This is a genomic window from Rugamonas apoptosis (assembly GCF_014042355.1).
GTDB classification, from domain to species: domain Bacteria; phylum Pseudomonadota; class Gammaproteobacteria; order Burkholderiales; family Burkholderiaceae_D; genus Rugamonas; species Rugamonas apoptosis.
The window spans coordinates 172,718-228,894 of record NZ_JACEZU010000009.1 but is presented as its reverse complement, the minus strand read 5'-3'; the positions used below and the strand labels follow the sequence as shown (position 1 = coordinate 228,894).

54 protein-coding genes (2 of these 54 running past the window's edge) are annotated in these 56,177 nt (G+C 64.4%); 41 read left to right on the top strand and 13 right to left on the bottom strand.

Annotated elements, in window-relative coordinates:
- Both H3H39_RS18995 and H3H39_RS18990 read left to right on the top strand, forming a co-directional pair.
- Positions 1–1,671 carry the 3' portion of a tannase/feruloyl esterase family alpha/beta hydrolase gene (locus H3H39_RS18995; RefSeq protein ID WP_182155411.1) on the top strand. It extends 30 nt beyond the left edge of the window, so 1,671 of the gene's 1,701 nt are visible here — the last part of the coding sequence; its start codon lies beyond the left edge, outside the window; it ends in the stop codon at positions 1,669–1,671.
- 83 nt (positions 1,672–1,754) lie between these two features.
- Positions 1,755–2,216, top strand: a complete 462-nt coding sequence (locus H3H39_RS18990) for a cache domain-containing protein (protein ID WP_182155409.1) — start codon at positions 1,755–1,757, stop codon at positions 2,214–2,216.
- 91 nt (positions 2,217–2,307) lie between these two features.
- On the opposite strand, the gene H3H39_RS18985 is transcribed toward H3H39_RS18990, so the two are convergent.
- Together H3H39_RS18985 and H3H39_RS18980 are read right to left on the bottom strand one after the other, a co-directional pair.
- Positions 2,308–3,213 (bottom strand): LysR family transcriptional regulator, encoded by a 906-nt coding sequence (locus tag H3H39_RS18985; protein ID WP_182155407.1) that lies wholly within the window; start codon positions 3,211–3,213, stop codon positions 2,308–2,310.
- 40 nt (positions 3,214–3,253) lie between these two features.
- On the bottom strand, positions 3,254–3,757 hold the full coding sequence (locus H3H39_RS18980; RefSeq protein ID WP_182155405.1) for a MarR family winged helix-turn-helix transcriptional regulator: 504 nt from the start codon (positions 3,755–3,757) through the stop codon (positions 3,254–3,256).
- Between the two features lie 178 nt (positions 3,758–3,935).
- On the opposite strand from H3H39_RS18980, the gene H3H39_RS18975 reads away from it, so the two are divergent.
- The 7 genes from H3H39_RS18975 to H3H39_RS18945 all read left to right on the top strand — a co-directional run bounded on the left by H3H39_RS18975 (position 3,936) and on the right by H3H39_RS18945 (position 14,368).
- Positions 3,936–4,769 carry a p-hydroxycinnamoyl CoA hydratase/lyase gene (locus H3H39_RS18975; RefSeq protein WP_220461609.1) on the top strand — a complete coding sequence of 278 codons (834 nt, stop codon included), beginning with the start codon at positions 3,936–3,938 and terminating at the stop codon, positions 4,767–4,769.
- Positions 4,770–4,832: 63 nt separating this feature from the next.
- Positions 4,833–6,287 (top strand): aldehyde dehydrogenase, encoded by a 1,455-nt coding sequence (locus H3H39_RS18970; protein ID WP_182155404.1) that lies wholly within the window; start codon positions 4,833–4,835, stop codon positions 6,285–6,287.
- 227 nt (positions 6,288–6,514) lie between these two features.
- Positions 6,515–8,389 carry an acyl-CoA dehydrogenase gene (locus tag H3H39_RS18965; RefSeq protein ID WP_182155402.1) on the top strand — a complete coding sequence of 625 codons (1,875 nt, stop codon included), beginning with the start codon at positions 6,515–6,517 and terminating at the stop codon, positions 8,387–8,389.
- Positions 8,390–8,469: 80 nt separating this feature from the next.
- Positions 8,470–10,329 carry a feruloyl-CoA synthase gene (locus H3H39_RS18960; protein WP_182155400.1) on the top strand — a complete coding sequence of 620 codons (1,860 nt, stop codon included), beginning with the start codon at positions 8,470–8,472 and terminating at the stop codon, positions 10,327–10,329.
- Positions 10,330–10,384: 55 nt separating this feature from the next.
- Complete coding sequence (locus H3H39_RS18955) at positions 10,385–11,254, top strand: amidohydrolase family protein (protein WP_182155398.1); 870 nt, start codon at positions 10,385–10,387, stop codon at positions 11,252–11,254.
- A 255-nt stretch (positions 11,255–11,509) separates the two neighbouring features.
- Positions 11,510–12,874, top strand: coding sequence for an MFS transporter (locus tag H3H39_RS18950; RefSeq protein WP_182155396.1), 1,365 nt, complete (start codon positions 11,510–11,512; stop codon positions 12,872–12,874).
- Between the two features lie 153 nt (positions 12,875–13,027).
- Positions 13,028–14,368, top strand: a complete 1,341-nt coding sequence (locus H3H39_RS18945) for a porin (protein WP_182155394.1) — start codon at positions 13,028–13,030, stop codon at positions 14,366–14,368.
- An 84-nt stretch (positions 14,369–14,452) separates the two neighbouring features.
- Here the strand turns inward: H3H39_RS18945 and H3H39_RS18940 are convergent, their stop codons facing one another.
- Complete coding sequence (locus H3H39_RS18940) at positions 14,453–15,361, bottom strand: LysR family transcriptional regulator (protein WP_182155392.1); 909 nt, start codon at positions 15,359–15,361, stop codon at positions 14,453–14,455.
- A 297-nt stretch (positions 15,362–15,658) separates the two neighbouring features.
- Here H3H39_RS18940 and H3H39_RS18935 point away from each other — a divergent pair, with 297 nt between their 5' ends.
- The 18 genes from H3H39_RS18935 to H3H39_RS18850 all read left to right on the top strand — a co-directional run bounded on the left by H3H39_RS18935 (position 15,659) and on the right by H3H39_RS18850 (position 34,248).
- On the top strand, positions 15,659–16,015 hold the full coding sequence (locus H3H39_RS18935; protein ID WP_182155390.1) for a protocatechuate 4,5-dioxygenase subunit alpha: 357 nt from the start codon (positions 15,659–15,661) through the stop codon (positions 16,013–16,015).
- Positions 16,016–16,018: 3 nt separating this feature from the next.
- The gene (locus tag H3H39_RS18930) at positions 16,019–16,855 is read left to right on the top strand and encodes a class III extradiol dioxygenase family protein (RefSeq protein ID WP_182155388.1); all 837 of its coding nucleotides are present in this window, start codon (positions 16,019–16,021) and stop codon (positions 16,853–16,855) included.
- A gap of 181 nt (positions 16,856–17,036) precedes the next feature.
- Positions 17,037–17,645: a TetR/AcrR family transcriptional regulator gene (locus H3H39_RS18925; protein WP_182155386.1), complete on the top strand. Its 609-nt coding sequence runs from the start codon at positions 17,037–17,039 to the stop codon at positions 17,643–17,645.
- A 98-nt stretch (positions 17,646–17,743) separates the two neighbouring features.
- Entirely contained in the window at positions 17,744–18,538 is a 795-nt protein-coding gene (locus H3H39_RS18920; protein ID WP_182155384.1) for an SDR family NAD(P)-dependent oxidoreductase, read from the top strand.
- 44 nt (positions 18,539–18,582) lie between these two features.
- Positions 18,583–19,659: an alkene reductase gene (locus H3H39_RS18915; protein ID WP_182155382.1), complete on the top strand. Its 1,077-nt coding sequence runs from the start codon at positions 18,583–18,585 to the stop codon at positions 19,657–19,659.
- A 71-nt stretch (positions 19,660–19,730) separates the two neighbouring features.
- A complete protein-coding gene (locus H3H39_RS18910; protein ID WP_182155380.1) occupies positions 19,731–20,738 on the top strand; it encodes an NADP-dependent oxidoreductase in 1,008 nt (335 codons plus the stop codon).
- Positions 20,735–21,187 (top strand): DUF2147 domain-containing protein, encoded by a 453-nt coding sequence (locus H3H39_RS18905; protein WP_182155378.1) that lies wholly within the window; start codon positions 20,735–20,737, stop codon positions 21,185–21,187. The genes H3H39_RS18910 and H3H39_RS18905 overlap by 4 nt, the downstream gene beginning before the upstream one ends.
- Before the next feature lie 67 nt (positions 21,188–21,254).
- Positions 21,255–21,962, top strand: coding sequence for a TetR/AcrR family transcriptional regulator (locus H3H39_RS18900; RefSeq protein WP_182155376.1), 708 nt, complete (start codon positions 21,255–21,257; stop codon positions 21,960–21,962).
- Between the two features lie 109 nt (positions 21,963–22,071).
- Entirely contained in the window at positions 22,072–23,046 is a 975-nt protein-coding gene (locus tag H3H39_RS18895; RefSeq protein ID WP_182155374.1) for an enoyl-CoA hydratase/isomerase family protein, read from the top strand.
- 5 nt (positions 23,047–23,051) lie between these two features.
- Complete coding sequence (locus H3H39_RS18890) at positions 23,052–23,969, top strand: alpha/beta hydrolase (RefSeq protein ID WP_182155372.1); 918 nt, start codon at positions 23,052–23,054, stop codon at positions 23,967–23,969.
- Between the two features lie 39 nt (positions 23,970–24,008).
- Positions 24,009–25,481, top strand: coding sequence for a class I adenylate-forming enzyme family protein (locus H3H39_RS18885; RefSeq protein ID WP_182155371.1), 1,473 nt, complete (start codon positions 24,009–24,011; stop codon positions 25,479–25,481).
- On the top strand, positions 25,474–26,283 hold the full coding sequence (locus H3H39_RS18880; protein ID WP_229218129.1) for an SDR family oxidoreductase: 810 nt from the start codon (positions 25,474–25,476) through the stop codon (positions 26,281–26,283). The genes H3H39_RS18885 and H3H39_RS18880 overlap by 8 nt, the downstream gene beginning before the upstream one ends.
- Positions 26,284–26,311: 28 nt before the next feature.
- Positions 26,312–27,988: a GMC family oxidoreductase gene (locus tag H3H39_RS18875; RefSeq protein ID WP_182155369.1), complete on the top strand. Its 1,677-nt coding sequence runs from the start codon at positions 26,312–26,314 to the stop codon at positions 27,986–27,988.
- Positions 27,989–28,003: 15 nt separating this feature from the next.
- Positions 28,004–29,008, top strand: coding sequence for an NADP-dependent oxidoreductase (locus H3H39_RS18870; RefSeq protein ID WP_182155367.1), 1,005 nt, complete (start codon positions 28,004–28,006; stop codon positions 29,006–29,008).
- Positions 29,009–29,162: 154 nt separating this feature from the next.
- Entirely contained in the window at positions 29,163–30,353 is a 1,191-nt protein-coding gene (locus H3H39_RS18865) for a hypothetical protein (RefSeq protein WP_182155365.1), read from the top strand.
- Positions 30,354–30,363: 10 nt separating this feature from the next.
- Complete coding sequence (locus H3H39_RS18860) at positions 30,364–30,774, top strand: type 2 periplasmic-binding domain-containing protein (protein ID WP_182155363.1); 411 nt, start codon at positions 30,364–30,366, stop codon at positions 30,772–30,774.
- 405 nt (positions 30,775–31,179) lie between these two features.
- Positions 31,180–32,871, top strand: a complete 1,692-nt coding sequence (gene choxAB, locus H3H39_RS18855; RefSeq protein WP_182155362.1) for a cholesterol oxidase — start codon at positions 31,180–31,182, stop codon at positions 32,869–32,871.
- A gap of 96 nt (positions 32,872–32,967) precedes the next feature.
- Positions 32,968–34,248, top strand: a complete 1,281-nt coding sequence (locus tag H3H39_RS18850) for an outer membrane protein transport protein (RefSeq protein WP_182155360.1) — start codon at positions 32,968–32,970, stop codon at positions 34,246–34,248.
- A gap of 62 nt (positions 34,249–34,310) precedes the next feature.
- On the opposite strand, the gene H3H39_RS18845 is transcribed toward H3H39_RS18850, so the two are convergent.
- The 7 genes from H3H39_RS18845 to H3H39_RS18815 form a co-directional block, all read right to left on the bottom strand.
- Positions 34,311–34,913 carry a winged helix-turn-helix transcriptional regulator gene (locus H3H39_RS18845; protein WP_229218128.1) on the bottom strand — a complete coding sequence of 201 codons (603 nt, stop codon included), beginning with the start codon at positions 34,911–34,913 and terminating at the stop codon, positions 34,311–34,313.
- Positions 34,914–35,087: 174 nt separating this feature from the next.
- Positions 35,088–35,630 (bottom strand): PaaI family thioesterase, encoded by a 543-nt coding sequence (locus H3H39_RS18840; protein WP_182155358.1) that lies wholly within the window; start codon positions 35,628–35,630, stop codon positions 35,088–35,090.
- 34 nt (positions 35,631–35,664) lie between these two features.
- Positions 35,665–36,036: a helicase gene (locus tag H3H39_RS18835; RefSeq protein ID WP_182155356.1), complete on the bottom strand. Its 372-nt coding sequence runs from the start codon at positions 36,034–36,036 to the stop codon at positions 35,665–35,667.
- 50 nt (positions 36,037–36,086) lie between these two features.
- Positions 36,087–36,932, bottom strand: coding sequence for an alpha/beta fold hydrolase (locus tag H3H39_RS18830; protein WP_182155354.1), 846 nt, complete (start codon positions 36,930–36,932; stop codon positions 36,087–36,089).
- Positions 36,933–36,981: 49 nt separating this feature from the next.
- On the bottom strand, positions 36,982–37,947 hold the full coding sequence (locus tag H3H39_RS18825; protein ID WP_182155352.1) for an alpha/beta fold hydrolase: 966 nt from the start codon (positions 37,945–37,947) through the stop codon (positions 36,982–36,984).
- 34 nt (positions 37,948–37,981) lie between these two features.
- Positions 37,982–39,232 carry an NADH:flavin oxidoreductase/NADH oxidase family protein gene (locus H3H39_RS18820; RefSeq protein ID WP_182155350.1) on the bottom strand — a complete coding sequence of 417 codons (1,251 nt, stop codon included), beginning with the start codon at positions 39,230–39,232 and terminating at the stop codon, positions 37,982–37,984.
- An 84-nt stretch (positions 39,233–39,316) separates the two neighbouring features.
- Entirely contained in the window at positions 39,317–40,498 is a 1,182-nt protein-coding gene (locus H3H39_RS18815) for a thiolase family protein (protein ID WP_182155348.1), read from the bottom strand.
- 251 nt (positions 40,499–40,749) lie between these two features.
- On the opposite strand from H3H39_RS18815, the gene H3H39_RS18810 reads away from it, so the two are divergent.
- The 4 genes from H3H39_RS18810 (at position 40,750) to H3H39_RS18795 (ending at position 44,447) form a co-directional block, all read left to right on the top strand.
- Positions 40,750–41,052 carry a hypothetical protein gene (locus H3H39_RS18810; RefSeq protein ID WP_182155346.1) on the top strand — a complete coding sequence of 101 codons (303 nt, stop codon included), beginning with the start codon at positions 40,750–40,752 and terminating at the stop codon, positions 41,050–41,052.
- Positions 41,053–41,210: 158 nt separating this feature from the next.
- Entirely contained in the window at positions 41,211–42,863 is a 1,653-nt protein-coding gene (locus tag H3H39_RS18805) for an AMP-binding protein (protein WP_182155344.1), read from the top strand.
- Between the two features lie 236 nt (positions 42,864–43,099).
- On the top strand, positions 43,100–43,741 hold the full coding sequence (locus tag H3H39_RS18800; protein ID WP_182155342.1) for a methyl-accepting chemotaxis protein: 642 nt from the start codon (positions 43,100–43,102) through the stop codon (positions 43,739–43,741).
- 127 nt (positions 43,742–43,868) lie between these two features.
- Complete coding sequence (locus tag H3H39_RS18795) at positions 43,869–44,447, top strand: cysteine dioxygenase family protein (RefSeq protein WP_182155340.1); 579 nt, start codon at positions 43,869–43,871, stop codon at positions 44,445–44,447.
- A 59-nt stretch (positions 44,448–44,506) separates the two neighbouring features.
- Here the strand turns inward: H3H39_RS18795 and H3H39_RS18790 are convergent, their stop codons facing one another.
- Positions 44,507–45,484 carry an NAD(P)H-dependent flavin oxidoreductase gene (locus H3H39_RS18790; RefSeq protein ID WP_182155339.1) on the bottom strand — a complete coding sequence of 326 codons (978 nt, stop codon included), beginning with the start codon at positions 45,482–45,484 and terminating at the stop codon, positions 44,507–44,509.
- A 167-nt stretch (positions 45,485–45,651) separates the two neighbouring features.
- Here H3H39_RS18790 and H3H39_RS18785 point away from each other — a divergent pair, with 167 nt between their 5' ends.
- Positions 45,652–46,719 carry an AraC family transcriptional regulator gene (locus H3H39_RS18785; protein WP_182155337.1) on the top strand — a complete coding sequence of 356 codons (1,068 nt, stop codon included), beginning with the start codon at positions 45,652–45,654 and terminating at the stop codon, positions 46,717–46,719.
- Here the strand turns inward: H3H39_RS18785 and H3H39_RS18780 are convergent.
- A complete protein-coding gene (locus tag H3H39_RS18780; protein ID WP_182155335.1) occupies positions 46,703–47,218 on the bottom strand; it encodes an arsinothricin resistance N-acetyltransferase ArsN1 family B in 516 nt (171 codons plus the stop codon). The genes H3H39_RS18785 and H3H39_RS18780 overlap by 17 nt on opposite strands.
- A gap of 160 nt (positions 47,219–47,378) precedes the next feature.
- On the opposite strand from H3H39_RS18780, the gene H3H39_RS18775 reads away from it, so the two are divergent.
- On the top strand, positions 47,379–48,329 hold the full coding sequence (locus H3H39_RS18775; RefSeq protein WP_182155333.1) for an ABC transporter substrate-binding protein: 951 nt from the start codon (positions 47,379–47,381) through the stop codon (positions 48,327–48,329).
- Between the two features lie 24 nt (positions 48,330–48,353).
- Here the strand turns inward: H3H39_RS18775 and H3H39_RS18770 are convergent, their stop codons facing one another.
- Positions 48,354–49,268 (bottom strand): LysR family transcriptional regulator, encoded by a 915-nt coding sequence (locus H3H39_RS18770; protein ID WP_182155331.1) that lies wholly within the window; start codon positions 49,266–49,268, stop codon positions 48,354–48,356.
- A 101-nt stretch (positions 49,269–49,369) separates the two neighbouring features.
- Here H3H39_RS18770 and H3H39_RS18765 point away from each other — a divergent pair, with 101 nt between their 5' ends.
- The 8 genes in view from H3H39_RS18765 to pcaD are tightly spaced (at most 51 nt apart) and all read left to right on the top strand, a layout consistent with a single transcriptional unit that may run on beyond the window.
- A complete protein-coding gene (locus H3H39_RS18765) occupies positions 49,370–50,479 on the top strand; it encodes a muconate/chloromuconate family cycloisomerase (protein ID WP_182155329.1) in 1,110 nt (369 codons plus the stop codon).
- 36 nt (positions 50,480–50,515) lie between these two features.
- Positions 50,516–50,806: a muconolactone Delta-isomerase gene (gene catC, locus H3H39_RS18760; RefSeq protein ID WP_182155327.1), complete on the top strand. Its 291-nt coding sequence runs from the start codon at positions 50,516–50,518 to the stop codon at positions 50,804–50,806.
- 38 nt (positions 50,807–50,844) lie between these two features.
- Positions 50,845–51,765, top strand: a complete 921-nt coding sequence (gene catA, locus H3H39_RS18755) for a catechol 1,2-dioxygenase (protein ID WP_182155325.1) — start codon at positions 50,845–50,847, stop codon at positions 51,763–51,765.
- Positions 51,766–51,779: 14 nt separating this feature from the next.
- The gene (gene benA, locus H3H39_RS18750; protein WP_182155323.1) at positions 51,780–53,150 is read left to right on the top strand and encodes a benzoate 1,2-dioxygenase large subunit; all 1,371 of its coding nucleotides are present in this window, start codon (positions 51,780–51,782) and stop codon (positions 53,148–53,150) included.
- On the top strand, positions 53,147–53,638 hold the full coding sequence (gene benB, locus H3H39_RS18745; protein WP_182155321.1) for a benzoate 1,2-dioxygenase small subunit: 492 nt from the start codon (positions 53,147–53,149) through the stop codon (positions 53,636–53,638). Before benA ends, benB begins: the two co-directional genes overlap by 4 nt.
- A gap of 51 nt (positions 53,639–53,689) precedes the next feature.
- Positions 53,690–54,715 (top strand): benzoate 1,2-dioxygenase electron transfer component BenC, encoded by a 1,026-nt coding sequence (gene benC, locus H3H39_RS18740; protein WP_182155319.1) that lies wholly within the window; start codon positions 53,690–53,692, stop codon positions 54,713–54,715.
- A complete protein-coding gene (benD, locus tag H3H39_RS18735; protein WP_182155317.1) occupies positions 54,712–55,494 on the top strand; it encodes a benzoate diol dehydrogenase BenD in 783 nt (260 codons plus the stop codon). The genes benC and benD overlap by 4 nt, the downstream gene beginning before the upstream one ends.
- A gap of 25 nt (positions 55,495–55,519) precedes the next feature.
- Positions 55,520–56,177, top strand: partial view of a 3-oxoadipate enol-lactonase gene (gene pcaD / locus H3H39_RS18730; RefSeq protein WP_182155315.1) — the 5' portion only. The gene runs 122 nt beyond the window's last position; the window shows 658 of its 780 coding nt (coding positions 1–658); its start codon is at positions 55,520–55,522; its stop codon lies beyond the right edge, outside the window.

The following is a 56,177-nucleotide window of genomic DNA, read 5'->3' as shown; positions in this document are numbered from 1 at the left end:
GCTGCCGTCAGCGCGGTCTTGCTGCTCGCCGCTTGCGGTGGCGGTGACAGCGTGGCGCCCTTGCCGCGACTGGCCGTCGCCACGGGCGCAACCTTATCGTCCTGCGCCGACCTGGCCACGCGCATCAGCTATCCCAACACGGTCATCACGGCCGCCAACGACATCGCGGCCGGCACGCTGGTGATCGGTGGCAAGCCGGTGCCGCAGCATTGCCAGGTCACGGGCCAGATGTTCCAGCGCGTGAGCCCGGTCGATGGCAAGCACTATGCGATCGGCTTTGAAATGCGGCTGCCGCTCAACTGGAACGGGCGCTTCTTCTATCAGGCCAACGGCGGCACCGATGGGGTGGTCGCCACCGCGACCGGCCCGGTGGGCGGCGGCGGTCCGCTGGACCATGCCTTGAACCAGGGCTTCGCCGTCATCAGTTCCGACGCCGGCCATAACCCGTCGCAGAATCCATCGTTCGGCATCGATCCGCAAGCGCGCCTCGATTACGGCTACCAGGCCGTGGGCAAGCTGACGCCGATGGCCAAGGCGCTCATCAAGACCGCCTACGGCAAGGAACCGGATCGTTCCTACATCGGCGGCTGTTCCAATGGCGGCCGGCACACCATGGTGGCGGCGGCCCGCTATGCCGACCAGTACGACGGTTTCCTGGTCGGTAATCCCGGCTTCCACCTGCCGCTCGCGGCCACCGCCAATATCGCCGGCGCCAAGACCTATGCGGCGCTGGCCAGTACCCCGGGCGATCTGTCCACCGGCTTCACGGCCGCCGAGCGCACGCTGGTGTCGAATGCCGTGCTCGACAAGTGCGACGCGCTCGATGGCGTGAAGGACGGCCTGGTGCAGGACGGCACCGCCTGCCAGGCTGCGTTCAAGCTCGAACGCGACGTGCCCACCTGCGCCGGCGCGCGCGACGGCACTTGCCTGAGCGCGGCGCAAAAGACCGCCATCGGCCAACTGTTCGCGGGTGCCACCACCGCTACCGGAAAAAAAATCTACGCCAGCTTCCCGTATGACGCGGGATTGGCGACGGGCGGCTGGGCTTCGTGGAAGTTCACCGCCCCGATGCAGCGCGACGCCGGCGCCGTGGGCCTGGTCTGGCAGGCGCCACCCGAGAATGCGGCCACCTTCGACGGCACCAGCTTTGTCTTGAACGGCAATCTGGACGACATGCTGGCCAAGGTCGGCGCGACCAACGCCACCTACACGGAAAGCGCGCTGTCGTTCATGCTCCCGCCCAACGTGACTGACATGGCTACCTTGAAAAACCGCGGCGCGAAGATGTTGGCGTATCACGGCACGAGCGATCCGATCTTCTCGAGCGACGATACCAGCGCCTGGTATGACAGCTTGCGCGCGGCCAATGGCGGCGACGCGGCCAACTTCGCCCGCTTCTTCCGCGTGCCCGGCATGAACCATTGCAGCGGCGGTCCGACCGCCGACCAGTTCGACATGCTCACGCCGCTGGTCAACTGGGTCGAGAAGGGACAGGCGCCGGACTCGGTGCAAGCCAGTGTGCGGGGCGCCGGTAATAGCGGCGGCGTCAACGCGGACGTGCCATCCACCTGGGCCGCGAACCGTAGCCGGCCATTGTGCGCCTATCCGAAGGTGGCGAAATACAAGGGCAGCGGTAGCGTCGAGGATGCGGCGAATTTCAGTTGCCAGTGAATAGATAGTTGAAGCGGATCGCTGGCGCGGCGCGGCTGCGCCAGCGATCCGTGGTTGCCATTTTTTAAACGAGGAGTAGAGTCATGAAATCGATCATTAAATCCATCATGGCGTGCGTCGTCGCACTGCTGTTGTTGCCCGCGATCTGCGTGGCCGGCGAGGAGCGGGGTACTGCGCCGGAAGCGGAAGCGCTGGTGAAGAAGGCAGTCGCCTTTATGAAGCAAAACGGCAGGGAGAAAGCGCTGGCGGAGTTCAACAAGCAAACCAGCCAGTTCCGGGTCAAGGACATGTACATCGTCGCCTTCGACATGACGGGCATGGGCCTGGCCCATCCCAATCCCAAGCTGGTCGGCAAATCCACGCCCGGCATCAAGGATGTCGACGGCAAGATGATCTTCCGCGAATACGTCAATACGGTGGAAACCAAGGGCAAGGGCTGGGTCGATTACAAGTGGCCTAGCCCGGCCACGGGTGCTATTGAAAGCAAGTCCACCTATCTGGAAAAGGTGGACGACATCATCATCGGTGCCGGGATCTACAAGTAAGACTACAAACTACAAGTAAGACTAAGCAAGCCCGATAAGCCCGGTAAGCCCTGCGGGACCGGGCAGGGCCGGGCGAGACCGGGCGGGTGCCTCAGAGCGGCGCCCGGTCCAGGTGCTCGGCCACCATCTGCCGCACCAGGTCGATCAGGCCCTGCTGGGTGGCCGTGATCTGGCGATGCGAATTGACGGCCAGCGAGAGCTTGGCCTTGAGGCCGTCGCCCAGGATGGAACGCAGGCGGTACTGGCGCTCGCTGGCCAGGTTGGCCACCGCCGTCTGCGACAGGATCGCATAGCCGAAGCCTTCGGCCACCAGGTCGAGAATGGCATTGACGCCGTCCACCTCGAAGGCGATGGTGGGGCGCAAGCCCAGGTTGGCCAGTTCGCCTTCGATCAGCATGCGGATCGCGTTCGGGCGGCTGGGCACGATCAGCGGGTAGTTCGGCAATTCGCCGATGGCGACCGGCGTCGCCGGCCCGCCGTCTCCCTGCGGCGCGACCAGGAACAATTCTTCTTCCAGCAGCGGCGTCAGGTCCACATCGGGCAAGGGCGAGGCGTTGTAGAGCAGGGCCACGTCGAGCCGGCCCGACACCAGCGATTCATGCATGCCCGAGCTCATGCCTTCGCGGATGGCGAGCGTGGCGGCGGGAAATTTCTCCTTGAATTCGCGGAAGATCGGCACGGCCAGGATCTTCAACAGGCTGGGCGGCAAGCCCAGCGCGACATGACCCACCAGCGCGCCGCGCGCACGCCCCAGTTCCTCGCGCAGGCGCTCGACCTGATACAGGATGCCGCGGCCGTATTCGAGCAGCAACTTGCCGGCATCCGTGGTGACGACGCCACGGCCGTTGCGTACCAACAGCGTCTGCTTGAATTCCAGTTCCAACATGCGCACCTGGCGGCTCAGTGCCGGCTGGACGATGTCGAGCACGCTCGCGGCACGCGTAAAGCTGCCGAGCTCGGCGACGCGGACGAAATATTCCAGTTGTTTCAAGTCCATCGTTGGCTATCCCTCTAAAAACGACATCGTGCTGGCGTGCTCACGCGCCCTTGCTCACTTCATCGGCCAGCGTGGGGTCGATCATGATCGCGCTCAGCGCGTGCAGCACCTGGCGCAGGTTCTGGTGCAGGGCGGTGCGCTGGCCGCTGGTCAGCTTGGACAGCATGCCTGCTTCCAGCCGCGCCACAAACGCATGCGCCTGGTCCAGCAGGGCCTGGCCCGTGGCCGTCAGGCTCAGGCGCACGATGCGGCCGTGGGTGGGGTCGGGATGGCGTTCCACCCAGCCCTTTTGTTCCATCAGCTTGACCATCTCGTTGGCCGATTGCGGCGAGATCAGCGAGCGCTCGGCCAGTTGGGCGTTGCTGATCTGTGCATGCGATTCGAGGAACGACAGCGCCGTGTACTGGCTCACGGTCAAGCCCAGCGGGGTCAGGGCGTCGCGGATGCGGCGGTTCACCGCATGGTCGAGCCGGCCGATCAGGTAGCAGACGCCGAGCGGGCGGTTTTTCTCGCCGCCGGAGGCGTCATTGATGAGTGCGTTCATGGTGATTCCGTGTGTGAAGGTTGGCAGGTTGCCTGATATATGTTGTAGATCTTACCGCAAGCCGGACCGCAGTCGGAATTATTTTCGGAAAAGCTTGACCCGGGCTTGCGTTTTTAAATTTATCCTTTATGATGAACATATCAGGTAGCCTGATACTAACCAATTAAGGAGGCTGAGAATGGCTAAGTATGAACAACGTTGGACTTGTGTGGATGTCAAAGTCGAGGCGGGAATCGCCTGGGTCACGCTGAACCGTCCGGAAAAACGCAACGCGATGAGCCCGACGCTCAACCGCGAGATGATCGACGTGCTGCAGACGCTGGAACTGGACGAGGAGGCATCGGTGCTGGTGCTGACCGGCGCCGGCGATTCCTGGACGGCCGGCATGGACCTCAAGGAATACTTCCGCGAAACGGACGGCAAGCCCGAGATCTTCCAGGAACGTTCGCGCCGCGACGCCTGCGAATGGCAGTGGAAGCTCCTGCGCATGTACAACAAGCCAACCATCGCCATGGTCAACGGCTGGTGCTTTGGCGGTGGCTTCTCGCCGCTGGTGGCGTGCGACCTGGCGATCGCCGCCGACGAGGCGACCTTCGGCCTGTCCGAAATCAACTGGGGCATCCCACCGGGCAACCTGGTGAGCAAGGCCATGGCGGACACTGTCGGCCACCGCGAATCGCTGTACTACATCATGACCGGCGAGCCGTTCAGCGGCCAGAAGGCGGCGCAGATGGGCCTGGTCAACAAGAGCGTGCCGCTGGCCCAGCTGCGCGACGAAGTGCGCGAACTGGCCAACAAGCTGCTGGCCAAGAACCCGGTGGTGCTGCGCTACGCCAAGAATGGCTTCAAGCGTTGCCGCGAACTCGATTGGGACCAGTGCGAGGACTACCTGTACGCCAAGCTGGACCAGTGCATCGGCCGCGATCCGGAGCAGGGCCGCAAGGAAGGCATGAAGCAATTCCTCGATGACAAGACCCTCAAGCCAGGCCTGCAAACCTACCAGCGCAAGTAAGCCCACGCGACGAACGAACCGGCGGCCCGCCACGGGCGCCGGAATACTATCGAGGAGGAGACAATGAATAAGATTGAATTGCTGATCGGCGGCGAAAGCCGTGCCGCATCCAATGGCGCCACGTTCGAGCGCAAGAATCCGCTGAGCGGCGAAGTGGTGACGCTGGCCGCCGCCGCCACACCGGAGGATGCCGATGCGGCCGTCGCCGCCGCCGCCGCCGCCTTCCCGGCCTGGTCGGCAATGGCGCCGAGCGCGCGCCGCCTGCTGCTGTTGAAAGCGGCCGAGGTGATGGACCGCCGGGCCCCGGAATTTGTCGCCATCGGTGTCGCCGAGGCGGCCTCCACGCCGGTGTGGTATGGCTTTAACGCCATGCTGGCGGCCAATATGCTGCGCGACGCGGCCGGCCTGGTCACCCAGTTGGCCGGCGAGGTGATCCCGTCCGACATCGATGGCAACCTGGCGCTGGCGGTGCGCCAGCCGGCTGGCGTGGTGCTGGGCATCGCGCCCTGGAACGCGCCGGTGATCCTGGGCACGCGCGCCATCGCCGTGCCGCTGGCCTGCGGTAACACCGTGGTACTGAAAGCGTCGGAACTGACGCCGGGCCTGCACCGCCTGATCGGTGAAGTGTTCCAGGAAGCGGGCTTCCCGGCCGGCGTCGTCAACGTGCTGAGCAACGCTCCGGCCGACGCGCCGGCGCTGGTCGAGCGCCTGATCGCCAATCCGGCCGTCAAGCGCGTCAACTTCACCGGCTCCACCCATGTGGGCCGCATCATCGGCCAACTGGCGGCCAAATACCTGAAGCCGGCCGTGCTGGAACTGGGCGGCAAGAACCCGATGCTGGTGCTGGACGACGCCGATCTCGACGAAGCCGTCACGGCCGCCGCGTTCGGCTCGTTCTTCAACCAGGGCCAGATCTGCATGTCGACCGACCGCATCATCGTCGCCCGCGCCGTGGCCGACGCCTTCGTCGACAAGCTGGCGACCAAGGTGGCCTCGATGAAGGCGGGCAAGCCGGGCAGCGATGGCTGCATCCTCGGCGCCATGGTCAGCCCCGAGGCGGCCGCCCGGGTCGAACGCCTGGTCGCCGACGCGGTGGCCAAGGGCGCCACGCTGGCGACCGGCCCGGTGCAAGCCGACGGCGCGCTGCTGCAGCCGGTGCTGGTGGACGGCCTGACCCCGGCCATGGACCTGTACCGCGAGGAAGCGTTCGGCCCGGTGGTGTCGGTGCTGCGCGTGGATAGCGATGAAGAAGCGCTGGCGCTGGCCAACGATAGCGAGTATGGCTTGTCGGCCTCGGTGTTCAGCAAGGACATCGGGCGCGCCTTGGCGCTGGCCAAGCGCATCGAGTCGGGCATCTGCCACATCAACTCATCGACCGTGCATGACGAGGCGCAGATGCCGTTCGGCGGCGTCAAGTCGTCCGGCTACGGCCGCTTCGGTGGCAAGGCCGGCATGGCCGAGTTCACCGACCTGCGCTGGATCACGGTCCAGACCACGCACCGTCATTACCCGGTGTAAGAAGCCGTTTCAAAAAAACCATGGTGTCGTTGTGGCGTCGAAAAATTGGGGACGTACCCCATTTTTCGGCCGCAGCCAGAAAATGGGGTACGTCCCCAATTCTTCGGTGCCTCGCCATGGGCATGTTGAACCGCCTTCGAAGGAGGGCGGCCGGTCTCTGTCCGGGCCGGCCGCTGGATGAGTATTTTGGCGCGGGCCCGGCCCGCGCCCACAGTTTGGGATTACACATGGATACCTACGGCGCACCGCTGCGCGATATGCGCTTCATCCTCGACCACCTGGTTGGCCTTGACGGCATCGCTGCTTTGCCGGATTGCGAGGCGGCCGAACCGGAGCTGGTCTACAGCATCCTTGAGGAAGCCGACAAATTCGCCGCCGGGGTGCTGGCACCGATCAACAAGTCCGGCGACCTGCAGGGCTGCCGGCTCGACGGCGACCGCGTCGTCGTTCCCAACGGCTGGCAGGAAGCCTGGGATCAATTCGTGGCCGCCGGCTGGCTGGGCCTGTCGCTGCCGGCCGAGTATGGCGGGCAGGGCTTGCCCAAGGCGCTCTGGGCGCCCGTGTGGGAAATGTGGTTCTCCGCCAACCTGGCCTTCACCATGCTGCCGCAACTGACGCTGGGCCAGACCGAGGCGCTGGAAGTGGCGGCCGATGACGCCATGAAAGCCTTGTACCTGCCGCGCATCGTCAGCGGCGAATGGTCCTGCAACATGAGCCTGACCGAGCCGCAGGCAGGTTCCGACCTGGCCGCCGTGCGCATGCGCGCCGAGGCCGCCGAGGATGGCAGCTATCGCCTGTACGGCCAGAAGATCTTCATTTCCTACGGCGACCATGAACTGACGGACAACATCGTCCACCTGGTGCTGGCCCGGCTGCCCGACGCGCCGGCCGGCATCAAGGGTATTTCGCTGTTCCTGGTGCCCAAATTCCTCGTCAATGCCGACGGCAGCCTGGGCGTCAGGAATGACGTGCGCGCCGTCTCGCTGGAAGACAAGATGGGCATCCACGGCAGCCCGACCTGCACCATGGCGTATGGCGACCAGGGCGGGGCGGTCGGCTATCTGGTTGGCGAACTGAATCGCGGCATCGAATACATGTTCGTGATGATGAACGAAGCCCGCTTCGGCGTCAGCCTGCACGGCGTGGCCCTGGCGGAACGCGCTTACCAGATGGCGCTGCGCTATGCCAACGAGCGCAGCCAGGGCAAGGTGGCGGGCGAGGCCGGCCGGCCCATTGCCGGCCACCCTGACGTCAAGCGCCAGTTGCTGGCCATGCGCACCCGTATCTTCGCCATGCGGGCCCTGGTCTATCCGGCCGCCGCCTGGTTCGACCATGCGCGCCACCATCCGGAACCCGACGTGGCGGCGCGCAGCCGCCGCTACATCGATCTGCTGATGCCGGTGCTGAAGGCGTGGAACACCGAGACCGGCAATCTGGTGTGCGACGACGCGATCCAGGTGTTCGGCGGCATGGGCTTTGTCGAGGAAACCGGGATCGCCCAACACTATCGCGACGGGCGCGTGACCCGTATCTACGAAGGCACCACCGGCATCCAGGCCAATGACCTGGTCAGCCGCAAGATCCTGCGCGAAAACGGCGCCACCTTGCGCGAACTGGTGGCCGATATCCGCGCCGATATCGCGGCCCTGGCCGAGATGGCGGACGTGGCGGACGTGGCCGAACTGGCTCGCCATGCTCGCGTGCTGGCGAACAACGTGGACGACCTGGAGCGGGCCACCGACTTCCTGCTGGCCCACGGCAGTACCGATCCGGCCACCGTGCAGGCGGCGGCCGTGCCTTTCCTGCACCTGACCGGCCTGGTGTGCGCCGGCTGGCGCGTGGCCCAGGCGGCGCGGGCGGCTCAGTCGTTGCTGACCGCATCGGCAGCATCGGCAGGATCGGAAGCGTCGGCCACATCGGGTGCGCCGGCAGCGCAGGGCGCAGCGGGTGGCCAGGCGGAGGACGCCAGCTACCTGCGCGGCGTGCTGGCGCTGGCCAGCTTCTGGTTCGCCACCTATGCGCCGCAAGTGCGCGCCCACGCCGACACGGTGGCCGCCTCGGCCTGCGTCGGCCTGGCGCCGGATGCCGCCCTTTGGGCCTGAATTCCCACGGCGTGGCGCGCTGAACAAGATGTCTTGAACATCGCGCGCTATCGCCAGACAATACGACTACAGGAGACAACATGAATATCGCAGCATTCAAGCCGATCGTGGAAACGGATTACCGGCCCGTCAACATCGGCCATCCGCCGGCGGAGATCCAGCGCGACGCCGACGGCGTCTGGCATATCCGGCCACTGGAAACCCTGGGCGACTACCCGCGCTGCCTGACCGACCGCCTGGTGGCGGGCGCCCGCCAGTTCCCCGAACGCACGCTGATGGCGGCGCGCGGCGCGGACGGCGAGTGGATCCGCATCAGCTACGCCGACATGCTGGCGCGCGTACGCCGCATCGGCCAATGGCTGCTCGATCGCGGCCTGTCGGTCGAGCGCCCGCTGCTGGTGCTGTCCGGTAATGACCTCGAACACAGCCAGCTGATGTTCGCCGCCATGTACGCGGGCATTCCCTATTCGTCGGTGTCGCCGGCCTATTCGCTGGTGGCCACCGACTACGGCAAGCTGCGCCACATCGTCGACACGGTGACGCCGGGCCTGGTGTACGCGGCGGCCGGCGAGCCGTTCGCCAAGGCCATCGCCGGCGCGCTCGATGCCAACGTCGGGATCGTGCTCGGCAAGGGCGAGCTGCCTGGCCGCGCCAGCACCCCGTTCACCGACCTGCTGGAGACGACACCGACGACGGTCGATGCCGCCAACGCCGCCGTCGGCCCCGACACCATCGCCAAGTTCCTGTTCACCTCCGGCTCCACCAAGCTGCCCAAGGCCGTGGTCACCACCCAGCGCATGTTGTGCGCCAACCAGCAGATGCTGTTGCAGACCATGCCTTTCCTGGCGGAGGAACCGCCGGTGCTGGTCGACTGGCTGCCGTGGAACCACACCTTCGGCGGCAGCCACAATGTCGGCATCGCGCTCTACAACGGCGGCAGCTTCTACATCGACGATGGCCAGCCTACCGCCAAGCGCTTCGACGAAACCCTGCGCAACCTGCGCGATATCTCGCCGACCGTCTATTTCAACGTGCCCAAGGCGTGGGAAGACCTGACCGTGGTGCTCGAACACGACGCCCAGTTGCGCGAGAAATTCTTCTCCCGTCTGAAGCTGTTCTTCTTCGCCGGCGCCGGCCTGTCGCAGGCGGCGTGGGACCGGCTCGACCGCGTCACCGAGTCCCATTGCGGCCATTTGATCCGCATGATGGTGGGGCTGGGCATGACCGAGACGGCGCCGTCCTGCCTGTTCTCGACCGGCGGCGTGATCGGCGCCGGCTACGTCGGCCTGCCGGCGCCCGGTTGCGAAGTCAAGCTGGTGCCCACCGATGGCAAGCTGGAGGCGCGCATGCGCGGCCCGCACGTGATGCCCGGCTATTGGCGCAACCCGGCGCAAAGCGGCGAAGTGTTCGACGCCGAAGGCTACTACTGCACTGGCGACGCGCTCAAGTTCGTCGATAACGCGCGCCCGGAACTGGGCCTGGTGTTCGATGGCCGCATCGCCGAGGATTTCAAGCTGTCGTCGGGCACCTTCGTCAGCGTCGGCCCGCTGCGCGCCAAGGTCATCACCACCGGCGCGCCCCATGTGCAGGACGTGGTGGTGGCCGGCATGAACCGCGACCAGATCGGCCTGCTGATCTTCGCCCGTCCGGTCGAATGCCGGCAACTGGCCGGGCTCGATGAACGGGCCGACCTGTTCGAAGTGATGACCCATCCGGCCGTGCGCGCCCACTTCAAGGAGTTGCTGGCGCGCGTCAACAGCACGGCCACCGGATCGGCCAATCGCGTCGCCTGGATCCGTTTGCTGGAAACCCCGCCATCCATCGACCACAGCGAAGTGACCGACAAGGGCTCGATCAACCAGCGCGCCGTGCTGACCCGGCGCGCCGAGCTGATCGAAGCGTTGTATCTCGGCCAGGACGACTTCCTGATTCAAGCTTGAACGGCGGCCGGCGCTGGCCGCCGGCCCCGCACCACCCACTCCAAGGACCAGCGACATGAACACTGACGACCTGATCGCCATCGATTTCCACACCCACGCCGAGGTTTCCTGCTGCCAGGGCCACGACCATTTCGGCGATGAATTCGACCGCGCCGCCGACAAGTATTTCGGCTCCGACCGGCGCCCGACCATTGCCGAGACGGTGGCCTACTACCGCGAGCGCAAGATCGGCCTCGTGATGTTCACCGTCGACGCCGAAGCCCAGATCGGCCGGCGTCGCATTCCCAACGAGGAGATCGCCGAGGCGGCGCGCGCCAACAGCGACATGATGATCGCCTTCGCCAGCATCGACCCTCACAAGGGCGTGATGGGCGCGCGCGAGGCGCGCCGCCTGATCGAGGAGTATGGCGTGCGCGGCTTCAAGTTCCACCCCACCGTGCAAGGTTTCTTGCCTTACGACCGCTTCGCCTGGCCGCTGTACGAAGTGATCGCTGAATACGGCTTGCCGGCGATCTTCCACACCGGTCATTCCGGCATCGGCAGCGGCATGCGCGCCGGCGGCGGCCTGCGGGTGGCCAATTCCAATCCCATGTTGCTGGAGGATGTGGCGATCGACTTCCCCGACATGCAGATCGTCATGGCGCACCCGAGCTGGCCGTGGCAGGACGAAGCGTTGTCGCTGTGCCTGCACAAGCCGAACGTGTGGATCGACCTGTCGGGCTGGTCGCCGCGCTACTTCCCACCACAACTGGTGCAATATGCCAACACTCTGTTGCGCGAACGGGTACTTTTCGGCTCCGATTTCCCCCTGATCACCCCCGACCGCTGGATGGCCGATTTCGAGAAAGCAGGCTTCAAACCGGAGGTCGCACCGCTGATCCTGAAGCGCAATGCGATGCGCCTGCTGGGCCTGGGCGGCGCGTAAGCGGAATTAGAGGCTGGTTCAAAATGACCGTGGCGAGGCGCCACAACGAAGCCACGGGCTTTTTGAAACGGCCTCTTACTCGCGCTCTATCGCAAAAGGGTATAACTGCTAGTACCCGCTAACGCTTCCTCCTTATATAGCAGACCTGCACAATCAGTCATATGCAATACCTGTCACTCCGCCGGAAAACGGCACAGCAGGTACGGTTTTTTTAGCGGTTCAACTACATACCACGGCAAGTGGAGGAGACACAGCATGACGCCCAATAACACCATCGACATACGAAAGCTTGTCGAAGAGAGCAAGTTCACCAAGTTCCATTTGCTGGTCTTTGCAACCTGTTTTTTTGTCATCTTGCTGGATGGCTTTGACACCGCCGCCATCGGCTATATCGCGCCATCCCTGCTCAAGGAATGGGGCCTGACCAAGCCGCAACTGGCGCCGGTGCTGAGCGCCGCGCTGGCCGGCCTGGCCCTGGGTTCGGTGGCGATCGGCCCGCTGGCCGACCGCCTGGGACGCAAGTTCCTGCTGTGCGGCGCCGTTGGCCTGTTCGGCCTGGCCAGCCTGATCTCCTCGACCGCCGGCAGCCTCAATGAACTGGTGGCGTGGCGCTTCATCACCGGCCTCGGGCTGGGTGGCGCGATGCCGCTGGCCGTCACCATGGCCAACGAGTTCGCTCCCGGCAAACGCCGCGCCTTGCTGACCAGCGCCATGTTCACCGGCTTCCCGCTGGGCGCGGCCTGGGGCGGCTTCCTGTCGGCCTGGATGATCCCGGCCTGGGGCTGGCGCAGCGTGCTGCAACTGGGCGGCGTACTGCCGATGTGCCTGGCGCTGGTCATGCTCTTCATCGTGCCCGAATCGGTGCAGTTCCTGGTCGCCCGCGGCCGTCCGGTCGAGCGTATCCGCGCCGTGTTGTCCCGTTTTTCGGACAAGGTGGGCGAGGCCAGCGCTTTCGTCATGGGTGAGAAGGCGCCTGGCGCCAGCGCCACCGAACAAGGCAAAACCGGTGTCGGCTTGATCCTGTCGCGTTCCTACGTGGTCGGTTCGACCATGCTGTGGCTGACTTATGGCATGGGCATCGTGATCTTCTATGCGCTGATCAACTGGATGCCGATCCTGCTCAAGGATGGCGGCCTCGATCCGAAAACGGCCGTGCTGGTGACGTCGCTGTTCCCGCTCGGTGGCGTTGGTGCGATCGTGTTCGGTCTGCTGATGGACAAATTCAACGCCAACCGCGTGATCATGTTCGGTTATCTGCTCACCGCCGTCTGCGTGTACGGCATTGGCCAGGCGGCCGGCAATCTGGGCTCGCTGGTGCTGATGGTGTTCGTGGCCGGCGCCGTGATGAATACCACGCAAAGCAGCATGCCAGCCCTGGCGGCCAATTTCTACCCGACCGCCGGCCGTGCCACCGGCGTGGCCTGGATGATGGCGATCGGCCGCATCGGCGCCGTCGCCGCGCCGTTCCTGGTAGCCGAGCTGCAACGCCGCCAATTTGGTTTCGACCAGATCTTCGCGGTGCTGGCCATCCCCGGCCTGATCGCCGCCGTTGCCCTGTTCGTCAAGAACAATTCCCATCCAGAGTCCAAGCCGGTGCTGCTGCAGCCGGCCGATGCCTGATCCGCACATACCCTGGCCCAACCGGGCCGACCCAGCCAACCAGCCTCGCCGCCTGATTCTGGCGAGGCTGAATACCGACTTTCCTCCCGGATTTTCCGGGAGGGATGCCCCCGGCTTGCCTAGCGGGAATGATAATAAAATGAGGAGATAAGCATGACCGTATTCCAGCACCGTCCAACCAGCGCCGCCAAGCCGATCGTCGGCGCACTGATCGCCGCCTTCGGCCTGGCCGGCGCCTTGCCGGCGCACGCCGACAGCGAGGTCGACGCGCTGCGCCGCGAACTGGCCGAACAGCGCCAACTGATCCAAAAGCTGCTGGGCCAGCAGGAGAGCCAGCAGCGGGCTGTATCCAACATTGAACAGAAGGTCGCCGCCGCACCGGCCGCACCGGCCGCGCCAGCCGCCACTGGCTCGGCGCTGCCGCAGGGCATGTCCATCTACGGCGTGCTGGACGGCGGCGTCGAGCGCATCACCGACGTCAAGAACGGCACGGTCCAGGGCAGCGTGACCCGCATGCCCAACATCACGGGCACGGTGGCGTCGCGCCTCGGTTTCAAGGTGAACAAGGAGCTGGTTCCCGGCATCAATGGCGTTGCCGTGCTGGAAACCGGCTTTAACTTCGACAGCGGCACCCTGGGGCAGGGCGGCCGCCTGTTTGGCCGCCAACTGTACGCCGGTGTCGATACGGCTTACGGCGCCTTCACCATGGGCCGTCAGTATTCGATGCTGGTGTTCGCCATGGATTCCGACCTGCTGGGCCCCAACATCTACGCGCTCGGTTCGCTGGATGCCTACCTGCCCAACGCGCGCTATGACAATGCGCTGGCCTGGCGCGGCAAGTTCGGCAAGGCTTCGTTTGGCGCCACCTACAGCCTGGCGCGTGACAGCGCCGGCGGCGCACCCGGTTCGGGCACCTGCGCCGGCGAACTGCCGGGCGCGGGCAGCAATGCCTGCCGCGGCTGGTCGGCCATGGCCAAGTACGACGACGCACGTTTCGGCGTGGCGGCTGCCTACGATGAGCAGAAGGGCGGCGCCGGCGCGCTGGCGAACTTCTTCAACGGCGCCGCACCGCTCGCGTTCACGCGGCCGGAAGACACCGACAAGCGCAGCCACCTGGGCGGCTACGTCAATCTCGGCAACGCCAGCAGCGGCGGCAAGGTCGGCCTCGGCTGGCTGGGCCGCAAGGCCGAGCTGGCGTCGGGCACCGTCAAGTCCGATGCCTACTATCTGGAAGGCGCGTGGCGCTTCAACGAAACCTATACGGTCGAGGGTGGCTACCACCGCATCACCAACAAGGACCAGGACCGCGACGCCGACCTGTACGTGCTGCGCGCCTTCTACTTCGTGAACAAGGACTTCTCGCCGTACTTCCAGCTGGCCCACATCAATAACAGCGCCAAGGCCCAGTACGCGGCCTCGGTCGGCGCCGGTGTCGCGCCGCCGCCAGGCGGCTCGCAGACGGCCGTGATGCTCGGCCTGCGCTACCGCTTCTGATCGGCCGTGCCAGCCCTTGCGCGCAAGGGCTAGCGACAGTCCGCCGTTTGGCCACAGGCCAGCGGCGGATTTTTTTTGCTGGTGCTACAGGGTTTGTTCGATCGCCGCGCTGACCTGGTACAGCTTGTCGAGCAGCCAGCGCATCATCGGATGTTGCTGGTAGCGCTGGTGCCAGATGGCGTACATCGGCATCTCGGGACAGGCGAACGGCGTCTCGGTCTGGGAGAAGCCTGCCAGCTGGCTGGCCCCGAGGCGGTGCGGCAGCGTCGCCAGGTAGGGCGAGTCCTTGAGGAAGGGCTTGATGCCGGCGAAACCGGCGACGCTGACGGCGAAGCGCCGTTCTATGCCTTTGCTCTTCAGGTAGTCATCGATGTCGAGATGGCGTTGCGGCTCATACACCACGGTGACGTGCTCGGCGGCCAGGTAGTCCTGCAGGTTGCGCGGCGCCTGGCGCATTTGCGGATCGTAGAATACCACGTAGCGGTCGTTGAACAGGCGGCGCTGGAGGATGTCGCTGCCCGCCGGCGGCCGTGGCGAGATGACCAACTGGCAGCGATCCGCGCGTAGCAGCTCGCTGCCGGGGATGTTGGACGGAATCACGCGCAGGCTTAAGCCGGGCGCCTCCTGCTTGAGTAAGGCGAACAGGGCGGGCAGCAGCAGGTCGCGCTGGAGATCGTTGGCGGCGATGGTCAGGGTGCGGTCCAGGCTGGCCGGGTCGAAATCGGGTTTGCTGCTGAACTGCTGCAACTGGTCGAGCAGCAAACGGGCCTGCGCGGCCAGCTCGCCGGCCTGCGCCGTGGCCACCACCGAACGCCCTGATTTGACGAACAGCGGGTCGCCAACGATGCCGCGCAGCTTGTCGAGCATATGGCTGACAGCCGACTGCGTGATGCCCAGCCGCTGCGCGGCGCGGGTCACGGAGCCTTCCTCGTAGACGGCGATCAGCAGGCGCAGCATCCGTCCGTCCAGATCCAAATAATCGAAATTGTTCATGCGTTTATTGTAACCAATCTGTCTCATTTATCGATGCTGTGGCCGGCCGCTGCCGTATAGCTGCTATGCCCAACTGAGATAGCCGGGCGTATGTCCCCGCCACGCACCGCGCGCGTCATTCGGCAGCCCTTGCGCAGCCGATGTTGATCGCTATACGCATCGAAAATCCTCATGAATTACATCATAAATGATCTATGTATTTAATGGTTTGCGTCTCCAATAATGCAATGGCGATGCGGGATCTACGCGTGATCCGGCAGCGACACACCACTCGGAACATTTTCAGGAGACGCAAACATGACTGCTAGTCAGCAGAAGCGAACCATCCCGGGCGCGCCCATCTTCGACAGCGACGCGGCCCGCCACGGCTACGCGCTCAACAAGATGTGCTACTCGTTCAACAGCAAGGTTAATCGCGACGCCTTCGTCAGCGATGAACGGGCCTACTGCCAGAAATTCGGCCTCAACCAGGAACAGACCCGCGCCATCCTTGAGCGCGACGTGCTGTCGCTGATTCGTGCGGGCGGCGGCGTGTATTTCCTCGGCAAGCTGGCCGGCGGCGTGCTCGGCCTCGACATGCAGGACATCGGCGCCTTGCAGACCGGACTGACCAAGGAAGAATTCAAAGCGAAACTTGTAGCGGCGGGGAAATAAATCATGGCTAAAATCGTAGGCATCCTGAACACCTCGCACGTGCCGGCCATCGGCAAGGCGATCCACCAAAACCTCCAGCAAGATCCGTACTGGAAACCGTTCTTCGACGGCTTCCCGCCGATCCGCGCATGGCTGGACCGGGTCAAACCGGACATCGTCGTGTCCTGCTTCAACGACCACGGCCTCAACTTCTTCCTCGATAAGCAGCCGACCTTCGCCATCGGCGCCGCGCCGGAATACCGCAGCGAGGACGAAGGCTGGGGCATCCCCACCATGCCCAGCTTCCCGGGCGCCGAAGACCTGTCCTGGCATATCCGCGACCGTTTGATCCGCGACGATTTCGATATGGTCACCTGCCAGGAAATGCTGGTCGACCACGCGTTCACGCTGCCGATGGCCTTGATGTGGCCGGAACAGAAGTGGCCGGTCAAGAGCGTGCCGATCTGCGTCAACACGGTGCTGTTCCCGCTGCCATCGGCACGCCGCTGCTACAAACTGGGCGAAGCCATCGGCCGCGCCATCGCCGCCTTCCCGGAGGACGCCAAAGTGCTGGTGATCGGCTCGGGCGGCCTGTCGCACCAGCTCGAAGGCGAGCGGGCCGGCTTCATCAACAAGGAGTTCGACCTCAAGTTCATGGACAGCATGGTCAACGATCCGCAATGGGCCACCCAGTTCTCCGATATCGACCTGGTCGAGCAATGCGGCAACGAAGGCGTCGAGCTGCTCAGCTGGCTGATCGCGCGCGGCACCGTGGCCGGCGCCGTGAAGGTGGTGCATTCCAACTTCCACATTCCGATCTCGAATACGGCGGCGGCGACCATGTTGCTGGAACCGGTCTGATCGTGGCGAACGCCATGGCCATGGCATTCGCCACGGCCATGGCGTCCGCAGGATCTTTTCCGCGTCGACAACGTTGTCGCGACCGCATTTTTCCCGTGCGATCGGCCGTGGTGGGAGCGCTGGGGCGCTGCCCACCAGCCCCACGTCGCCGGGCGGTGTGCACATCGGCGGAAAATGGTATATGATGACGATCATGCAGAAAAAATCTACCCAACGGACGGCACCCAGCCGCAAGGAACTGACGCACGAACGTATCGTCGAGGTGGCGGCGCGCGTTATTCGCCGCAGCGGCTACGACGGCACGGGTGTGGCCGACATCATGAAAGAGGCGGGCCTCACGCACGGCGGCTTTTATGCGCACTTCGAATCGCGCGACGCCTTGCTGGCCGAGGCTGGCGATCGTGCCGGGGCCGAGTCGGTCGCGCTGGCGGCCCGCGTGGCCGCCGCCGCGCCGCCAGGGCAGGCCGTGCAGGCGATGATGGAGGCTTATCTGTCGCCGGGGCACATTTCCGCCATCGAGACCGGTTGTCCCGTGTCGGCGCTGGGTTCGGAAATGCCGCGCCAGGCGCCGGAAGTGCGGCGCGCGGCGACCACCCACATCAAGGAGATGATCGATGTGTTCGCGCGCCAGATGCCTGATTGGGGGCAGCAGCAGGCCCATGAACGGGCGATGGCCCTGGTCTGCGCCTTGATCGGCACCACCATGCTGGCCCGTGCGGTCGATGATCCCAGGTTGTCCGAGGCCTTGTGCGGCGCGACCATGAAGCAATTTTCACCGGCTGCCGGCTGAGTTGTCGGCAGTTTTTTTTGAACTGTAATATGATGATCGTCATATTAAAATCCACTTGAGAAGCGCAACAACTGCGCGACTCGTCATCCGAGGGCTTCATGATGTCTACTTCTACCCGAAAAATTGCGGTTGTGACCGGTGCATCGTCCGGTATTGGTGCGGTGTATGCGGATCGTCTCGCCAAGCGCGGCTATGACCTGGTGCTGGTGGCGCGTCGTGCGGATCGCCTGCAAGCGTTGGCAGCCAAGATCGCGGCCACCCATGGGGTTAAGGTCGAGCCGCTGACCGCCGACCTGGAATCGGAGGCGGGGCAAGCGAGCGTGGCGCAGCTGCTCGCCACCAACCCAGCGGTCAGCGTCCTGGTGAACAATGCCGGCCTCGCGCGGCTGGCGCCGATCGCCGGCAGCGCCTGGCAGGATTCCCTGTCCCAGATTGCATTGAATATCACCGCGCTGACGCGCTTGAGCCACGCGGTCCTGCCGGGGCTGAAGGCGCGCAAGGAAGGCGCGATCATTAACGTCGCTTCCGTCCTGGCGCTGCACTCGCTGCCGATCAGTTCGGTCTACAGCGGCACCAAGGCGTTTGTCCTGGCCTTCAGTCGCGGCCTGCAGCAAGAGCTGGCCGATAGCGGCGTTCGGGTGCAGGCGGTGCTGCCCGCCGCCACGGCGACCGAGCTGTGGGACCAATCCGGTGTGCCTTTGGCGGCGCTCGATCCGAAGGCCGTCATGTCGACGGAGGACATGGTGGATGCGGCCTTGCTGGCGTTCGATCAAGGTGAACAGGTCACGATGCCTTCTGTGGCGGAGACGGAGACGATCGACCGCTTTGAATCGGCTCGCGCCGCCCTGTTCGCCACTTCGCAAACCGGCAAGGTCGCACCGCGCCTCCAGTAACGCTGATCCTGTCTGACAAATTACTCCCGAAAGGATGTGCTTAAATGTTATTTGAAACCTATTCCCTGCGCGGCGTTCAACTCGCCAACCGTGCCGTGATGTCGCCGCTCACCCGCAGCCGTGCGATCGACAACAATACGCCCAACGCGCTGATGGCGACTTACTACGCCCAGCGTGCCGGTGCCGGCCTGATTATCACCGAGGGTACGTCGCCGTCGCCGAATGGCTTGGGCTATCCCCGCATACCGGGCCTGTTCAATGCCGCCCAGGTACAAGGCTGGAAACTGGTCACGGATGCCGTGCACGCCAAGGGTGGCAAGATCGTCGTACAACTGATGCATACCGGCCGCGTGAGTCACGTGGCGAACCTGCCAGCCGGGGCGGAAGTGGTGGGGCCGTCGTCCGACATCTGCCCCGGCGAGATGTGGACCGACAGCCAGGGCAGCCAGCCGCATACGGCGCCGCGCGAGATGACCGAGGCCGACATCGCCACCGCGATCGGCGAATACGCAACCGCTGCGCGCCTGGCCATTGATGCTGGCTTCGATGGCATCGAACTGCATGCCGCCAACGGTTATCTGCTCGAACAATTCTTGAATGCCAACGTCAACCGCCGGACCGATGGTTATGGCGCCACGCCGGAGGGCCGCAACCGCTTCGTGCTGGAAGTGGTCCGGGCCACGGTCAAGGCGATAGGCGCCGAGCGGGTTGGTATCCGTTTGTCGCCGCATGGCGTGTTCAATGCCACGGGCGCTTACGAAGGCGTGGACGCGCAGTATCTGGCGCTGGTCAAGCAGTTGTCCGCACTGGGCCTGATGTATGTTCACCTGCTGGACCATTCGGCGTTAGGTGCGCCAGCGGTGCCGGGCCAGTTGAAGACCGATCTGCGCGCCGCGTTTGGCGGCCCCTTCATCCTGGCCGGTGGCTTCGACAAGGGCAGCGCCCAGCAAGCCCTGGCCGCAGGCCATGCGGACCTGATCGCGATGGGGCGGGCATTCCTGGCCAACCCGGATCTGGTCGAGCGGATGCGGGACGACCAGCCATTGAACGCGCCGGACCCCAGCACGTTCTATACGCCCGGCGCGCAGGGTTATACCGACTATCCGGCGCTGGCGGGTTGACACGCGTTTCTGTACGCCGCTGCCAGTAGCCGGACGGCCGTCGGCTCTCATCAAAAGCAAGGAAGGCAATAATGAAAGCACTCGTTTTACAGCGTTACGGCAAAACCGGCGCACTGGCATTTTCCGATGTTCTTCGCCCGACCATCAAACCGGATGAAATACTGGTGCAGGTGTACGCCGCCGGACTGAATCCGATTGATAACATGATCCCGAAAGGCGATTTCAAGCCTATCCTCAAGTTCCAGTTGCCGGCGACCATGGGCAGCGATTTGTCGGGTGTGGTGGTGGAGGTGGGCGCGCGCGTGACCCGCTTCAAGGTTGGGGACGCCGTGTTCGCCAGCCTGTTCGATCTGGGGACTGGCTCGCTTGCCGAATACGCCGCTGTGCCCGAGCGCGCGGCCGCCCTGAAGCCGGCCAATCTGGACTTCGTGCAAGCAGCATCGATCCCCATGGTAGGACTGACATCCTGGCAAGCGCTCACTGAACGCATGCAGGTAAAAGCCGGACAAAAGGTGTTTGTGCCGGCAGGTTCGGGCGGCATAGGCACATTCGCGATCCAGCTGGCAAAGCACCTTGGCGCCAAGGTCGGCACCACCACCAGTACCGCCAACGTGGAGCTGGTCCGCAGCCTCGGGGCCGACGAGGTCATCGACTACAAGAAGCAGGAATTCGAGGACACGCTGCGGGGCTATGATGCCGTGCTGGGCACGATCAGGGGCGATGGGCTGGAAAAGGCCTTGCGGATAGTAAAGCCCGGCAGTACGGTCGTCTCGCTCATCGGCCCGCCGGATGCCGCCTTCGCGCGCGCGCGCGGGATGAATTTTGTCCTGAAGTTCGTGTTCAGCTTGTTGAGCAGGAAGATCATACGCCTGGCGAAGCAGCGCAACAGCAGGTATTCGTTCCTGTTCGTCCGTCCGGATGGCCGCCAGCTGGCCAAGATCGGCGAGTTGCTCCAGACCTCGCGCATTCGTCCCGTCGTGGACCGGGTGTTTCCGTTCGCTCAGGCGCAGGAGGGCCTGGCGTATCTCGAAGCGGGCAGGGCCAAGGGTAAGGTCGTCGTGCAGATGGTGCAACCATGAGCGCGCCATGGCGTGTGGCGGGCCTGGCGTTGATTGCCACGTTGCTGTCGCCGGCCGCATGGGCCGACGAAGCTTCGCCGGCCGGCCTGTGGAAAAACATCGATGACGCCACCGGTAAACCGCGGGCGCTGGTCCGGATCACCGAATCCAATGGCGTGCTGCAGGGTAAGATCGAGAAGGTCTTCACGGCGCCAACGGAAAACCCGAACCCGAAGTGCGAGAAGTGCGACGGCGCGAACAAGGATGCGCCCGTGGTCGGCTTGCTGATCCTGAGCGGACTGAAGAAGGATGGCGACGCGTACACCGGCGGCCGGATTCTCGATCCGGACAATGGCCAGGTCTACCGCAGTCAAGTTCACCTGAGCGCCGGCGGGAAAAAACTCGACGTGCGTGGCTATATCGGCGTCCCCATGCTGGGGCGCACGCAGACCTGGGTGCGGGAAGACTAGGACGTCAGGGGGCGGATGCGTGGCTGCGTGCTATGATAACGTTGTTATAGCGCCACTCTCCCTACACATGACCGCCGCCGCCACCCAGACTGACCCACGCACCCGCCTTGTTGAAGCCACGATCCGCCTGTTGGCGAGGACCGGGCCGTCCGAAGTGAAGGCCCGCACGGTGGCGAGCGAAGCGAAGCTGTCCACCATGGGTGTGTACACGTATTTTGGCGGCGTGCCTGAATTGCTGCAGGCCGTCGCGGACGAGGGCTTCAACCGGCAAGCCATGGTCTTCGCCAGGTTGCCGCCATCGGACGATCCCATGGCCGATCTGTTCGCGATGGCGCTGGCTTGCCACGACTTCGCGCGGCGCAACCCCCATCTGTACGACCTGATGTTCGGCTTGTCGATTCACGGGCGATACAGCCCATCCCGAGGCGAGGTCTCCCCCATCCTGAGCGGACAGTCGCCATCGTTCCGCATGGCCTATGGCTATCTGGTCCATGGTTGCGCGCGGCTGGTCGATGGCAAGTGCGTGCGCAAGGCCGCTCCGGATCTTCTCGCGCTCCAGTTCTGGAGTGCCTTGCATGGCTTTATCATGCTTGATCTGGGCGGCCATTTTTCACAGGTGGCCGATCCGGCCGCCGAGGTCCTGGCGCCGATCTGCGTGAACATGGTGGTTGGCCTGGGCGCGAAGCGCGATAAGGCCGACGCTTCGGCCGCCAGCGCGCTAGCCCTGTGGACCGCCTCCCAATCGGAAAAAAACAGCAAGGCACGCAGCAAATAAGCGACGGCCTTACGAGCTCGGTCAGTACGTTCTTGAAATCCTCAAATAACAGTGTTATTCTGGGACATAACGATGTTATTGAAACGTAGTTAATCTAAGGAGACTGGACATGGATAGCACGCGAATCAGGTCGGGCGGCCTGGAACTGGAGCAGCACGGCGCCGTATTGATTGTGCGCCTCAATGGCGGCCCGCAAGGCGTGATGGGGCTGGCGATGGCCGAGTCGCTGGCGGCGCTGCTCGATGCGCTGGAGGCCGATCAACAGGTGAAGGCGGTGGTGCTCACGGGAACCCACCCGGGCCGCTTCGTCGGCCATGCCGATGTACGCTGGCTGCAGGAAGGCGGCACCACGATCCCGTCCATCGCGCGCGGCATGACCTCGGCGGTGGCGCATACGGCCGCCACCGTCCGGCGCATGCCTTTGGTGGCGCCGGTGGCGGCGTTTACGCCACTGGGCGGCGCCATGCAGCTGGATAAGCTGCATAACACCTTCATGCGCATGAACCGCGTTGGCGTGCTGTTCATCGCCGCCCTGAACGGTTCGGCGTTGGGGCTCGGCAGCGAACTGGCGCAAGCCTGCGACGTGCGCCTGATGGCCGATGGCGATTTCTTCATCGGGCAGCCCGAGGTGTTGCTGGGCATTCCACCCGGCGGCGGCGGCACGCAGCGCCTGACGCGCCTGGTCGGCGCCCATCGCGCGCTCATGATGATGCTGGAAGGACGGCCCGCATCGCCAGCCAAGGCCCTGGAGATCGGGCTGGTCGACGAGGTGGTTGCGCCCGAAGCGCTGATGGAGCGCGCGCTGGCATTGGCGAACTACCTTGGCGCGCGCCCGCGCGATGGCATACGCGCCATCAAGCGCGCCGTCTATGTTGGCGGCTCGATGTCGCTGGAAGATGGGCTGCATGTGGAGCGTACTGAATTCATGTCGGCGCTGTCGGGCGATAACTCGCAAGCGTTGATGCTCGAATATATGGAGCGCACCGAGCACGAGGGCGACCTGCCGTTGTACCAGCCGGCCATCTTCGATCAGGCGCTGCACCATGGGCACTTTCCCTTCACCAGCAACCGGACGGTCAAATGAACGCCATGGCACAGACTACGCACAAATTCACGCGCCGTAGCGTCAGTTTCATCTCCGGCGAGACGTTCTGCTCCGCATGGCTGTATCTGCCGGAAGGCGTCGCGCGGCCGCCGGTGGTGGTGCTTGGCCACGGCTTGGGCGCGGTGCGCGAAATGCGCCTGGATGCCTATTCGGAGCGCTTCGCGGCGGCCGGCATCGCCACGCTGGCCTTCACCTATCGTTATTTCGGCGACAGTGGCGGCACGCCGCGCCAGTTGATGTCGGTGGGGCGTCAACTGGCCGATTGGGACGCCGCGCTCGATTACGTCAAGACCAACCCGGAGCTCGATGGCGGCCGCGTGGCGATCTGGGGTAGTTCCTTTGGCGGCGGCCACGCGATCCAGGTGGCCAGCCGCCATCCCGAGCTCAAGGCGGCGATCAGCCAGTGCCCGTTCACCGATGGACTGGAGTCGGCGACCGCGCTCGGCCTGTGGGGCTCGTTGCGGATCACGCCAGTGGTGATGCGTGACTTCATGGCCCGCTTGTTCGGCCGGCCGCCGGTGATGGTGCCCATCGCGGCGCTACCTGGCCAACCGGCGTTAATGAACGCGCATGACGCCTTGCCGGGATACTTGGCCTTGATGCCCAAGGGAATGACCTTCGTCAACCGGGTCGCGGCCCGTGTGATTCCGGAAATCGTCAGTTACCGGCCGGGACGGCGTACCGCCAAGGTCAAGCCGCCGATCCTGTTTTGCGTCAGCCGTACCGACACGGTGACGCCGCCGGAGCGCACCATCGCCATGGCGCAGCGCGCGCCGCGTGGCGAGATCAAGCTCTATGACTGCGGCCACTTCGACTTCTATCTCGGCGGGCATTTCGAGCGCGCCGTGACAGACCAGACCGAGTTCCTGACCCGCCACCTGCTGTCCCATTCGGCGGCCTGAGCGGACCGACGCGATAACGATTTTTTGGAAAGAACAATCATGCGATTCTCCAAACTTCCGGACCTGCGCGCCGCGCAGGCACCTGATGCGCACTGCATCGCCGATGCGCGCACCAGCTTGTCCAACAGCGAGTTTTATTCAAAGGTGTTGATGGCGGCCGGACTGCTGGCCGAGCTCGGTGTGCAGGCCGGGGACGTGGTGGCCATCATGCTGCCCAATCAGGTTGAATTCGTGGTGGCCATGTTCGCCGCCTGGCGCCTTGGGGCCGCCGTCACCCCCCTCAATCCCAATCTGACGGTGCAGGAGGCGAGCCATCAGCTCAATGATTCCCGTGCCAAGCTGCTCATCAACCTCAGTGGCGCGACGGTGGACGGGCAAGTGCCGGCGCTGCCCGCCGCCGCGCTCCATGGCGGGGTGCAATATGGCGCGCATTATGGTGCGCAGCCGGTCGACAATCCGGCCGCGCTCGCGTTGCTGATCTATACCAGCGGCACCACAGGCTTGCCCAAGGGCGTGATGCTCGATCATGCCAATATTGAAGCGATGGCGGCCATGTCGCGCGAGGCGATGGAGATCACGTCGAGCGATCACTGCCTGCTGATACTGCCCCTGTTCCACGTCAACGGCATCGTCGCCAGCATCCTCACGCCGCTGTCGGCTGGCAGCCGGGTCACCATCCGTGCGCGCTTCGATATCGAGACGTTCTTCGCTGATGTGGAGCGGCTGCGCCCGACTTATTTCTCGGCCGTTCCCACCATTTATGCCTTGCTCAATGCCTTGCCGCCACACGTGCAGCCGGATACGTCCAGCCTGCGCTACGGTATTTGCGGCGCGGCGCCGGCATCGGCCGAGCTGCTGACCAGCTTCGAGGCGCGCTATGGCTTCCCGCTGGTGGAAGGGTATGGGCTATCGGAAGGCACCTGCGCCTCCACCATCAACCCGCTGAAGGGCATCCGCAAGGCGGGCACGGTGGGTGTGCCGATGGTGGGCCAGCGTATCGCGATCATGGATGCCGCCGGGCGCCATTTGCCGGCCGGCGAGACGGGCGAGGTGCTGGTGCAGGGCCCCAACGTCATGCGCGGCTATCTGGGTAAGCCGGAGGAAACCAGCAAGACCATCATCGACGGCTGGCTGCATACGGGTGACCTTGGCCGCATCGATGCCGATGGTTATCTGAGCATCGTCGGCCGCTTGAAGGAAATGATCATACGCGGCGGCGAGAATATCTATCCCAAGGAAATCGAGGACGCCTTGCTCGCCAGCCCCAGTGTGCTGGAAGCGGCGGTGATCGGCGTGCCGCACGAGACGCTGGGTGAAATCGTGATCGCTTATGTCGCCGATCGTCCCGGGCACAACACCACCCTGGAGGAGTTGAACGAGCATTGCGCCGAGCGGCTGACCCGCTACAAGCGGCCTGCGGCCATCCACGTCATCAGCAGCCTGCCCAAGAACGCGGTCGGCAAGATCGACAAGCTGAAGCTGCGCGCCCTGTGGAAGCAGCAACATGCATAAGCCTGCGCAAGCGGGCGCCACTATGCGCCGCCCGGCGATCTTCGTGACGGGCGCCGCGTCCGGGATAGGACGTGCCTGTGCCGAGCTGTTCGCGGCGCGGGGCTGGTATGTCGGCCTGTATGACGTCAACGGCGAAGGCGTGGCCAGGATCGCCGCTGAGCTGGGCGAACACAACGCCACCAGCGGCGTGCTCGATGTCAGCGATCCCGACGGGTGGGAGGCGGCGCTGGCGCATTTCTGGGTACGCAGCGGCCAGCGCCTCGACGTCCTGTTCAACAATGCCGGCATTCTGAGCGCGGGGCCGTTCGAGACCGTGCCGCTGGCGAAACATCGGGCCATGCTCGACGTGAATGTGGGGGGCATGATCGTCGGTTGCCATTGCGCCTTGCGCTACCTGCGCAAGACGCCCGGCGCGCGCGTGATCAATATGGCCTCCGCCACAGCGATCTATGGCCAGCCTGACCTGGTGACCTATTCGGCGACCAAGTTCGCCGTACGGGGCTTCACGGAAGGGCTGGACCTCGAATGGAGTCAGTACGGCATCCGGGTCAGCGACATTTGGCCCAGCTTCGTCAGCAGCGCGATGGCCGCCGGCTTTAAAAGCATCGCCAGCGCGCAATCGCTCGGCATCCGGCTCACGCCGGCCGACGTGGCCGCCACCGTGTGGCGCTGCGCCACCGGGCGCAGGCTCATCCACAAGACCCATTGGATGGTCGGGCTGCAGGCCGGGACGCTCTCGTTCGCGACCCGCGTGGCGCCGACGGCGATGACGCGGTGGGTGGTCCGGCTGCTGGCGCACTGACTATAAAAATCATCCAGGAGACAAGCAAATGCAGGCCAACAAAAATATCGCCGCGACCTTCGATTTTGACTGGCTGGTGATCGGCTCCGGCTTCGGCGGCAGCGTCTCGGCGCTGCGCCTGGCCGAGAAGGGCTACCGGGTGGGCGTGTTCGAGCGGGGCCAGCGCCGCCGCGACGAAGACCTGCCCAAATCCGCATGGCATCTGCACAAATTCCTGTGGGCGCCGGCCATCGGCTTGCGCGGCGTGATGCGCATGAAGGTGTTTCGGCACGTCTTCTTTCCCAGCCAGTCCGGCGTCGGTGGCGGCAGCAGCGTATATGGCGGGGTGCTCTACCGTGCGCGGCCGGAGTTCTTCGTCAATCCGCAATGGCGCGCGCTAGGCGACTGGGCCGGCCTGCTGCGGCCACACTATGAGGCGGCGGAACGCATGCTCGGCGTGCGGACCGTGCCGTTCGACTCCACCAATCAGCAGTTGGCGCGGGACATGGCGCGGCACTTCGGTAATCCGGACGGCTTTCACCGCTCGCCCACCGGCGTGTTCTTCGGCGCGCCGGGCGAGACGGTCAAGGATCCCTATTTTGGCGGCGAAGGGCCGGACCGCACCGGGTGCACGCGTTGCGGTTCCTGCATGGTGGGGTGCCGGGTGGGCGCGGTCAATTCGCTGCAGAAGAACTACCTGTGGTTCGCCGAGAAGCGCGGGACACAGATCATGGCGCAGCGCCAGGTGGTCGATATCCAGCCGCTCGGCGCGCCCGACGGCAGCGACGGCTACCGCGTGACGACCGAGCGTCCCGGCGCCTGGTTCGCCAGGCGGCGCCAGACTCATACGGCGCGCGGCATCGTGTTCGCCGGCGGCGCGCTGGGCACCAACGAACTGCTGGCCAACTGCAAGCTCAGTGGCTCACTGCCACGGCTGAGCGACCGCCTGGGGGAGCTGGTGCGGACCAACAGCGAATCCGTGCTGAATGTGCGCTTGCCCAAGGATCTCAAGACCTGGAATGACGTCACGGCCAGCAGCAGTGTGCATGTGGACCAGAACACCAATATCGAGTTCCTCACCTACGGCCGCCATGCGGATTTCATGGGGCTGATGTACACGGTCCTGGTCGGCAAGGGCAGCCGCTTGACCCGGCCGTTGAAGTGGCTGGGCCAGATCGCCGCGCATCCGCTGCAATGGCTGAAGACCTTGTGGCCGGTGGGCTGGAGCAGGCATATGGTGACATTGCTGGTGATGCAAACCTTGGATAACGCCATCGCGCTGCGCCCCAGGAAGCGCTGGCTGGGACGCGGCTATCGCTTGGTCACCGCGCAGGATCAGAACAAGCCCAACCCAACCTATATCGAGGTGGCGAATCAGGCCGCCGAGTGGCTGGCGCGGCGCACAGGAGGCATCGCCCAAAGCAATGTGCTGGAGGCGCTGGCCGATATTCCGACCACCGCCCACGTGTTGGGGGGCGCCGTCATCGGCGCCAGCCCGTCGCAAGGGGTGATCGATAGTCAGCTGCGGGTGTTCGGCTACCAGAACATGGTGGTGTGCGATGGCGCCGCCATGCCGGCCAATCCTGGCGTCAATCCGGCGCTGACCATCACGGCGCTGGCGGAATATGCCATGGCGCAGATTTCCGCGCTGCAGCCTGGTCTGGCACGGGAGTACACTGGACAGTACGGCGGCAACGGCAAGCCCATTCCCATCTACCAGCAATAAACACTGGAGCGCACCATGAAAGCCTATGTCATAGACCGCTATGGCGCCAGCAGCGCCGTGCGCGCCGCTGAGATGCCCGAGCCTGAACTTGGCGGCAGCGATGTGCTGGTCGAGATACACGCCGCCAGCGTCAACCCGCTGGACCTGAAGATCCGCAGTGGCGGGCTCAAGATGGTATTGCCCTATCGCTTGCCGCTGATACTGGGGAATGATCTGGCGGGCGTGGTGGTGCGCGTCGGTGCGCGCGTGCGGGGATACAAGCCGGGCGACCAGGTGTATGCGCGTCCGCCGCAGGAGCGGATTGGCACCTTCGCTGAATACATCGCCGTCAGTGAGGATGCGCTGGCGCCCAAGCCGCACACGCTCAGCATGGAGGAGGCCGCCGCCATGCCGCTGGTTGGATTGACCGGCTGGCAGGCCCTGGTGGAAATGGCGAATGTGCGGCAGGGCCAGAAAGTGCTGATCCATGCGGGCTCCGGCGGCGTGGGCAGCTTCGCGATCCAGTTGGCGAAGTCGCTGGGGGCGTATGTCGCCACCACCACCAGCGCCGCCAACCGTGCATGGGTCCAACAACTGGGGGCCGATGTCGTCATCGATTACAAGCAGACGGATTTCTCGGGCGTGCTGCACGATTACGACGTGGTGCTCGATACGCAGGGCGGAGAGGCGCTCATGCGATCGGTGCGCGTGCTCAAGCCCGGCGGCCGGCTGATTTCCATCTCCGGCCCGCCGGACCCTGATTTTGCCAAGGCCAGCGGCGCACCCTGGTTCGTCAGGGTGGCGATGGGGCTGCTCAGCTACAGGATCAGAAAGCTGGCGCGGCGTCATCAAGTGCGCTATTCCTTCCTGTTCATGCGGGCCGATGGCACGCAACTGCGCAGCATCGCCGGTTTGATCGATGGCGGCGTCATTCGTCCGGTGGTGGACAAAGTTTTTCCGTTCGCGTCCACGGCCGAAGCGCTTGATTACGTACAGACCGGCCGGGCCAAGGGCAAGGTGGTGATCAAGGTGAAATCCTAAGCAGCGGCGGCGGAGGTGCGTCATTGGATTCGCATATTTGCCACACAGCAAATCATAAAATATGATGATCATCATATTTGCGTGCGAAAATCAGCATAAAGCGCATGGCATGTCATGCGACATCAAATAAATTTTAACCACTAGAAAGTGCTCGATGAGAAAGAAGACAGTTGGAATAGCGACGTTGGCGGTGCTCGGCGCCATGGCTGGCGCTGCGCAGGCGCAGGAGGGCGGGGCGATCACCATCAGCGGATTTGGTACGGCCGCTGTAACGAGAAGCAATACGGATGATGGCCAGTTTGCACGTGTCAACCAGGCCGCCGGCGCCGGCAAGGATGCTCGTACCGGCGTGGACTCGAACTTCGGGATCCAGGCGACGGCCAAACTCAGCGGCGATCTGTCGTTGACGGCGCAAGGCCTGGCGCGCAAATACGGTCAGCGCGACCAATACGACGCGGAGTTGGCCTGGGCCTTCCTCAAGTACAAGGTGAGTGACGATTTTTCCGTGCGCCTGGGCCGTATCGGCCTGCCTATCTACATGATTTCCGACGTGGTCAATGTGGGCTATGCCAATACCATGTTGCGCCCGCCGACCGAGATGTACCGGCAGGTGCCGCTGGACTTCGCCAATGGTGGCGATCTGATGTATCAACACAGCTTTGGCGACACGACTGTCACCGCCCAGATCGCGATGGGGACGGCCAAGAACATCACGCCGACGGTGACCGTCAATTCAGGCCTCGTGGCGTCCCAGTTATTGCTGGAAAACGGTCCTTTTACCTACCGCGTGGCGCACAGCTTCGGTAACGTCAGCTTCCACAACCCCGATTTTGACGCCTTGCTGGGTGTGCTCAGGCAGGCCGGACTGGGGACCGTCGCAAGTGAACTGGATTCGATCGATCGCCGTAGTTCGTTCACCTCCGTTGGCCTGACGATGGACTACGCCAACGTATTGGCTCAGGCCGAGTATGGCAAACGCAAGGTCGATACGCCGGTGGTGCCGAACACCAGTTCCTGGTACATCATGCTTGGTTATCGTTGGAATAAGTTCGTGCCGTTCTACATGCATGGCGACGTCAAGCAGAACAGCGTACGCGGCATCGCGGCGTTGCCGGACAGTGGTCCGTTGGCGCCGGTCAGCGCGGCCGTCAATAGCCTGGCCAGATCGCCGTTGCAATCGACGGACGCGGTTGGCCTGCGCTGGGACTTCCACAAGTCGGCGGCATTCAAGGTCCAGATTGACCGCGTCAAACCACGCGATGGCGCTGGTTTCTTCCTCAATACCAAGCCTGGCTTCAGTGGCCCCGTCACCGTGTATGCCGCGGCGGTCGATTTCCTCTACTAAGGAGCATGCCATGCATAAGACTATTGGGAAACTGCTGTTGGCGGCCGCTGTCTGGCTGGCCGCGACCCCGGCCTTCGCGACGGAAATCGTCGTCATCGTCAATCCGAAGAACCCGGCCACGCGCATGTTCAGTGAGCAGGCTGGCCAGTTCTTCGTCGGTAAATCCGCGATGTTCACGCCGATCGAACACACGGATGGCGCCTTGCGTACCGAGTTCTATAAAAAGGTGCTGGACAAGGATACTTCTCAGGTAAAGGCGATCTGGTCCAAGCTGGTGTTTACCGGCAAGGCGGTGGCACCCAAGGAGCTGGCGTCCAGCGCCGAGGTCAAGAAAGCGGTGGCGGCCGACGTCAGTGCGATTGGCTACATCGAAAAATCGCAGGTCGACGACACCGTCAAGGTGATTCTTACGGTCCAGTAAGTACCAAGGGCGCCTGATCGGGCGCCCTTCACGCCAGTGCCGCCACGGGCACTGGCCGTTCAAACTCGGTGGATGAACCGGCCGGGTTCATGGGCCGCCGCCGCTAGCGTTTTCACGCCGCTACAACAGATCATCGATTTACTATAAGTTTTGTATAGTAATCTTGGTATACGTATTGTATAGTTGAAAAAAAGCCCGGTAGCACAAGGGGCGACAACGAGACAAACGAGATTTCATCATGCCAAGCTCCCCTGCGCCCGAGACGGCGCACCTGCCCCAGCCGTTGCTTTCCCCAAGTCCATGCGCACTGCGCGCCCAGCCCGCCTAGGCGGCCGCGTGCACGTTGTCGGGCTCCCCGTCATACCCCCCATCATCCGCATTGCCTTACCAAAGAGGAATTACCAGATGGCCAGTTCTCACGCTACCAAGGAGTACCGACCTGAACATCGCTCAGCGTCCCCAATTTACGATTTCGACTATGTCGTCATTGGCTCAGGTTTCGGCGGCAGCGTCTCCGCCTACCGCTTGACGGAAAAAGGCTATTCCGTTGGCGTGATGGAGATGGGACGGCGCTGGGCGGCTGAGGATTTTCCAAAATCCAATTGGGATGCCCGCCGTTGGATGTGGCGGCCCGGCCTGAAGATGTTTGGCTTCTACAACATGCGCCGGTTTCGCCATGTGATGATCGTCAGCGGCAACGCGGTCGGTGGTGGCTCGATCACCTACGCCAACGCCTTGCTGGTGCCATCCGCCAGCGTGTGGCAGCAAGGCTCCTGGGCCGGGCTGGCGGACTGGAAGCGCATCATGCCCCAGCACTTCGCCACGGCGGAACGCATGTTGGGTGTGACCGAGAGCCAGATCATGGGCGAGGCGGATTTCCGCCTCAAGAAAATGGCCGACCTGTACGGTGTGGGCGACACGTTCCATGCGCCGCGCGTAGCGACCTTCTTCGCCCCTGCCGGAGAGGCTGGCGGCAAGACCTACCCCGACCCCTATTTCGGCGGCAAGGGACCGGCGCGTGGAACCTGCACCGGCTGCGGCGGGTGCATGATGGGTTGCAAGCACAACGCCAAGAACACGCTGGACAAGAACTATCTGTACCTGGCGGAGCAGGGCGGGACCCAGGTTTTCGCGGAGACCAAGGTGGTCGACGTGCGCCCGCTCAACGGCAAGCAAGACGGCAGCGATGGTTATGAAGTCGTCACGGAACGCTCGACGGTCTGGTTCGGCAAGCAGCGCCGCAGCTTCCGCTGCCGTGGGGTGGTGTTCGCGGCGTCGTCGCTGGGCACGATGGAATTGTTGTTCCGGTTGAAGCAAGCTGGCTCCTTGCCCCGGATCAGCGATGATCTGGGCAAGCGGGTGCGCACCAACGCCGAATCGCTGATCGGGGTGCGCTTCCCCGCGACGGACAAGAGCATGTCGCCGGGCCTGGCGGGCGGCGGCAGCATCTACCTTGATGAGCGTACCCACATCGGCGTGGTGCGCTATCCGGAAGGGGCGGACGCCGTCGGCCTGTTGATGACCTTGCTGTGCGGTGGCAAGGCGGGCTGGACGCGGATCTTCACCTGGCTGTGGACGCTGCTCAAGCATCCCTTGAAAGCCCTGCATGTGCACAATCCGATTGGCTTCGCGCGCCAGACCATGTTGCTGCTGGTGATGCAGACCGCCGACGCGACACTCGATATGCGGCTGACGCGCCGCTGGTATTGGCCGTTCACGAAAAGGCTGGACAGCGTGGGCGGTCCCATTCCCACCTTCATCCCCGAGGCCAACGCCTTTGCTGAAAAGGGCGCCAAGGCGCTGGGCGGCACCGCCACCACCTTTTTGAGCGAGATCCTGTTCAACATCCCCACGACGGCGCACTGCATGGGCGGCTGCGCGATGGCGGACTCGCCGGAGCGCGGCGTCATGGATGTGCGCAGCCGTGTCTTTGGCTATCAAAACATGTTGATTTGCGACGGCTCCATGCTCAGTGCCAACCTGGGCGTGAACCCCAGCCTCACCATCACCGCGCTGACAGAGCACGCCATGTCCCACGTGCCCGCGAAGGTTGGCGGTGCGCCGGATGCGGTGCGGGCGATGGCGCGCTCCGCATAGGCCACGGTTTCCCGGGCTGATCCACCTGCTTTCAACGGTCATTGCTTATCCATGGTTGCACATACTTCCCATAAATAGAACTAAAGGTATCGCTATATGAATGACAAAAAAACTTCGCTCGCACTGACCACGCTGGTCACGACGCTCGGGTATGCCTCGGCGGCCTGGTCGAATGGCCTCGCCCTGAACGAGCAAAGCGCCAGCGGTTTTGGCACCGCCTATGCCGGCCGCTCGTCGTCCGCCCTGGACGCCAGCACCATCTATGGAAACCCGGCGGGCTTGAGCAGGATCGCGCGCAAGGAGGTGAGCGGCGGCTTCGCCTTAATTGATGTCAAGGACAGGATCAGCGACGCCCTGGGCGAGGCGCCCGGCACCAATAATGGCGACTCCGTGCCGTTGACGGCGATTCCGTTTGGCTATGTCGCCATGCCGATCGATGAACGCTTCACGTTCGGGCTGGGTTTTTATGTTCCGTTTGGCCTGGTGAATGAGTACGAAAGCACGTTCCAGGGACGTTACCATGCTACCTACAGCAAGGTGCAGGTGATGACCTTGCAGCCCACCATCGCGTATCGCATCGATCCGCACGTCTCCATTGGCGGCGGGCTGACACTGAACCGTATCGACAATAATTTGCAAACGGACCTGGCGACCGGAGCGCTGAACGGGGGCAAGGATACGCACATCAAAATCACAGGCAACGACATCGCCGTGGGCGCCAATCTTGGGGTGTTGATCGACCTGGGCGCCGCCACCACCTGGGGCGCGAGCTACCACTCGAAATTCGTGTTCCACGCCAATGGCCATACCGAGGTGAGCAATACCCCGGCCGCCTTCAACCTGGACGGGAACTATAGCAACCGGATCGACACCGCCATGCCGGAGTCCGTGGATACGTCATTGACGCATCATTTCGACCAGCGATGGACCGGTTACCTGGGCACCACCTGGACGCGCTGGAGCCGCATTCAACGGGTCCAGGCGGTCAATAGCGGCGTGTCGCCGTTGGGACAGCAGCTGGGATTCGGCACCTTTGGCGATGACTTCAAGTTTCATGACACGTGGTCGGCTGCGGTAGGCGCCTCCTATCAGTATTCCCGCCAATGGCTGCTGCGCGCTGGCTACGCCTACGACCAATCGCCGGCCCGCAATGCCTATCGCAACGTCCGCGTCCCCGTGGGCAACCGCAAAGCCTTGACCTTGGGGGCCGGGTACGCCCCGAATCCCGATCTGACGGTCGATATCGCTTATGGCTATCTGTGGGAACCTACCACGGTGCTGAACCAGGCCAATACCAGTGGCGCCCAGCCTGGCTACAGCGCGCAATACCACAACAGCGCGAACGTGCTGGCTGTACAGATCAGCTCCCGCTTCTGACGTCGGAGCGACGATGGCGCATTGAATCGCGCCATCGTCCGGGCGATGTCGGGCACCCGCTCCTAGAGTTGGTGCGAGAGGACTTTGAACACTTGCGTGAGGCGCCGTTGATTGCCGAGTAACAGGCTGGCGCGTCCTTCCCTGATCGCGGCAGAGGGCGTGATCTGGCGCAGGGCCAGGGCCATGAATGTCGCCAGGTCGCATTGCAGTTGCAGGCCGGGGGGCTCGGTGGCGGGGCCGGAATGGGCCCGCACCTGGCCGTCGTCGATCTGCATGTGGAAGGTTTCCGCACCAACCTGGAATTCGATCACTTCCTGCATGCCAGCCGCCGCCGCGGGATCGCTGACGGCGGTCAGGCACAGCGCCACCAGCTCGGCACGGGCGCTAGCGGGATCGATGCGCTCGTCCACCGGCAGCCGCAGTCCCCACAATCCCAGTGCGATGACGGGCTGGCGCAATTCCTCGCCCAGCGCGGTCAGTTCGTAGGCTGGCGCGGCATGGGTGGTGGGACAACAAACGCCGTTTTCCACCAGCATGGCCAAACGTTCGGACAGCCGATTCGCCCCCATGGCCGGCAACCGCGCCTGCAAGTCCTTGAAGCGCTTTGGCCCCAGCAGCAATTCGCGTATCAACAGCAGCGTCCAGCGGTCGCCCAGGACGTCCATGGCTCTGGCTATCGGGCAAAGCTGACCATACGTTTTGTTTGACATGAGTGATTGCCCATAGGCCAAGTTACTATACCAAGTGTGTAGTATAGCATCAAGGCAGGATCAGCTCAGGCGCCGCCATCAAGTCCATCGTGGCCACCCGCTTGCGCGGGGGGCGTCGTGCTGTGGCGCTCAGATGGGGAAGATCAGGCAGGTGGTGGTGGCGAAGGCGTACAGTTTGCCGTTGGCGTCGGTGATACGGCCTTCGGCGACGGCCACCTGGCCGCCGACGGACACAACTTTTCCTTCGGCGCGCACGGGGCCGGTCTTGTCCGTCATGCCCCGAATGTAATTGACCTTCAATTCCAGCGTCGTGTAGCCCTTGCCGGCGGGCAGGGTGGTGTGGATCGCGCAGCCGACGGCCGTGTCGAGCAGCGTGGCGGCGTAACCGCCGTGCACTGAGCCGCTGGGATTGTAGTGCTCGATGCCGGGCGTGCCCTGGAACACGGCGCGGCCATGTTCGACGCTGATGGGGAAGAATCCCATCAGTTGGCCGATGGGAGCGGGCGGCAATTCGCCGTTGCTGATACCGCCGAGAAATTCCAGGCCGCTACGCTCGCGAAATTGTTCGCGCGAACCCACGCCCGGCTCGCCCAGGCGTGCCTGCATGGCTGTCGCCTCGGCCTGCCAGGTGCCGAGCGTCGCCGCCGTTGCCGCATCCTTTGTTTTGTCCATGATATCGCCGTCCCCTTGATGGTTATCCGTGTCGCTATATTTTTGCGGGCTGCAAGTATTCCGTCAATCCCTGGAACCACATCACTTCGACGAAGTCGCCGCTGATGCTGAGGTCCTCCTGATGCAATGCCGTCAGGAAGGCGTCCTTGCTATCCTTCGCGGAGAGGATCGCGAAGCCCCGGGCGGCATCCCGGAAGCGCATGGTGAATTGCGCGGCCCGGCTCAGGCCAGCGGCGGAACTGATCCTGCCGTTTACGATCGTGAAATGCCGGCCGGCGCCACTCTGGGTTTGGATCTGGAACACGAGATTCTTGCCCTTGACGTAGTTGGCGCACGCGGGATTGTTCTGGATGGCCCGGCGCAGTAATTTCGTCAGGGCCCACAGCAGGAGTTTGAATTTGAGCATGATATGTATGGTTCTTTTGTGATGAAAGTGCGGGCGCGCAGGCCCTGGTTTTACTCGTCCAGAAATTGGATGGCATGCTTCAGGAAGCGCTCCGGGTACTGGAATTGCGCCGCGTGGCCGGCATCCGGGTAGATGAACAGCTGCGCGTTCGGGATGTTCTGCGCCATGTGCCAGGAATTGATGCTCGGAACCATTACGTCGTTCACGCCGTTGAGGATGAATGTCGGCTGCTTGATCTCCCGCAGGTGGGCGAACGGGGCCGCGGGATCGAGCTTGGGCAGGTAGTACATATTGGCTTCGATCTGCGCTTGTATCACGGCCGGGGAACTGGGTGGATCCTGCTCCAGGCGTTGGTGGCGGCGCTGCCAGAACGCGCGCCCGGCCTGTTTTGCCGCTTCCGAACGGCCAAAGAACAGGAACAGGAAATCGTCGACGGTGGGCACCGGGCGTGGCGCCGCCTCCAGTACGCCGGGCTCGGAATCGGGATTGCCGCCACGCGGCCCGGTGCCAAGCAGCATGAGCTTGCGCACCAGCTCGGGATGGCGGCGGGTCAAATCCTGGGCCTGGAAGCCGCCCAGGGAAAACCCCAGGACATCGACCTGGCGCAGGCCCAGCGCGCGTATCGCCGCCGCCGCGTCGTCGGCCATCTGTTCGATGCGCGTGCGCGGCACGCCGGACGATGAGGCGATGCCACGGCCATTGAACAGGATGACCTCGCGTCCGGCCGCCAGGCCATCCGTCATGAGCGGATCCCAATGGTCCATGCCGCCGCGAAAATGCTGGAGAAAGAACAGTGGCGGCTGGCCAGTGCCACTGTTGCCCCAGCGGCGGTAGGCCAATTGTTCGCCGTCCACTGCGACGAATTGGGTGGGGGCGGTGTTATGGTTCGTGCTCATGGTTGATTTTCCTGTCGGTGATTGCTTGGTATGGGGGGCGGCGGCGTACTCAGCGCGCCAGGAACTGCAGCGCCGCCGGTACGAATAAGGCATGGAACTGGAACACGCCGCCATGGCCCGCGTCGGGGTAGATGGTGAGCGTGCTGTTGGGCAGGCGCCGCGCCAGGTCGTACGAATTGGCGGTCGGCACCATACGGTCGTCGTCGCCATTGACGATGAACACGGCTTGCCGCACGACCGAGAGATCGGCCGGTTTTTTCTGCCCCCAGGCGGACAGCGCCCGCAACTGCGCCACGTAGGCTGACGGGGTGATGTCCTTGTCGCGCCCCACGGCGCGTTCCTTCAGCCGCGCCAGAAACGCCTTGCCAGCGTCGATCCCGTTGGCAGTGCGGGTGAAAAACAGAAACTGTTTCGGATCCTGGAGGGTGAACAGCGCGCGCAGCAGATCGTAGTTCGATACGCCAGCCACGGCGCTGATGCCTTCACCACCGGCAGGACCGGTTCCCGCGAGTATCATCTTGCGCACCAGTCGCGGCTCCTTCAGCACGATTTCCTGGGAGATCATGCCCCCCATCGAAAAGCCGAACAGGTCGACTTGCTGGAAACCCATCGCCTGGATGAAGGTGATCGCATCATCGGCCATCTGCTCGATGGAGTCCGCCGGCGCGCCGCTGGAGGCGCCGATGCCCCGGTTATCGAACACGACCACGTGACGCTGTGCGGCGATGCCGTCCACGATACGCGGATCCCAGTTATCGAGCACCGCCGCCAAATGGTTCAACAACACCACCGGCGTGCCGCCATGCTGCTTGCCCAATTCCCGATAGGCGAAATCCACGCCTCCCGCAGAGATGGAGCGCGTCTGGACATGGGCCCAGTCAGTCTCCGGCGGGCGCGCCACCGCTGCCGGCTCGCCACTTGCCGTGGCCGCCTCGGCCGCGCCGGCCGCCGGCACCAGGAATGAAGTCGCCAGGGCGCCGATCAGGACCGCGGCATGGAGGAGGGATCGTTTCATGATAGGTATTTCCAGTAGAGTTTTTTGACGGGTACTATGCGGCGCGCAGACGGCGGGTCCGGAAGGTACCCCAGCCATTCATCGCCAGCGATTTCACGAATGCCCACAGGCCGCTTTCGTTGGGGCGGGGCTCGCGGCCATTGGCGATGCGCTTGACCTGCAGTTCGTACCAGAGCACTTCCATCACGCCCAGCCGGTCTATCTGTTTGATCCCGGTCTTGATGGGGCGCACGCGCTGCGCACTATCCCGTCCTTGCAACAGTGCCTGTGGCGCATCGGGATCGATGGCCATCAACCTTGCCACGCCCACCACGTCGACCGCGCCGGAGCGCAGCGCCGCGTCCATGCCCGCCGCGGTGCGGAAGCCGCCGGTGACCATCAAGGGCACCCGCACCGCCGCGCGCACTTTTTCCGCGAATTCAATGAAGTAGGCTTCGCGCGCCGCCGAGGACGCCTTTTGTGGCTGGGCTACCCCGGTTTCGTACGTGCCGCCCGAAATTTCCACCAGATCGATGCCGGCGTCCGCCATCGCCTGCACGGTCGCCAGGGACTCTTCCTCGGTGAATCCACCGCGCTGGAAATCTGCCGAATTGAGCTTCAGGGCGACCGGGAAGTGGGCGCCGACCTGGCGCCGGATCTCGGCGTAGACCGCGAGCAGGAATCTGCGCCGCTTTTCAGGTGAGCCACCCCATTCGTCGGTGCGTTGATTGTGGTGAGGGGACAGGAACTGGCTGATCAGGTAGCCATGTGCGGCATGGATCTGTACACCGCTGAAGCCGGCCTTCTTGCAGATCGCGGCGCTGCGGCCAAAGCGCTGGATGATGTCCTCGATCTCGGCGGCGCTCGCCTCGCGTGGGGTGTCGAACAGGGCCGCCATGTCCTCGCCGAAAGGCACGGCCGACGGCGCCAGATTGCTGACATTCAGCCCCTTGGTCGATTGTTTGCCGGGATGGTTGAGCTGGACCCAGATCGCGGCGCCCTGATTGGTGGCCGCGCGCGCCCATTGTTGAAGTATGGGCAGATCGGCCTCGTCCTCGATGACCACGTTCCCCGGCTCGCCCAGTGCGCGCCGGTCTATCATCACATTGCCGGTGATGATTAAGCCTATGCCTGAGGAAGCCCAGCGCTGGTAGAGCCGGACCAGCCGCAGCGTCGGATTGTTGGTGTAGGTCGCCAGCGTCTCGCTGGTCGCCGCCTTCGCCAGGCGGTTACGGATGACGGTACCGTTGGGCAAGTGCAACGGCTGGGGCAACAGGGGCGGGCGCGGGGAGGATAGATCGGCCATGCTGGAACCTTCAAATGGGTTGGGGTGTAGGGAGTGGGGGGCGGAAGTTCAGGTGAAGTTCAGGCATGCCCCGGGTGGGGCGCGTTACGCCCGCTCAAGGCAAAGGGCGATACCTTGACCGCCACCGATGCATAAGGAGACGATGGCCTTGTTGCCGCCGGTGCGACGCAGCGCATGCGCCACTTTGGTGATCAGAATTGCGCCCGTGGCGCCGATCGGGTGGCCATGGGCGATCGCACCGCCGTCGATATTGAAGCGCGCCGGATCGATCTTCAGTTCGTCGCGTACCACCATGGCGATGGCGGCGAAGGCCTCGTTCACTTCGACACGGTCAACCTCGCCGATGGCCCAGCCGGCCCGATCCAGCGCCTGGCGGATGGCGGGCAATGGCCCGAGCCCGAAGTAGCCGGGTTCGACACCGGCGACACCCACGCCACGGATCACCAGCATCGGTTCCAGGCCGGCATCGCGCGCCGTCGCGCGATCGCACACGATCATCGCCGCCGAACCGGCGTTGACGCCGGGCGCGCTGCCGGCGGTGATGGTGCCGTCGGGGCGGAACACGGGTTTCAGTCGCGCCAGTGTTTCCACGGTGGTGTCGGGGCGGTTCGATTCGTCCACGCCAAAGGTGACCGGTCCCTTCTTGCCTTGCAGGATCAGCGGCTCGACTTCATCGTTGAACCAGCCAGCGGCCTGAGCGGATGAAAAACGCTGCTGGCTTTGTGCCGCGAACCCATCCTGCGCTTCGCGTGTCAGACCGTATTTTTGCACCAGATCTTCCGTGTGCCAGCCGGCGTGCCGCGTCGAGAAGGCATCGTGCAGCCCATCAAGAAGCAGGGAGTCGATCGCCTCCACGTTGCCCATGCGCGCGCCGAACCGCATGCCGGGCAGCAGGTACGGTGCGCGGTCCATGTTCTCGGCGCCGCCGGCGACCACGATGCGGGACAGTCCCGCGGCGACTTCCGCATAGGCGGTGGCCACGGCCTGGGCGCCCGATCCGCACACGCGGTTGACGGTCAGTGCCGGCACCGTCACCGGCAAGCCGGCGCCGATGGCCGCTTGGCGCGCCATGTTCATGCCGTTGCCAGCTTGAACCACATTGCCCAGGATTACCGAGTCGACCAGTGCCGGGTCCAGCCCCGAGCGGCGCAAGGTGGCGGCGATGGCGTGCGCGCCGAGCGCACTGGCGGGGGTGTCCTTCAAGGCGCCGCCGAAACCGCCGATGGCGCTGCGAGCGGGGGCGCAGATGACGATGTCTTTACTCATATAAACCCTTTAATAGTGACAATTATTTGCGAGGGAAACCGTGAATATGCGTTTGTATGACGATCATCATATATTGGCTTCATCATACAAGTCAATGATTTTACGTCGACGCCAGAACCGCCCTGTACGCCGCTTTCTCTCACACCTTCCGGCTGCCGGGCAAGCGCATGGCTTACGGGAAGTTGCAGCCTTCAAGTATCGTTGATATGATGATCAACATATTAAATGCCAAACTGACGGAGATCGCCACCATGAGACCATTCCCCCAAAGCCGCAAGAAAAAGACGCATGAGCGCATCGTCGCCATGGTCGCCGCGATGATGGAGGAGGTCGGCATGCGGTATGGCGGCCCCGATTCCCGCCGCATCAAGACCCTGATCGATCTGCTGGTGCGCCAGTCGAGCGAGCGGGAACACCAGGAAGGAGCGCACGCGCCCACGATGCTGTCCGCGCTATCCGGTGCGCTGGCGCTGGCGCGCGTGGTCGAGGACCCCAAGCTCGCCAGCGCATTGCGCCAGGCCGCCTTGAGCCACCTCACACCCGATGGTGCCTGACGGCGCGGACGGGCCGCGCGCCGGCGTTCAACTCTAATTATTATGATCATCATATTCATTGCCCGTCGTTGGCCGACGATCGGTGTCGCGCCTGCGTACTTGCACAACCACCGCGGTGAACAAAACAGACCGCAAAACCGACCACAACAAGGAGACTTATGGAACGACTTTGGCACAAGATCTATGGCACCCGCATTCCGGCGGAGATCGACCGGCATCGCTATGCGTCGGTGGCGCACCTGTTTGAGGAAGCCGTCGAGCAACATGCGGAGTCGCCCGCCTTTGTGGGGTTGGGAGGCGAACTCAGTTATCGGGAGGTCGAGCGCCTGTCGCGCCAGTTCGCCGCCTACCTGCAGACCGAACTTGGTATCAAGAAGGGCGACCGTATCGCGCTCATGTCACCCAACATCCTGGCTTTTCCGGTGGCCATGTTCGGCGTCATCCGCGCTGGTGCCGTGCAGGTGAACGTCAATCCGCTCTATTCGGCGACCGAGCTGGCGCATCAATTGCGAGATGCGGACGTTGACGCCGTGATCGTATTCGCGGGAGCGACGCAGACGCTGGCGGAGGCGATGAAGTCGGCGCCGGTGCGGCACGTCATCGTGGTGGAGCCGGGCGATCTCGGCCAGGCTCCCGTGCCAAGCCCGGCCGTGTCGGCGGAACTGCCGCCGTTTTTGCGTTTCGCGGACGCGGTGGCGCGGGGCGAGGCGCTCGCATTCCGTCGCGTCGAACTGGGCGGACAAGACCTGGTCTTCCTTCAATACACGGGCGGCACGACCGGGATCTCCAAGGGGGCGGCGCTATCCCATGGCAATCTGATCGCGAACATCGTGCAGTTCAAGGCCGCCACGCCCGAGCTGTTCGACGGCGGCGGCGACATCGTCATCACGGCGCTGCCGCTGTATCACATCTTCGCGCTCATGGTGAACTGCCTGAGCTTTTTCTCGGTGGGCGCCAGGAACGTGCTGGTGGCGAACCCGCGCGACCTCGATGGGCTGGTCGCGTGCTGCGAACAATATCCATTTACGGTCATCACCGGCGTCAACACGCTGTTCGCAGGCTTGCTTGCCCATCCGCGGTTCCAGCAACTTGATTTTTCGTCGCTGCGCTTCGCGTTCGGGGGCGGCAGCGCGATACTCAAGGCGACCTCGGACAAGTGGCATGCCTTGACCGGCAAGCATATCAAAGAGGGATACGGCATGTCCGAAACCTCGCCCATCGTCACGCTCAATCCGCTGCACATGGCGGCGTTCAGCGGCACGGTGGGCATCCCGCTGCCGTCCACCGAGGTTTCCTTGCGCGATGAGGCTGGCGAGGAAGTCGCCCTGGGGGCGTCGGGGGAGCTGTGCGTGCGCGGCCCTCAGGTCATGCGAGGCTACTGGCGCCGGGAGCAGGACAACGCCGCGATCTTTTGGCCGGACGGTTTTTTGCGCACCGGCGACATTGCCGTGGCCGACGCGGACGGGTTCATCAAGATTGTTGATCGCCTCAAGGACATGGTGTTGGTTTCCGGCTTCAACGTCTATCCCAACGAAATCGAGGCCGCGGTGGCGTCCTGTCCCGGCGTGCGGGAGTCGGCCTGCATCGGTATTCCTGACGAGAAGACGGGCGAGGCGGTACAGCTGTTTGTCGTCAGGGAGCCGGGTTCGGCGCTGAGCGAAGCGCAGGTGCGTGAGCATTGCCGTGCCAGGTTGGCCGCGTATAAACAGCCGAAGTATGTCGAGTTCGTTCTTGACCTGCCCAAGTCAGCGGTCGGCAAGACGTTACGCCGCCTGTTGCGTTCCCAGTCGACGGTCGCTCAGGTGCGCTAGCCGCCGGGCGCCAGCCACCATGTGGCAGGCCGCCCCGTGCAGTTTCGGTTACATCCGGCTTCGGCCGGTTTTCCCCGTCCTGGTGCCATCTCATGTGTATCCGATAACGCTCCGCGCGCGCCGCGCACGCAAATGTGCGTATGGTGCGCAAGCGTGGTGCGTTTCCCCTTGAAAGTGACGGGCACGTTTTGTGCATGACTACTAAGCGTTCATCCACTTCGACGCGAGTGTGCACCATGGCTACTTCCAAACCTCCCTCTCCCTTGTCCGGCGAAGTCTTCGGCGCCTTGATCAACCTGTCCGGCCGGCGCCGCTTCACTTCGCAACGCCTCGTCTTGTTCGCGGTGCTGGCCGCCAAGCCGGACCCCAGCGCGCTGGGTGCCGCGCGCGATGCGCTGACAGCCTTCCGCGACGCCCACACCGCCCTGGTGGACGGCAGCGACACCATGCCCGGCATTTTCTGCGAGGAGCTGGAACGGGTCTACCACGGCAAGGAGCAGGGCCACGCGCGCATCAAGGAATTCATCGACCACGCCGAGCGCACCCTGCACGCCATCGAACACAACTTCCGCAGCGCGCCCGGCCTGGTTGATGAACTGGTGCGCTACGCCAGCTCGCTGCTGCCGCTGCTGAATCACATCACCCAGGTGTATGAGGAACTGTCCAAACAAGACGCCTTGCAGATGAAGCGCCGCATGAGCACCATGATGAACGACATCATGTTGATCGCCAAGCAGGCGCGCATGGTGGCCTTCAACGCGCAGATCGTGGCTGCGCGGGCCGGCCACGCGGGGCGCGAATTCGCCGTGGTGGCGGGGCTGCTGTCCGAGATCACCGGCGAGATCGATACCCTGGTCAGTCAGGCGGTGGTCCAATAAGGGAGGGAGGGAGCAGGGCATGCCGCCGTGGAATGGCCAGCGCGCCTGGTCCATTTCAGTGTGAAGAGGGGGTAAACTGAGGCTGATTAGTCCAACATACCATCTTCGCCCACACAGGAGACTTCCCATGCCAGTGCCATCCTCACGCTTCAATGATTTTGTGCGGGCATACACGCGCCTCGTCGACCACGCCGGCGGCAGCGAGACGCGGCTGCTGGAACAGGGACGTGAAATCCTCGCTGAATTGGTCAGCCATGACGACTGGCTGCCGGACCAGTATGCGCAACCCCATCCGCAGTACTATCAGCAGTATCTGCTGCATGCGGACCCGGAGGAGCGGTTTTCGGTGGTCAGTTTCGTGTGGGGGCCGGGCCAGAAAACGCCCATCCATGATCACACGGTGTGGGGCCTGATCGGTATGTTGCGGGGTGGTGAATGCGCCGAATCGTTTGCGGAAGGGGCGCCGGGGCAGCCCATGCGATCGCTCGGCCTCGTCGACCTTCATCCTGGAAGCGTCGATAGCGTCTCGCCGCGCAAGGGCGATATCCATCGCGTGTCGAACGGGTTCGAGGATCGTGTGTCGATCAGCATCCACGTCTATGGCGGGAACATCGGGCGGATTGCACGGCATGTGTTCGATCCGCAAACGAGCATGCGCAAGACATTCGTCTCCGGCTATTCGAATGAAGCGGAGGTGTCGGCGTGATCCAGTGAATCCAGCCACCCATGCGGAACCGCATGCCCGGTGGCTGGACGTTGGCGGCGTCAGTCCGCCAGGAAGCCCGCCAGGCGCTGGCGGATGATGCGGTTGGCGTCGGCCATGATGCGGTCGATCAGTTCCTGGACGGTGGGGATATCGTGGATCAAACCGGCCACCATGCCGCACGACCAGGCGCCGGCTTCCATTTCGCCTTCTTTCATGATGCGGGGATAAACGCCGGCCACTTCCTCGATGATGTCCTCGAACTTGAGCGCGGCGCCCAGCGCGCGTTCCTTCTCCATCAGGCGGTCGACGGCCGCGTTGCGCAGCACCCGTTCCGTGTTGCGCAGGCCGCGCATGACGAGGCGGGTGTCGAGTTCGCTGGCGGCGACGATGGCTTGCTTGACGTTCTCGTGCACCGGCGCTTCCTTGGTGGCGATGAAGCGGGTGCCCATGTTGATGCCTTGCGCGCCCAGCGCCAGCGCGGCCACCAGGCTGCGGCCATCGGCCATGCCGCCGGAGGCGACGAAGGGGATCTCCAGCTCGTCGGCCGCGCGCGGCAGCAGGATGAAGTTGGGCACGTCGTCCTCGCCGGGATGGCCGGCGCATTCAAAGCCGTCCACGCTGACGGCGTCGCAGCCGATGCTTTGCGCCTTGAGCGCGTGGCGCACCGAGGTGCATTTGTGGATCACCTTGACGCCGGCTTCATGCAGCAAGGGCAGGTATTTTTGCGGGTTGTTGCCGGCCGTCTCGACGGCCTTGACGCCGCCGTCGACGATGGCGCGGATGTAGGCCGGGTAGTCCGGGGTGTTGATGATGGGCAGGAAGGTGAGGTTGACGCCGAACGGCTTGTCCGTCATGTCGCGGCAATGGGCGATTTCCTTGGCCAGATCGTCGGCCGAGCGTTGCGTGAGGCCGGTGATCATGCCCAGGCCGCCCGCGTTGGAGACGGCGGCCGCCATTTCCGCGTAGCCTACGTGGTGCATGCCGCCCTGGATGATGGGATGTTCGATGCCGAATAATTCCGTGATTTTCGTTTTCATGTGTCGACCTGGGTGAAGTGGAGAGTTCGGTTCAGCAAACACAGCTTGCGACTCCGGCGGCGTGCTGACTGGTTGAGGCTATTGTCGCAGCGGCGCTCCGCCTCGCCACAGAGCCGAACTGGACATTCGATAGTCATTTCAGGCCAATATGCGGTATGCTGGGCGCCATGAACCCGACCGCCGCCCCCATTTCGCCGCCGCTGCGCGCCCGCCAGGCGCCCAGCATCCACCCCGTCTATGTGCGCTTGCTGTGCAACACCTTGCGCAAGCGCGGGCTCGACGTGGACGCGTTGCTGGTGGGCGCCGGGCTGGCGCCGGCCGCGCTGAGCGAGGCGGCCGGTCCCATCCCGTTCTCCCAGCTGCTGGCGCTGCTGGGGCTGGCTGTGCGCCAGTGTCCGGATCCCTTGCTGTCGATCGAATGGGGCCGGCGCATCCGCGCCAACGTGCATGGCAATGTCGGTAACGCTATTTTTTCCAGCAATACGGTACGCCAGGGCTTGCGTACGGTGGAAATGCTGTCCAGCCTGCGCTGTTCCGGCATCCGCGTGACCATGCGGGAAGCGGGCGAATGGGCCTGGCTGGAGTGCGCGCCCGTGGTGCCGCTGCATGGGCTAGCCGAGTTCATCGCCACGGTGGTCGCATTCACGGTCATTGAAGTGTTGCGCGGGCTGGTCAGCGGCGGTATCGGCCGCGTATGCATCGAATATCCGTTCGCGCCGCCCGCCTGGGCGCCCGACCGCGCGGCCCACTGCCCATGCGATGCGCAATTCGATGCCGCCGTGCTGGCGGCCCGGATACCGATCGACCTGCTCGACCGGGAGTTGCCGACGGCCGATGTCCACGCCCATGAACTGGCCATGCGCCAGTGCCAGCTCGACATGCGCACCAGTTCAGCGCAATTGTCGGAGCGGGTGGCCGCTCATCTGGCCAGCCATGGCGCCAGTTACCCCACGCTGGACCAGGTGGCCGATCACTTTTGCCTGTCGCCGCGCACGCTGAGGCGCATGCTGCAGCAGGAAGGGCAGCAGTACCAGAAGCTGCTGGACCAGGTGCGCATGGAGGCGACCCGGCTGCTGCTGCGGCAATCGGCGCTGAGTATCGACGAAATCGCCGCCCACGCGGGCTACAGCGACACTTCCAACTTCATCCGCGCCTTCCGCCGCCATCACAGCCAGACGCCGCGCCAGTTCCGCGATGCCACGCTGGCTGGCGTTGATGTCATGGCAGCCCGTTAAGCGGTGCGGCGGCCAGCGCTTTCTGCCAGTACCCGACGTCGAGCCAGCGGTCGAACTTGAAGCCGACTTCGCGGAACTGCGCCACTTTCTCGAACCCCAGTTTCTCGTGCAAGGCCACGCTGGCCGCGTTGGGCAGGGCGACGCCGCCGATGACCAGGTGGCAGCCCCCGTCGCGCAGCCGTTCCAGCAACGCCGTGTACAGCCGCGTGCCCACGCCTTGGCCGGCCGCCTGCGGCGCCAGGTAGACGGAACTCTCCACGGAAAAGCGGTAGGCATGGCGCACCCGCCACTTGGTCGCGTAGGCATAGCCCAGCACCGCGCCATCCTGCTCGATCACCAGCCAGGGCAGGCCCGCGCCTTGCACCTCGGCGATGCGGCGCGCCATCTCGGCGTCCGTCACCGGCTGCTCCTCAAACGAGATGGTGGTGTTGGCGATGTAGGGGTTGTAGATGGCCGCGATGGTCCTGGCATCGTCGGCGATAGCGTCGCGTATGTGCATGGTTGCTCCGAAGTTATTCGGCACATGATACCGTTTCTGGACACAAGCAGCGGAACAGCGCCTTGGCGGCTGCCGCTCCGGACGCTTGCCTTGCCTGCCAACAGGGGTAGAATCGTTCTCTTGCCCACGTCGGCCCATCAAGAGGATGCACATGAGGCTCATGATAAAACGTCGCCTGCTGCTGTTCTGCGCCGGCGTCCTGTTGGCATCGCCCTTGCCCTACGCGGCGGCGCGCGAGCTCAATATCGTTTTCATCCCCAAGGCCCGTGACCAGGACTTCTGGACCTTCATGCGCCAGGGCGTCGAGCAGGCCGTGCGCGAGGCGGGCAACGTCAAGCTGACCTGGCGCGGACCGGCCAACAATGACGACATCGATTCCCAGATCCAGATCCTGGGCGTGTACAGCCGGCCCGGCGTGGACGCCATCATCATCGCGCCCACTGATCGCCTGCGGCTGGTGGACCCGGTGCGCAAGGCGGCGGCGCTGGGCATCAAGGTGATCGTGGTCGATTCCGGGCTGGCCGACAAGACGCCCGTCAATTTCATCAGCACTGACAATGTGGCCGCCGGCCGGCTGGCGGCCGAGCGCCTGGCGGGCCAGCTGACCGGCCCGGCCACCGTGGCCGTGCTGCGGACGGTGGCCGGCAGCGCCTCCACCGACGAACGCGCCGAAGGCTTCCTGGCCTACCTGCGCAAATTCGCGCCGCAGATCCGCGTAGTGGCCGATGAATATGGCGGTGGCTCGCGCGGCAAGGCTTATCACAAGGCGCTGGCCATGCTGGAGCAACTGCCCGAGGTCGATGGCATCTTCGCCGTGAACGAATCGTCCAGCGATGGCATGTTGCGGGCGCTGCGGCAAACGGGGCTGGCCGGGAAGAAGAAGTTCGTCGGTTTCGATACCACCGACTTCCTGCTCGATGGCGTGCGCAAGGGGGAGATCCAAAGCCTGATCATCCAGAACCCGCGCCAGATGGGCTACCTGGGCATGAAGGCCGCCGTCGCGGCGGCGCGCGGCAAGCGCGCCAGGGAGCCGGCCATCTTCACGGAAGCGGTGGCGGTGACGCTGGAGAACCTGGATCGGCCGGAGATCCATAATTTGCTGGTGCCCTGACAGCCCGCCAGGCCAGGCGCGCCTTCACAGCGTCTCGCGCACGTAAGCGAATCCCACTTCGTCGTAGATCTCGTAGATCACGGCCAGCATGCTTTGCAGCTCCTCCGAGCGGTCCAGCTTGCGCACGCTGAACATCACCGGCGAAATGGCGTGGCGGTCCGAGATGTCGCGGTAGACCACGTCGTCGCGCCGCATTCCCTTCACGCTATCCGGCACCACGGCCACGCCCTGGCCGGCCGCCACCAGGCCGATGGCGATCTGCAGTTCGCGCACTTCCAGGATCTTGTGCGGCGTGATGGCGCGTTCCGTCAATACGGCCAGTACCTGGTCGGCGAAGCTGGGGCGCGGGCTCTTGGGGTAGACGATCACCGATTCCATCTGCAGGTCCAGCAGCTTGACCGGATCGGTGGAACTGGCCAGCGGATGGTTCGAGGGCAGGGCGACGATCAGCCTTTCCTCGCGCAGCACGATGCGGCGGATATTCGGATCCTCGCTCTTGACCCGGCCGAAGCCGACGTCGATTACGCCGTCCTTCAAGGCCTGGATCTGCTGCATGGTGGTCAGCTCGTGGAACGTCACCTCGACGTTGGTGTTGCGCTCGCGGAAGCGGCGCACGATCTGCGGCAGCAAACCATACAGGGTGGAGGCGACGAAGCCGATCGACAAGGTGCGCTCGATCTTGCCCACCCGCTGCGTCATGGTCTTCAACTCGGCCGCCTTGGCCAGCAGCTCCTGCGCGTGCGCATGGAAGAAGTGTCCCGCCTCCGTCAGGCGCAGCGGGCGCGACCCTTTTTCGATCAAATCCACCCCCAGTTCCTGCTCCAGCAACTGGATCTGCCGGCTCAGCGGAGGCTGGGCGATGAACAGCCGCTTGGCGGCACGGGTGAAGTTCTTCTCGTCCGCGACGGCGACGAAGTAGCGCAAGTGGCGCAATTCCATATTATACCTTCTGGGTATTGAAACAATACCAACTCAGTGTTGGACGCTCGGGTTTGCGTGGCCTATTGTGTATCCATTGCGACCCATTATACAAATTAAATATGATTACCCACATCGAAGTCATCCTGGCCGAGGTTCCCACCATCCGTCCGCACCGCCTGTCCGTGGCCACCATGCATACCCAAACCCTGGTGCTGGTGCGCGTGCGCTGCGCCGATGGCGTGGACGGCTGGGGCGAGGCCACCACCATCGGTGGCCTCAATTACGGCGAGGAGAGCCCGGACAGCATCAAGGCCAATATCGACACCCACATCGCACCGCTGCTGATCGGCATGGAGGCGAGCCAGGTGGCCAAGGCGATGGCGAAAGTGCGCAAGGTAATCCAGGGTAACCGCTTCGCCAAGTGCGCCATCGAGACGGCCTTGCTGGACGCGCAGGCGCGCCGCCTGGGCGTGCCGCTGAGCGAATTGCTGGGCGGCCGGGTGCGCGACGCGCTGCCCGTGGCCTGGACCCTGGCCAGCGGCGACACGGCCAAGGATATCGCGGAAGCGCAGCAGATGCTGGAACTGCGCCGCCACAACATCTTCAAGCTCAAGATCGGCGCGCGGCCGGTGGCGGACGACGTGGCCCATGTGCTGGCGATCAAAAAAGCGCTGGGCGACGCCGTCAGCGTGCGGGTCGATGTCAACCAGGCCTGGTCCGAACTGGACGCGGTGCGCGGCATTGCGGCGCTGGAGGCGGGCGGCATCGATCTGATCGAACAGCCGGTGCGGGCCGAGCACAAGGCCGCCATGGCGCGCCTGGCGCAACGCTACGCGGTGGCGCTGATGGCCGACGAGGCCCTGCATGGCCCGCTGGACGCGCTGGACTTCGTGCGCCACGACGGCGCCGATGTCTTCGCCGTCAAGATCACCCAGTCCGGCGGGCTGGTGCCGGCGGCCCAGGTGGCGGCGCTGGCGCAACTGGCCGGCATCGGCCTGTACGGCGGCACGATGCTGGAAGGGGGCGTGGGCACGGCCGCTTCGGCCCAGCTGTTCTCCACCTTCGGCGAGCTGGCGTTCGGCACCGAGTTGTTCGGCCCCCTGCTGCTGACCCAGGAAGTGCTGCGCACGCCGCTGGTCTACCAGGACTTCATGCTGCAAGTGCCCACCGGATCGGGCCTGGGCGTGGAACCGGACATGGACAAACTGCGCGACCTGCGCCGCCGCTGATCAGCCACCCAACGCCGTCAATCGAGGAGATAAAAAATGTTATTCCACGTACGCATGGATGTGAACCTGCCGCCGGCCATGCCGCCCGAGCAGGCCGAGGAACTCAAGCGCACCGAGCGCGAACTGGCCCAGCGCCTGCAGCATGAAGGCCAGTGGCGCCACCTGTGGCGCATCGCCGGCCAGTACGCCAACGTCAGCATCTTCGACGTCGAGAGCGTGGATGCGCTGCATACGCTGCTCACCTCACTGCCGCTGTTCCCCTACATGCAGATCCAGATCATGCCGCTGTGCCGCCACCCCTCGTCGGTGCGCGACAGCGACGCCTGACCCCAATTTATCCAACCACCACCACGAAGGAGACTAGCATGACCCATAACGATATCGATACCCTGGTTAGCAGCTGGATCAGCGCACCAGCCACCGGCCCCGTGAACCAGCGCGTGCAGCAGGTCATGCTGCGCCTGGTGGGCGACTTGTGCAAGGCGATCGAGGATCTCGACATCCAGCCCAGCGAATTCTGGAAAGGCCTGGAGTACCTGAGCGAAGCGGGCGCCCGCAATGAACTGGGCCTGCTGGCGCCAGGCCTGGGGCTGGAACGCTTCCTCGACATCCGCGCCGACGAGGCGGAAGCGCGCGCCGGCCTCACGGGCGGCACCCCGCGCACCATCGAAGGCCCGCTGTACGTGGCCGGCGCCCCCGAGAGCAAGGGCTATGCCCGCCTCGACGACGGCACCGAGAGCGACCGCGCCGAAGTGCTGTTCATGCAAGGCACCGTGCGCGACCAGGACGGCCAGCCGCTGCCGGGCGCCAAGGTGGAAGTCTGGCACTGCAACCTGCTGGGGAATTACTCCTTCTTCGACAAGACCCAATCGCACTTCAACCTGCGCCGTACCATCATCGCCGACGGCGAAGGCCGCTACCAGCTGCGCAGCATCCTGCCGGTCGGTTACTCCTGCCCGCCGGACGGCACCACCCAGCGCCTGCTGGACCAGCTGGGCCGCCACGGCAACCGCCCGGCCCACATCCACTTCTTCATCAGCGCCGCCGGCCAGCGCAAGCTGACCACCCAGATCAACATCGACGGCGACCAGTACCTGTGGGACGACTTCGCGTTCGCCAGCCGCGAAGGCCTGGTGCCGCCGGTGCGCCGCGTCAGCGAACCGGCCGCCATCACCGCCAAGGGCCTGCAGGCGCCGTACGCCGAGATCGACTTCGACTTCCAGCTGTACGCCGATACGCAAGTGGCGCCAGCCACCGTCGTGCAGCGCGTGCGTGCCGCCGCCTGAGAGAGAGCGCCATCATGATCCCCATCCATCCCGCCGCCGCGCCCAAGCTCGAGAGCCTGGACGGTTTCCTGGTCGAGGACAAGGAGCGCGGCGACTATCGCCTGCACCGCCGCGCCTTCACCGATCCGGCATTGTTCGAACTGGAGATGAAGCACATCTTCGAAGGCAACTGGATCTACCTGGCCCATGAAAGCCAGATCCCGAACAACAACGACTACTACAGCACCCACATCGGGCGCCAGCCGGTGTTCATCGCCCGCACCCGCCAGGGCGAGCTGAATGCCTTCATCAACGCCTGCACCCACCGCGGCGCGCAGTTGTGCCGCCACAAGCGCGGCAACAAGGCCACTTACACCTGTCCGTTCCATGGCTGGACCTTCAGCAACAACGGCAAGCTGCTCAAGGTGAAGGACCCGGAGGACGCCGGCTATCCGGACTGCTTCAACAAGGAAGGTTCGCATGACCTGAAAAAGGTGGCACGCTTCGAGAGTTACAAGGGCTTCCTGTTCGGCAGCCTCAATCCGGACGTGGCGCCGCTGGCCGAATTCCTGGGCGAGGCGGGCAAGATCATCGACATGATCGTCAACCAGTCGCCGGATGGACTGGAAGTGCTGCGCGGCTCATCCACCTACACGTTCGAAGGCAACTGGAAGCTGCAGGCGGAAAACGGCGCGGATGGCTATCACGTCTCGGCCGTGCACTGGAATTATGCGGCCACCACCAGCCGCCGCAAGGAGCAGACGGAGACCCGCCCCGATAATATCCGCGCCATGGACGCGGGCAAGTGGGGCCAGCAGGGCGGTGGTTTCTACGCCTTCGAGCACGGCCACATGCTGTTGTGGACGCAGTGGGCCAACCCGCAGGACCGGCCCAACTTCCCCCGCCGCGAGGAATATGCGCAGCGCTTCGGCGGCGCCACGGCCGACTGGATGATAGGCCGCTCGCGCAACCTGTGCCTGTACCCGAACGTCTACCTGATGGACCAGTTCGGATCCCAGATCCGCCTGCTGCGCCCGATCTCGGTGGACAAGACGGAAGTGACGATCTACTGCATCGCACCCAAGGGCGAACCGGACGAGGCGCGCGCACGCCGTATCCGCCAGTACGAGGACTTCTTCAACGTCAGCGGCATGGCCACGCCGGACGACCTGGAGGAATTCCGCGCCTGCCAGCAGGGCTACCTGGGCAGCGCGCTGGAATGGAACGATATGTCACGCGGCAGCAAGCACTGGATAGAAGGCGCCGACGCGGCGGCCCGTGAAATCGGCCTGCAGCCCGTGATGAGCGGCCTGAAGACGGAAGACGAAGGCTTGTACACCATCCAGCACCGCTACTGGCTGGACGTGATGCGGCGCGCCGTGGGCGGTGAAGGAGAGCAGGCATGAGCGCCATCACCCTGGACCAGATCCACGCCTTCCTGTACCGCGAATGCCGCCTGCTGGACGACCAGCAGTGGGATGAATGGCTGGCGTGCTACCACCCGCAGGTGCAGTACTGGATGCCGTCGTGGGATGACGATGGCCAGTTGATCGACGACCCGCAGCGCGAAATCTCGCTGATCTTCTATCCCACCCGCCAGGGCCTGGAAGACCGCGTGTTCCGCATCAAGACTGAGCGTTCCAGCGCCACCATGCCTGACACGCGCACCAGCCACAACCTCTCCAATGTGGAGATCGAACGGCAGGACGGGGCGCGTGTGACGGTGCGGTTCAACTGGCATACGCTGAGCCACCGCTACCAGACCGACTTCAGCCATTTCGGCATGATGCGCTACGAGATCGATTTCTCCGGTCCGCAGCCGCTGGTCACGAACAAGTACGTGGTGCTCAAGAACGACTACATCCAGCAGGTGATCGACATCTACCACCTGTAGTGACGTCGTACGCCGCAACCGCCATACCGCAACAGAACCAGGAGAGAGACGATGAGCTACCGCATCGCACTGCAGTTTGAAGACGGGGTGACCCGCTTCATTTCGTGCAAAGACAATGAAAAGCTGGCCGACGCCGCATATCGCCAGCAAGTTAACATACCGCTCGATTGCCGCGATGGCGCCTGCGGCACTTGCCGCGGGCTGTGCGAGGCGGGCAGCTACGACATGCCCGAGTCGAGCTACATCGAAGACGCGCTCACGGCGCAGGAGGCGGCCCAGCGCCACGTGCTGGCCTGCCAGATGAAACCCACCTCGGACTGCGTGGTGCGCATTCCCGCCACGTCGGCCGCCTGCAAGACGGGCGTGTCCCGGTATGCCGGCAACCTGGCGCAGGTCAAGCGCCTGTCGGAGACGACGCTGGGCTTTGCGATCGAACTGGAGGAGGGCGCCGACGTGGGCTTCCTGTCCGGCCAGTACGTCAACGTGGAAGTGCCGGGCACGGGCCTCACCCGTTCCTATTCGTTCAGTTCCGCGCCCGGCGCGCGCCGCTACGAGTTCGTGGTGCGCAACGTGCCGCAGGGCCGCATGAGCACCTTCCTGGCGCAGGACGCGCAAGTGGGCCAGCCGATCGCGTTCTCCGGACCGTACGGCAGCTTCTACCTGCGCGACGTGCGGCGCCCCTTGCTGCTGCTGGCCGGCGGCACCGGTATCGCGCCATTCCTGTCGATGTTGCAGGTGCTGGCGGCCAGCGGCTTCCGCCAGCCGGTGCGCATGGTGTTCGGCGTGACCAACGATGTGGACCTGGTGGCGCTCGACCACCTGGAGCGCATCGCGGCCAGCCATCCCCAGTTCAGCTACCGCACGGTGGTGGCTTCGCTCGACAGCGCCCATCCGCGCAAGGGTTATGTGACCCAGCATGTGGACCCGGCCTGGCTCAACGACGGCGACGTCGACCTTTACCTGTGCGGTCCCGTGCCCATGGTGGAGGCGGTGCGGCGCTGGCTGGGCGAGTGCGGCGTGACGCCGGCCAATTTCTACTTCGAGAAGTTCTCGGCCAGCAGCGAGGTGGCGGCATGAGCGCGCGCCGGTTTGAAGGGCTGTCGGTGGTGGTGACGGGCGCCGCCCAGGGCATTGGCCGCGGCGTGGCGCTGGCGCTGGCCGGCGAGGGCGCGCGGCTGGTGCTGGCCGACCGTTCGCCGCTGGTGGAGGAGGTGGCGGCCGAAGCGCGGGCGCTGGGCGCGCCAGCACTGGTGGTCAGCGTGGACCTGGAAACGTGGGCCGGTGCGGAGCAGTTGAATACGGCCGCGCTGGCGGAATATGGGCGGGTCGAAGTACTGATCAATAACGTGGGCGGCACCATCTGGGCCCAGCCCTACCAGGAATACACGCCCGAGCAGATCGAGGCGGAAATCCGGCGCTCGCTGTTTCCCACCCTGTGGTGCTGCCGCGCCGTGCTGCCGGACATGGTGGCACGCCAGCAGGGCGTGATCGTCAACGTCTCGTCCATCGCCACCCGCAGCATTTACCGCATTCCGTATGCGGCCTCCAAGGGCGGCGTGAACGCCATGACGGCCAGCCTGGCGATGGAACACGCGCAGGATGGCATCCGCGTCAACGCGGTGGCCACCGGCGGCACCGAGGCGCCGCCACGGCGCATTCCGCGCAACGCGCAGCCGCTCAGCGCCCAGGAACAGGTCTGGTACCAGGGCATCGTCGACCAGACCGTGGCCAGCAGCCTGATGCACCGTTACGGCAGCATCGATGAGCAAGTGCGCGCCATCCTGTTCCTCGCCTCCAGCGAAGCGTCGTACATCACCGGCACCGTGCTGCCGGTCGGTGGCGGCGACCAGGGTTGATCCACACCATACCGGGAGCCAGTTCATGCCTGTGGTACGCAGTAACGATATCGACATCCATTTTGAAACCGAGGGCGATCCGCGCCAGCCGGCGCTGATGTTCTCCAATTCGCTGGGAACCGATTGGCGCATGTGGCAGCCGCAGGCCGACCACCTGCGCGGGCGCTTCCACGTGATCCGCTATGACACCCGCGGCCATGGCCAGTCCGGCGCGCCGTCCGGCCCCTACAGCCTGGCGCAACTGGGACTGGATGCGCTGGCCGTGCTCGACCATCTGGACATCGAGCGCGCCCACTTCTGCGGCATTTCGATGGGCGGCGCCACGGCGCAATGGCTGGGCATCTACGCGCCGCAGCGGTTGCGCAAGCTGGTCATCGCCAATTCGGCGGCGCGCATCGGCACTGAGGCGGGCTGGCGCGAACGCGCCGCGCTGGCGCGCCGGGAAGGGTTGGACGGGATCGCGGACGGCGCTCCGGCGCGCTGGTTCACGCCCGCCTTCGCGGCGCTGGAGCCGCTGACGGTGGCGGCGCTGGCCGATACGCTGCGCGCCGGCAGCGCGCAAGGGTATGCCGGCTGCTGCGATGCGCTGGCCGGGGCCGACTTGCGTGCGCAATTGCCGTTGATCGCCGCGCCCACCCTGGTCATCGCCGGTGCCGCCGACCCGGTGACGACGGTCGTCGATG

Excerpts from the sequence above, each read along its gene's own strand:
- H3H39_RS18835 (WP_182155356.1), bottom strand. The coding sequence starts at position 36,036 with ATGCTCAAATTCAAACTCCTGCTGTGGGCCCTGACGAAATTACTGCGC.
- H3H39_RS18950 (WP_182155396.1), top strand. The coding sequence starts at position 11,510 with ATGACGCCCAATAACACCATCGACATACGAAAGCTTGTCGAAGAGAGC.
- H3H39_RS18780 (WP_182155335.1), bottom strand. The coding sequence starts at position 47,218 with ATGCACATACGCGACGCTATCGCCGACGATGCCAGGACCATCGCGGCC.
- H3H39_RS18990 (WP_182155409.1), top strand. The coding sequence starts at position 1,755 with ATGAAATCGATCATTAAATCCATCATGGCGTGCGTCGTCGCACTGCTG.
- H3H39_RS18985 (WP_182155407.1), bottom strand. The coding sequence starts at position 3,213 with ATGGACTTGAAACAACTGGAATATTTCGTCCGCGTCGCCGAGCTCGGC.
- H3H39_RS18900 (WP_182155376.1), top strand. The coding sequence starts at position 21,255 with ATGACCGCCGCCGCCACCCAGACTGACCCACGCACCCGCCTTGTTGAA.
- H3H39_RS18955 (WP_182155398.1), top strand. The coding sequence starts at position 10,385 with ATGAACACTGACGACCTGATCGCCATCGATTTCCACACCCACGCCGAG.
- H3H39_RS18890 (WP_182155372.1), top strand. The coding sequence starts at position 23,052 with ATGGCACAGACTACGCACAAATTCACGCGCCGTAGCGTCAGTTTCATC.
- H3H39_RS18850 (WP_182155360.1), top strand. The coding sequence starts at position 32,968 with ATGAATGACAAAAAAACTTCGCTCGCACTGACCACGCTGGTCACGACG.
- H3H39_RS18795 (WP_182155340.1), top strand. The coding sequence starts at position 43,869 with ATGCCAGTGCCATCCTCACGCTTCAATGATTTTGTGCGGGCATACACG.
- catA (WP_182155325.1), top strand. The coding sequence starts at position 50,845 with ATGACCCATAACGATATCGATACCCTGGTTAGCAGCTGGATCAGCGCA.
- H3H39_RS18820 (WP_182155350.1), bottom strand. The coding sequence starts at position 39,232 with ATGGCCGATCTATCCTCCCCGCGCCCGCCCCTGTTGCCCCAGCCGTTG.
- H3H39_RS18875 (WP_182155369.1), top strand. The coding sequence starts at position 26,312 with ATGCAGGCCAACAAAAATATCGCCGCGACCTTCGATTTTGACTGGCTG.
- benB (WP_182155321.1), top strand. The coding sequence starts at position 53,147 with ATGAGCGCCATCACCCTGGACCAGATCCACGCCTTCCTGTACCGCGAA.
- H3H39_RS18785 (WP_182155337.1), top strand. The coding sequence starts at position 45,652 with ATGAACCCGACCGCCGCCCCCATTTCGCCGCCGCTGCGCGCCCGCCAG.
- H3H39_RS18870 (WP_182155367.1), top strand. The coding sequence starts at position 28,004 with ATGAAAGCCTATGTCATAGACCGCTATGGCGCCAGCAGCGCCGTGCGC.
- H3H39_RS18825 (WP_182155352.1), bottom strand. The coding sequence starts at position 37,947 with ATGAAACGATCCCTCCTCCATGCCGCGGTCCTGATCGGCGCCCTGGCG.
- H3H39_RS18920 (WP_182155384.1), top strand. The coding sequence starts at position 17,744 with ATGATGTCTACTTCTACCCGAAAAATTGCGGTTGTGACCGGTGCATCG.
- H3H39_RS18910 (WP_182155380.1), top strand. The coding sequence starts at position 19,731 with ATGAAAGCACTCGTTTTACAGCGTTACGGCAAAACCGGCGCACTGGCA.
- H3H39_RS18935 (WP_182155390.1), top strand. The coding sequence starts at position 15,659 with ATGACTGCTAGTCAGCAGAAGCGAACCATCCCGGGCGCGCCCATCTTC.
- H3H39_RS18815 (WP_182155348.1), bottom strand. The coding sequence starts at position 40,498 with ATGAGTAAAGACATCGTCATCTGCGCCCCCGCTCGCAGCGCCATCGGC.
- H3H39_RS18765 (WP_182155329.1), top strand. The coding sequence starts at position 49,370 with ATGATTACCCACATCGAAGTCATCCTGGCCGAGGTTCCCACCATCCGT.
- H3H39_RS18775 (WP_182155333.1), top strand. The coding sequence starts at position 47,379 with ATGATAAAACGTCGCCTGCTGCTGTTCTGCGCCGGCGTCCTGTTGGCA.
- H3H39_RS18925 (WP_182155386.1), top strand. The coding sequence starts at position 17,037 with ATGATGACGATCATGCAGAAAAAATCTACCCAACGGACGGCACCCAGC.
- H3H39_RS18945 (WP_182155394.1), top strand. The coding sequence starts at position 13,028 with ATGACCGTATTCCAGCACCGTCCAACCAGCGCCGCCAAGCCGATCGTC.
- choxAB (WP_182155362.1), top strand. The coding sequence starts at position 31,180 with ATGGCCAGTTCTCACGCTACCAAGGAGTACCGACCTGAACATCGCTCA.
- H3H39_RS18840 (WP_182155358.1), bottom strand. The coding sequence starts at position 35,630 with ATGGACAAAACAAAGGATGCGGCAACGGCGGCGACGCTCGGCACCTGG.
- benC (WP_182155319.1), top strand. The coding sequence starts at position 53,690 with ATGAGCTACCGCATCGCACTGCAGTTTGAAGACGGGGTGACCCGCTTC.
- H3H39_RS18895 (WP_182155374.1), top strand. The coding sequence starts at position 22,072 with ATGGATAGCACGCGAATCAGGTCGGGCGGCCTGGAACTGGAGCAGCAC.
- H3H39_RS18770 (WP_182155331.1), bottom strand. The coding sequence starts at position 49,268 with ATGGAATTGCGCCACTTGCGCTACTTCGTCGCCGTCGCGGACGAGAAG.
- H3H39_RS18905 (WP_182155378.1), top strand. The coding sequence starts at position 20,735 with ATGAGCGCGCCATGGCGTGTGGCGGGCCTGGCGTTGATTGCCACGTTG.
- H3H39_RS18800 (WP_182155342.1), top strand. The coding sequence starts at position 43,100 with ATGGCTACTTCCAAACCTCCCTCTCCCTTGTCCGGCGAAGTCTTCGGC.
- H3H39_RS18860 (WP_182155363.1), top strand. The coding sequence starts at position 30,364 with ATGCATAAGACTATTGGGAAACTGCTGTTGGCGGCCGCTGTCTGGCTG.
- catC (WP_182155327.1), top strand. The coding sequence starts at position 50,516 with ATGTTATTCCACGTACGCATGGATGTGAACCTGCCGCCGGCCATGCCG.
- H3H39_RS18810 (WP_182155346.1), top strand. The coding sequence starts at position 40,750 with ATGAGACCATTCCCCCAAAGCCGCAAGAAAAAGACGCATGAGCGCATC.
- benD (WP_182155317.1), top strand. The coding sequence starts at position 54,712 with ATGAGCGCGCGCCGGTTTGAAGGGCTGTCGGTGGTGGTGACGGGCGCC.
- H3H39_RS18940 (WP_182155392.1), bottom strand. The coding sequence starts at position 15,361 with ATGAACAATTTCGATTATTTGGATCTGGACGGACGGATGCTGCGCCTG.
- H3H39_RS18970 (WP_182155404.1), top strand. The coding sequence starts at position 4,833 with ATGAATAAGATTGAATTGCTGATCGGCGGCGAAAGCCGTGCCGCATCC.
- H3H39_RS18880 (WP_229218129.1), top strand. The coding sequence starts at position 25,474 with ATGCATAAGCCTGCGCAAGCGGGCGCCACTATGCGCCGCCCGGCGATC.
- H3H39_RS18865 (WP_182155365.1), top strand. The coding sequence starts at position 29,163 with ATGAGAAAGAAGACAGTTGGAATAGCGACGTTGGCGGTGCTCGGCGCC.
- H3H39_RS18885 (WP_182155371.1), top strand. The coding sequence starts at position 24,009 with ATGCGATTCTCCAAACTTCCGGACCTGCGCGCCGCGCAGGCACCTGAT.
- H3H39_RS18845 (WP_229218128.1), bottom strand. The coding sequence starts at position 34,913 with ATGGACGTCCTGGGCGACCGCTGGACGCTGCTGTTGATACGCGAATTG.
- H3H39_RS18830 (WP_182155354.1), bottom strand. The coding sequence starts at position 36,932 with ATGAGCACGAACCATAACACCGCCCCCACCCAATTCGTCGCAGTGGAC.
- H3H39_RS18790 (WP_182155339.1), bottom strand. The coding sequence starts at position 45,484 with ATGAAAACGAAAATCACGGAATTATTCGGCATCGAACATCCCATCATC.
- H3H39_RS18965 (WP_182155402.1), top strand. The coding sequence starts at position 6,515 with ATGGATACCTACGGCGCACCGCTGCGCGATATGCGCTTCATCCTCGAC.
- benA (WP_182155323.1), top strand. The coding sequence starts at position 51,780 with ATGATCCCCATCCATCCCGCCGCCGCGCCCAAGCTCGAGAGCCTGGAC.
- H3H39_RS18980 (WP_182155405.1), bottom strand. The coding sequence starts at position 3,757 with ATGAACGCACTCATCAATGACGCCTCCGGCGGCGAGAAAAACCGCCCG.
- H3H39_RS18975 (WP_220461609.1), top strand. The coding sequence starts at position 3,936 with ATGGCTAAGTATGAACAACGTTGGACTTGTGTGGATGTCAAAGTCGAG.
- H3H39_RS18915 (WP_182155382.1), top strand. The coding sequence starts at position 18,583 with ATGTTATTTGAAACCTATTCCCTGCGCGGCGTTCAACTCGCCAACCGT.
- H3H39_RS18960 (WP_182155400.1), top strand. The coding sequence starts at position 8,470 with ATGAATATCGCAGCATTCAAGCCGATCGTGGAAACGGATTACCGGCCC.
- H3H39_RS18930 (WP_182155388.1), top strand. The coding sequence starts at position 16,019 with ATGGCTAAAATCGTAGGCATCCTGAACACCTCGCACGTGCCGGCCATC.
- H3H39_RS18805 (WP_182155344.1), top strand. The coding sequence starts at position 41,211 with ATGGAACGACTTTGGCACAAGATCTATGGCACCCGCATTCCGGCGGAG.